The sequence below is a fragment of the Achromobacter spanius genome, assembly GCF_039673305.1.
Taxonomy (GTDB): domain Bacteria; phylum Pseudomonadota; class Gammaproteobacteria; order Burkholderiales; family Burkholderiaceae_B; genus Achromobacter; species Achromobacter spanius_F.
In genome coordinates this window covers 57,672-111,690 of record NZ_JBDJLJ010000002.1, presented here as the reverse complement: position 1 = coordinate 111,690, position 54,019 = coordinate 57,672, and the positions used below count along the sequence as shown (strand labels likewise).

Below are 54,019 nucleotides of genomic sequence, written 5' to 3'. Positions count from 1 at the left end.
TGGTGCAGGCGCTGAACTCGTCTCTCCAGCAGACGATTACCAAGAAGCTGGAATCATCGTACGAGCGCAAGAAGATCTTTGAAGCCTTGATCGGCTAACCCCTCCCTATTAGCAGCCCGAATGGCAAAGGAGAAGATATGACAACGCATACGCCGGGGCCGTGGGCGGTCCGCTACGACTACGTGGTGCAAGCGCCTTCCTTTGATGATGGTCGCCTCGTTCCAGTCGCTCAGCCCTACGGCGTAAACAGCGACGGAACCGACCTGTTCGCCAACGCCCGCCTGATTGCCGCCGCGCCCGAGCTGCTGGAGGCTTTGATCGCCATGGAGCAGGAAAAGTCGGACTACATGACGCGCAATGCCCTCGGCGACCCTTCGGTTGAGACCACGAACAAAATGGCCCGTGCCGCTATCGCCAAAGCCACAGGAGCATAGTCATGACCACCACCCACTACGCAGCATCCGCCTGCAACGCCATGGCCAGCTGGTACCAGATGTGGGACCACGCCGACGCTACGTACTGGGTAACGCTAGGCCGTGACGGCTGGTACTCGTACGGTCTTGGCGTGATGGACGACTTTGGCAATTTGGTGAAGGTGAAGTAACGCGCTCAGGGCCGCGCAAGCCCTGAACCTCCAGGGATGCGGAGCCTTTTATTCATTCGTTCCGCGAAAAAGCGCATGAGTCCCACAGCAGTACTGGTGGCTCCGCATCCTTGGGGGGTGAATGCGTAGGCTGATACGCGAGCAGTCCGCGCCTGTGCCAGACAGGCTTTTCTGCAGGCAGAACGGCGGATGAACTGGAAAGCCTGAGATCAGCGCAGGCCACCCCCACCCCAAATCTCCCTGGCGCCGTGCAACAGTCGGCCGTCTCCCGGACGAAACCCGGGGTCCTCATAGAAGCGGCGGCGTGGAAGGACACGCTATACGTGAGCGACCCATATAGGACCGGGCAGACCTGAAATCTGCAAGCAATCCTCGCCAGTATGGGAAGCCGGTATCAAGCCCGGCCCGCTTCTATGAGGGCACACCCCTCACCCCTCAAGCCCCACTATTACCCCTAATTCTCCCGTGCAGGGTATGCCGGGGGAGAGAGGGGGCTTACCTGATTGGAGACGTCATGCTCACGAATCTCAAGTACTGGGCAATCCCAATAACCATTCTGTTTTCCGCCCTGGCATGCCTCATGGGGTGGTAGGAGATATCTATGGGATCAAGATTCAGCTTCGACCCGCCCCAGCACATCTACGACGAGAAGTACGCAGAAGTCGCCAAGGCAATTGAGGCGGATCTGTTTACCCATCGCTGGGCAGTCATAGAAGCGTTTGAGCGGGAATTCCCGAACGAGGACGCGAAAATGCTGGCTTTCATCGCTGGCGATGCGGACAAGCCCGAGATTCTGCTGAGGGACGCGCTATCCGGCCTGTTCGGGCTGGACTGCAAAGATCAGATGACGCTGGCTATTGCCCACGTTGCCGACTACCAAACCAAGAAATACGTTCGCGGCTTCTGGCCGGAATGGGAAAAAGAATGACGACTTCATTTACACCGGGGCCATGGGAAGAATTCAAGGGAATTGTCAGCGCGGAGAATGGAAGCGTGGTCGGCATTGCTGACTGCAGAAATGCTTTAGTCGGAAGCGAATGGAGCGGAACCGACTTTGCCACCCGCTCGCACCGCGATGCCAACGCCCGCCTGATCTCAGCCGCGCCGGAGCTGCTGAATCTGTTGAGCGAAGCGGTCGAACTGCAGCGCAAGCACTACGGAGACGGAATGCTGCTTCACATGGAAATGGCGACGTGGGCCAAGAGCGCGTCTGCCGCAATTGCCAAAGCCCGAGGTGAGACATGAAACGCCTGCTCCGCAAGATCCTCCAAGCCGACGCACACACTGTAGTCGGCATTTTTTCGCTCATCTGCGCCCTGATCGGCGTTCTCGCAAGCGTTCAGCAGTCGGACCAAGCTTCTAACGAACGCTGGGCGAAGGATGGCGGGACAAAGTACGCGAGCAGCCAATGAAAGCCGAAGACTTCTACGCCCCAGGCATCCCCGATCAATACCTACGCGCCCAGCGTGGACGAGCAGTAGCAATCATCCAAACCGAGCAATCAGGAGCAATCGATGAGCATCGCAACCCTAATCTTGGGCAACTCCGGTTCCGGAAAGTCCACCTCTCTTCGCAACCTCGACCCGGCGAAGACCCTGCTGATTCAGTGCTTGCGCAAGCCCCTGCCGTTTCGGGCTGAGGGCTGGAAAGTCCGAAAGGACAAAACCGGCGGCAACATTTTTCAGTCTGATGACCCGGCAAGCATCGAGAAGGCAATGCGCCTGTCGGAACACGAAATCGTCGTAATTGACGACTACCAGGCCGTCATGGTCAATCAGCTTCTTTCCCGCACCGGTGAGACTGGGTACAAAAAGTTCGAAGACATCGGCAAGGCTGCGTGGGACATATTCAATGCCGCTGGGCAGTTGGCCGACCATCGCCGGGTGTACATCCTGGCCCACACGCAAACCGATGAGTTCGGCAATGTCCGAATGAAAACGGTGGGGAAGATGGTTGATAGCACTCTGGTCCCGGAAGGCTACTTCACCATTGTCTTACGCACTCAGGTTACGAACGGCGTCTATCAATTCTCGACCCAGACCAACGGCCAGGACTGCTGCAAGAGTCCCATTGGGATGTTCCCCGACACCCTCATTGATAACGACCTGGCAGAGATTGACCGCATGGTCTGCGAGTTCTACGAGGTGGACCATGCAACCGCTTGATTTGAGCGGGTGCCGGTTCGGGATGCTAGTTGCGTTGAGGAAAGGCAAGTCGGTTGGTAGCCAAAGCCGCTGGGTTTGCGTCTGCGACTGTGGAGCCGAATCGTTAGTTCGGCTGGGAAACCTGCGGAACGGCCACACCACCAGTTGCGGGTGCAAGCGAGTGATAGCAACAGCAGAAGACAAAACTCGCCACGGCCATTTCGGAACGCCCACCTACAAGTCCTGGTCCTCGATGCTAACCCGCTGCCAGAACAAGGGGAATCACAAGTACCCCGACTATGGCGGCAGAGGAATAAAGGTCCATGACTCGTGGAAGAACTTCGAATCATTCTTGGCCGACATGGGTAAACGACCAGAAGGCACGACGCTAGGGCGTATCGATAACAACGGCGACTACAAACCCGGCAATTGTGAGTGGCAAGACTCGAAGACTCAAGCACGCAATAAACGCAATACGGCGCTCTTCGACTTCGAAGGAAAGAGCGCAACCTTGCAGGAGCACTGCGAAACAGTAGGCATGCATTACCCAACCGCAAAAAGCCGGATCTACCTATACGGGTGGACGGTTGATAAAGCGCTTACGACTCCCACTCGACAAAGGAAATAGCACACATGTACGCACTCGACATCAACGCCGCCAAGGGCGCAGAGAACACGGGCGCTCGGATCACCGAAATGGGCAAATACAAGGGGAAGTTCACCCGCGCCCAGCACATCGTTGCCAAGAACACGGGCACACTCGGGATCGACTTCGATTTCGTGTCTGACAGCGGCCAGAAGGCCCGTTTCTCGATCTACACCCGGAAGGAAGACGGCACGACCATTTACGGCTTCAAGCAGCTGAATGCAATCATGGCCTGCCTCAGCCTGCGTGGGCTGAATGACCCGCAGATGAAGAAATGCAAGGTCTACGACTACGACCTGAAACGCGAAGTGGAAATCGAAGTCCCGCAGTTTGGCGAACTGCTGGAGAAGCCTATTGGGCTGCTGTTCACGATGGAGGAGTACGACGCGGGCAAGTGGCGCCCTAACCTGGCTGGTGTCTTTCAGGCAGGCACTGAGCTGGTGGCGTCTGAGATCCTGGACCGCAAGACCCAGCCTCTACAGCTGGCAAAAATGGTTCAGGCGCTGCGAGACAAGCCCATGCGCTCTGGCGGCAGTGGCTCGATGGCTGACGGGAACCGCGCTTTGGCTGAAGCAGGTTCCGAGTCTTCGGAAGATATCCCCTTCTAGAGGTGCCCCATGACGAACGTATCCCTTTACTCCCTGGCTGCTGAGTATCGCGGCCAACTCCAAGCGCTGGAGAACCTGGATCTGGACGAAAAGGCCCTGGCCGACACCCTGGAGAGCCTAGGCGGCGATCTGGAAGTGAAGGCCCAGAACGTCGTCTGCTTCCTGCGCAACCTGGAGACGACGGCGGCAGCGATCAAGGAAGCTGAGGCAAGCATGGCAGCCCGGCGCAAGGCCATCGAGAACCGCGTGGACGGCCTCAAGCGTTACGTGCTGGAGTCCATGCAGAACAACGGCATCCAGAAGATCGAATGCCCGCTGTTCTCCATCAGCATCGCCAAGAACCCGGCTGCCGTTGACGTGTTCGATGAGAAGCAAATTCCCGCTGACTACTTCGTCACACCTCCCGCGCCACCCCCTCAGTTGGACAAAAAGCTGGTCGCGCAGGCACTGAAAGACGGGTTTGACGTGCCTGGCGCCAAGCTGCGTCAAGGCGTTCGACTGAACATCCGCTAGCCATCACCCCGCAGCCCCGTACCCCGCCGTCTGTCCGGGGCTGCCCTTCTATTGCCTGGAGATCCACGTGGAATCCAAAGACTCCCCTCAGTACGACGAAGACCCGGTAGTCAATTTGGTGATGTCCGTGGGTCTGCCGGGCTTCGTTATCGGGTTCAGCGTCGTGATTTTCACCATCCTATTCATCTGCCGCCGCGCGGTGGAATTCTTCTTCCCCGGAGCCTGAGAGCATGAACACAGAATGGAAGCCTATCGAATCGGCACCCAAGGATGGAACGGAAGTCTGGGCCTACAACGGCGAGCAGGCCCGCATGCGCTGGACTGAGGGTGAATGCTATGCACTGTGGATCTGGGCGGACGATCTTGTCTCGGACGCCGATCCTTGCCCCGACCAGCCCACGCACTGGATGCCTCTTCCCCCCGCCCCTACCTCGCACCCTATACCCACCGGAGCGACGGGGGAGGATGGACGGAGCGCGACCTATGGCATGACCCTTGGCGAGCGCATCGCCCACGTAGGCGGTCGCACGAACGCGCAGAGCTATACCGAGTTCGGTAGCCCCATGGCCGTCAACGCGCTGATTCAGCACGTGCTGCGCGATCTTGACTGGACGCGTCAGGACGACGACGGCGCGTATCAGGCCCGCTACCGGTTGCCAGGCGGGGAGTGGTCAAGCTGGGGCCATGTCGTATGCGGCGTGAAGGGACACGAGCAGGAATTGCGCTACCTGCCCGGTGAACGCCGACCGTCTCCCGCTGCTGGCGATGCGCTGGACTCCCAAGCTATCGCCGCGTTGCGTCTGGCGCTCAAGTATTGGGAAGACCGCCAGCAGCGCTACAAGAACCGCAGCCCGGCCTGGGTTGAAGCATCGCGCGCCGCCATTGCCCAGCAGAAGGGAGAGGCGTGATGGCTTTGTCATCGCACCAATCGGCGCGCATGAAGAACGACGAATGGCTGACGCCGCCCGGCATCATTGCTGCGCTGGGTGACTTTGACCTGGACCCATGCGCGCCAGCAGTGCGGCCCTGGGGTACAGCGCACCAGCATTTCACCGTGACCGACAACGGCTTGTCGCAGCCCTGGAAGGGGCGAGTTTGGTGCAACCCTCCATTCGGGCGCGAGGCTGTGAAGTGGCTGCGCCGGATGGCCGGGCACGGGAACGGCATAGCGCTGATCCCGGCCAGAACCGAAACCGCCATGTTCTATGAGTGCGTTTGGGGCGCCGCCGACGCTGTGCTGTTCATCGAAGGGCGCCCGCACTTCCACTACGTCGACGGAACGCGCGCCCCATTCAATTCCGGCGCTCCCATTTGTTTGATCGCCTATGGCCTGTCCAATGTCGCAGCGCTGGAGCGCAGCGGCCTGGGCATAGTCCTGACAATTCCCCGGAGGAAAGCAGCATGACTGAGAACAACGCCGCCCAGCCTGGGCTGACGGATGACGAGATCGAAGCGCTGGCAAAGAAGCACATCGCGCCCCACGCAGACCGCCTGGAAGCGATCATGACCAACCCCGTGCCGTACCAGCAGACCGAGCAATTTCGCCGCGTGAAGGCGCTGATTGCTGATGCACTGTCCAAGCTGCGCGCGGAGGGCGTGCAGGCGGGCGACGAGCGGGCAGCTCCGATTAAGCGCTATTACCACGGGACGGACTGCATGCAGGAGACTCTGTCCGGCGATTGGGTCAGATATGACGACCATGTCGCCGTCCTAGAAAGTTCCCATGAGGCCGGGATGGCGGACGCCGCTTTCCTGATCCGCTGGGACACGCATGCAGGCGAGCCGGACGCCGTTCAACCGCTGACAGACGCCGACAAGGTCGCCTTTTCCCGCGACGCCCTGGCAAGCGCCGCTGTAGCCGGGGAGGCGCAGGAGGATCTGGCGCCTCCGAAATGCCCGATCACGGGCCGGCCGTTCTTCATGGCGCTGGAACACCCCGAGCTCGGATTGGTGCCGACGTATGGCGGCCCCTACGACAGCTACACCATCCCTCAACTGGGCGGCAAAGCCGATCAGCCCTGGCACGAACGGGAATTGCGTGTGTACCGCTACGACCACGATCTGGGAGGCTGGCGGACGGACGAGGTAGAAGTGATCCCGCTTCGCATCGTCCACGAGGACGTGCTGAACGAGCGCCATGATGCCGCGCCCCAGGCCAGCGAGGCGGTGCGCAATACGGCGCTGGACGACGCGGTGCACGTCCTATGGCTTATGCGGTCTCGTCCTGAGTTCGAGCCGGACGCGAAAGACCGACAGCTAGACCGGGCGATGGCGTCTATCCGCGCCCTCAAAACCCAGGCTGACAAGGACGGCGCCCAACCGCCCGCCAATCGACCGGAAAGCCGCGCCAGCATTGATTCTAAGGGTGGCGCCCTGGACGGCGGGGATTGCGCGAAGGGTGCGGGGAAATGGCCGATGCTGTCCGAGCTGCACTTACACGCGCTGATGTTCGCCTACAACGAGGGCTACAGCAAAGCCTATGACGGGCGCGTGTTCCCGAACCCGTTCTCGGAGAACGGTAGCCAAGCCGCAGCATGGCAACTTGGGACGGACGACGGAACCGAAGCCCGCGCCGCCCTGTCCGCGCAACCGGGAGCGCAGAAGTTCCCCGATAACCTGCGCCGCCCGCTTGATTACATCGATCCGACGGACGAACAAACGCAAGGGGACAGCAATGCCTGATATCCGCGTGAACATCGGCAGCGGCGTGGCCATCGTGTCGGTCGGCGGGGAATACGAACCCGGCAGCCAACCGCCCACCACGAACGGCTACATGGACATGGAAGAGTGGTGGCGCGTCCAACGGAAAGCCGGACTGCGCCAGGTCGAATGCGGCCGCTGTGGGTGCTGGAAGTTCCCGCAAGAGCTTTCGGGCACGATCGACAGATCGACCGCCTACAAGCGCGACGGCACGCCCGTAGCTATCGAATCACCTGTCTGCAACGGATGCCACCCCAAGCAGCACAACGACGGAGGGGCGGATGCCTAGCCCAATTCTGACCGCCAGCCATGCCGCGCTCAACGTCGAGCGAGCCGGCCAGCCCTATCAACCGTCCAGCGGAACCGAGGGCGAATTCTTCTTCGAAGCCTGGTGCCGTGGCTGTGCCCGCGACCGCGCCATGCGCGAGGGTGACGACGTCAACGACTGCGACGACAACGAGGTATGCGACCTGATAGCGCGGTCCATGGCGTTCAAGCCGGGCGATGTCGAGTACCCGGCCGAGTGGCAGTACGACAAGACCGGGCAGCCTTGCTGCATGGCATTCGTTCCCGCCGGCCAGCCGATCCCCGCCACGCCGTGCGCGCACACCATGGCGCTGCCGCTGGACGTCGCCACCAACGACAAGGAGCCGAAATGATCCACAACCAGATAGTCGTCGACGCGCTGGCTGAACTGCGCCAGCTTCAGGCCATCGTCCCACGCCTCGCCGCCCAGCTACGCGAGTGCGCCGAAACCCTCGGGGCCGACCAGATCGACGAACACAGGGCCATGCGCGCCTATGCCGATTCCATGGCGATGCTGGAGGAAATGTCTCATATATCGAGTATTGAGACCGGCAACGCATCATTATTGGAGCACAAATGACCCAAGACGAACTTAACGCCATCGCAGAGCGCCGGTCTTGCTGCAAGACCTATGGAGAGAGCGTATCTCTTACTGGCCAAGAGCGCGATGCGCTTGTGGCGCTGGCGAGGGATGGGATGAGGCTTGGCGAAGTAGTTGACCGACTGCTGGCGCACTGCCCTGATGGCGAGTGTCCGACCTGCGGCGAGGCAGTTTGCCCGCATTCGAGCGGTCTGCATTTCCACCATGACGGCTGCCCAGCGTGTGCCGAGCATGAGGCTACGGCGAAGGAGGAAGCGTGAAGGTTCTGTTTCTCGATATCGACGGCGTTCTGAACAGCGTCCGTTCCGCTGCTGCTCTGGGCGGTTGCCCATGGCCTCGCAATCGCAACATGCAGGGCGACTGGGAGAAGTTCGATCAGGTAGCCGTGAAGCTGATGGCTCGCCTTGTGGCAGAAACTGAGGCTCACGTCGTTCTCAGCTCCACCTGGCGGATTGGCATGGACCAAGAGCGCGCTACTGAACTGGGCGACTTTCTGGGCTACGTCATCAGCAGCGCCACACCGGGTGGCGGCGGGGAGCGCGGGCCACAGATCAAACAGTGGCTGGACGAACACCCCGGCGTTGAAAAGTTCGTCATCGTTGACGACGACTCCGACATGTTGTCCGAGCAGCTACCCCACTTCGTCAAGGTGGATCCGGCCATCGGCCTGACCTACCAGAACTACAAGGATGCAAAGCAGTTACTGGAATGACCGCAGCTATTGAAAAGGTCCTTGCGACCACCCGCAAGTATTGGATACAGCCCGCCTAGCGCGGGCTTCGTTTTGGAGAATAGACGATGCGACGTTATCGCGCCCTGCGGAAGCTTGGATGTGGCTGGTTCACATCCGGCTTCATCGCGTGGTTGAACTTCCTGTTCAACGTACCGGAGAACGAAATCCGGTTCATGCACGTGATCATTGAGATTGAAGACTAATAAGGCCCGCTCACAGCGCGCTTCGTTTTGGAGGCGATATGACTGTTCTCACGCCTGTTGATCTGGCCAGCCGCTTGCGCATTAGCCCAAGTAAGGCGCGCCAGCTCGCCGCCCCGGGAGGCCCGATCCCTTGCACGAGGATCGGAAAGCTGATCCGGTTTGATGAAATTGACATTCAGGAGTACGAACAGCAATGTCGATCTACTTCGATAAAAGCCGCCGTCGATATCGCTTTGAGTTCGACCGCCTCATTGAAGGCCGAAGAGTCCGGGCTACAAAGCTACTTCCAAAAGCTTGGAATCAAGCCCAGGCGGACAAGTTCGACCGGGAGGAAAGCGGTCGCCTCTACGCGATAGCACAGGGGATAGAGAAGGTCGTCCCGCTTGTCGACACCGCCGTGAGGCACTATCTGGACACGAAGAAGGAACTGAAGTCCTACATGCACGCGGCGAGGCATTTAGCCGCGGCTGCCGAATACTACAAGGGCAAGCGCCTGAACGAATTGGCTGACGTGTCTCAGGATATTCAGGAAAAGGAAGCCGGAAAGTGGAAGCCTGCCACCATGAAGCAGCGGATAGCCCTAGTGCGGGCCGCCTGCCGGTCCCTCTGGAAGGACAAGCGCCTGGATATCCCGGACCCGGCATCCCACGTGTCCCTGCCGGAAGTCAGCAACGAGCGGCGGAATTACGTCACCCGCGCCTGGATGCTGAGAATGTGCCGCAAGATCAGCAATAGGAAAGCCCGGGCTCTTCTGCTGATCGCCTTCTATTCAGGCATGCGCAGGGGGGAGATTTGGTCAGCCAAGGTTCAGGGTGACCACTTCGTTCTGGCCGACACCAAGAACGGCGAGCCTCGCAACATCCCCGTCATGGGGAAAGTGGCGCACTATGCCCGCAAGCACTTGCCCCCCAAGATCAGCTATCGTTCCCTGATGATCTGGCTCAAGAAAGGTGCTGCAGCGATTGAGCGCCCTGAATTGACACTGCACGACCTGCGCCACAGCACGGCCAGCAACATGGTTCAGGCCGGTGTTCCGCTGTATACAGTGGGGAAGGTTCTAGGGCACAAGTCGACCGCATCCACGGCGCGCTATGCCCACTTGGCGACCGACTCCCTACAGGCGGCGCTGCAGCAGATTTCCGCCCAGAAGGCACCCCGAAAAGGTGTGGGGGAAAATTGACCATCGGCGTGTTTTCGGTGGTGTTAGTGGCGAGTTTTACGGGCTATCTCCCCAGGGAAGCCTCGTAAATCGCTGTATGCTTATACAGCATTAAAGCATTGCAAATCCGTGTACGTCGGTTCGATTCCGGCTTGCGCCTCCAGCATCTTTCTTTGGCACCCCCCTCCTTTTTGGCAGCCCCTGCCAGCATCTCGTTACCCATCCCTACGCCCGGTCAGTCGGATGATTGCTATGGTGACGCCGTTTCCATTTGAACGACGATTCCATGCATAAGATTTCGGGTTCGCACACGCCGGGTTCGCACACGCGCGCAAGCCGCCGCGCTTCTTCTTTGTTGACGCTGTCGGCCGCCGCGCTGATTTCCCTGGCGCCCCTTGCCGTTGAAGCCGGCGACAAGCACCATCATCGCCACAAAGGCGGCGATTACAAAGAGAAGTACTGGGACGGCGCCTGTAAAGTCGAGCGCAAATGGAAGCGCAATGGCGACTACAGCGAAAAGCGCAAGTGCCGCGACGACTATGCTTACGGCTACGCGCCTCAACCTGTGGCGGTTCCCATGATGCCGGTGCAACCCGCCATCGTCATTACGCCGCCTGCGATCATCATCCGCCCCTGACCATGGACCAATCGGTGAAAGACGCCCTTGCCCGCTGGCCGAATGTGCCGGCGGTGCACGGCTGGCTGTCGCTCGATGCGCGCGGCCGCTGGCGCCTGCATCCGCAAGGCCAGGCCGCCGACGGCGGGCCCGGCGAACCGATCACCAACACGCAGATCCTGGAGTTCATCGGCCGCAATTACGGACACGACGAGGCCGGCCGCTGGTTCTTCCAGAACGGGCCCCAGCGGGTGTTCGTACGCCTGGACGCCGCGCCCTTCGTGCTGCGGCTCGCCGACGACAGCGGCGCCCTGATCACGCACACGAACGCGGCGGTGGAGTCTGTCGGCAGTTGGTGGCTGGATGAGCATGGGCAGCTCTACGCGATCACCCCGCTGGGCGGCGGGATCGTACTGGACCGCGATCTGCCGCCGCTGCTGGACACCATGACCACGGACGACGGCGCCCCCTTGCTGGATGCGCTGGATGCGGTGGCTCCCGGCCGCGCTATCACCGCGGCCTTTCCAGGCGCCTACGCCGCCGCGCCGCTGCAATCCATTGCCGCGCGGAACATCCCAGAGCGCCTGGGATTCATCCCCTGCCCTCAGGCCGAGCCGGCCTGACTTCACTGACGAAAGGCGTCAGAACATCCCGTTGGCGTTCGCCGATTGCTCGGGAATGGGCTGCACGGCATCCCAATGCTCGACGATCTTCCCGCCCTCCAGGCGGAAGATATCGATGATGGCATTGCCGCGCGTGCCGGGCTCGCGCACCGCATGCACATGCAGGATGACGTAGTCGCCATCGGTGAAGACGCGCTTGATTTCGCTGCGCGAATTGGGAAACTTGTCGCGCAGGTAGGCGACGAACCGGCGAAAGCCCTCGGGGCCGTCAGCGGCATTGGGGTTGTGCTGCACGTAACGCTCGCCCACGTAGGCCAGCGCGGCATCCGCGTCTTTCTGGTTCAGGCCTTTTTCGTAGAAGGCCAGCACCGCCTGCTTGTTGGCGGCCTCCTGTTCGGCCGACGCATGGGCGCCGGGAGACAGCACCGCGGCAAACACCAGGGCGCCCAGCGCGCGTTTGATCCATGGCTGTGACATGAAGACTCCGGAAATGAAAAGGTGGCGGGCCATTCTATGGCTGCGCCACCCCGCGGGCCATGCCCGCCACGGTAAACAGACTGGTGCGCGCGGCGCTCAGCCGCGGGAGCTCTTGACCAGCGCGAACTTGCCGTCGCCCAGCAGCGCGAGCGCGGCCGCGGCCACGGTCAGGAAGATCGGGTATTCCCAGCCGCCGCCCGCATTGCCGAACCCCCAGCCATTGCCGAAGTGCACGGTCGACGCGACAAAGAGCTGCACGACCGCGATGGCGGCGACCCAGCGCGGCACTATGCCCAGGATCAGCAGGACGCCCGCGCCCACCTCGAAGAACGTGACGGGGTAGGCGAGCCATCCGGCAAAGCCGATCTTGGCGAAGAACTGCGCGGTGCCGGGCAGCGTGAAGACGAGCAGCTTGGTCAGGCCATGGGCCAGGAACATCACGCCAAGCGCCACGCGCAGGAGCAGCGCGGCATAGGGTGCGGTGCGGGTATCAGTCATTGGGTCATCCTTGTGCGGTACACGAATCGCCCGGAACGGGTGGATTCTTCTTGGACCGTATTCTTGCGATTCCAAAAACAAAGATAAACATGCAGAATTGCAAATTATTGTTCCTAGATAGGAAACAATCTTGGACACCCACACCGCCATGCAGACCTACGCCAAGGTCGTCGAACTGGGCTCATTCGCGGCTGCGGCCGACAAAATGGGCCAGGCGCGTTCCGTGGTCACGCGGCAGATCGCCTACCTGGAACAGAAGTACGGCGTACGGCTGCTCAACCGCACCACCCGCAAGCTCAGCATGACGGATGCCGGCCGCGCGTTCTACGAGCGCGTGCGGCCAATCCTGGCCGAAGTCGCGGACCTTGAAATGTCGCTGCAGGCCGAAGGCCAGCGGCCCAGCGGCCGGCTGCGCGTCAGCGCTCCCGTGTCGTTCGGCATCCTGCATCTGGGCCCGGCCATTGCCGAGTATCTGCAGCGCTATCCCGACGTGGTGATAGACCTGGACCTGAATGACCGCGTGGTCGATCTGGTGGAAGACGGCTACGACGTCGCCGTGCGCATCGGGCCGCTGCTGGACTCCTCGCTGGTGGCTCGGCCATTGGCGCCCCAGCAGTTGCTGGTCTGCGCCGCCCCGTCCTACCTGAAGCGCCACGGCGCGCCGGCCGTGCCCGACGACCTCAAGCAGCACCGCTGCCTGCACTATGCCTACGCCAGCACCGGCAACGAATGGCACTTCGAGAAAGACGGCGTGACGCACGTGGTGCGCGTGAACGCGGCGTTGCGCGCCAATAACGGCGATGTGCTGCGCACGGCCGCGCTGGCCGGCCACGGCATCATCCTGCAGCCGGAGTTCCTGGTGGGCGACGACATCCGCGCCGGGCGCCTGACGGCGCTGCTGACCGACTACGCCCATACCCCCATATCCATGGTCGCCGTCTACCCGCACCGCCGCTTCCTGTCGCCCAAGGTGAGATCCTTCGTCGAACACCTGGAAGAACGCTTCGGCAGCCCCGCCCCGGCGGCTCCGGCCCGGCGCGCCACGACCCGCCGCAGCCGTTAGAATCGTACCCATGACCGCCAAACCGCCCATCGAATACTTCCCCGCTCCGCGCCGTTCCCATTTCTGCAGCCAGTGCGGCTCGCCGGTCAACCGCCGGGTGCCGGAAGGCGACAACCGCGAGCGCGACATCTGCGATCACTGCGGCGCGATCCACTATCAGAACCCCCGCCTGGTGGTTGGCACCGTCCCCGTCTGGGAAAACCGCGTGCTGCTCTGCCGCCGCGCCATCGAGCCGCGCTACAACACCTGGACGCTGCCCGCCGGCTTCATGGAGCTGGGGGAAAGCACCGCGCAAGGGGCCGCGCGCGAAACGCTGGAAGAATCCGGCGCGAAGATCCAGCTTGGCGACATCTACACCATCATCGATGTGCCGCAGATCGAACAGGTGCACGTGTTCTACCTGGCCCAGGCCTTGGGCCCCGAGCTGGACCCGGGCCCCGAAAGCCTGGAAGCCCGCTTTTACGAAGAATCCGAGATCCCCTGGGACGACCTGGCTTTCCGCACCGTGGCGAGCACCCTGCGGCTGTTCTTCGAGGACCGCAAGCGCGGAACGTTCGGGCCTCACCACTACACCCTCGAATCGCACCGTTGAAACTGCCCTGGCTTGCCGCCGACACCCCGTTTCCCCCTGCGGAATTCGCACTGACGGATCCGGACGGCCTGCTGGCCGCCGGGGCGGACCTGTCCCCGGCCCGGCTCGTCCAGGCCTATTCGAACGGCATTTTTCCCTGGTATTCGGAAGGCGAGCCCGTCCTGTGGTGGAGCCCCGATCCACGCATGGTGCTGGGTATCAAGGACTTTGCGCCTTCCCATTCACTGCGCAAGCTGCTCAGGCAGGTTGCCAGCCAGGAGCACGACGCCGCCCCGCGCGTGCGGGTCCGCGTCGACACCGCCTTCCCGCAGGTCATGGCCGCCTGCGCGGCGCCGCGCGACGGGCAGCCCGGCACGTGGATCACCACCGCCATGCAGGAGGCCTACCGGGCCTGGCACGAGGCCGGCTTCGTGCACAGCATCGAAACCTGGATCGACGGCGAACTCGCGGGCGGGCTCTATGGAATCAGCCTGGGGCGCATGTTCTTCGGCGAGTCCATGTTCACGCGCTCGCCCAATGCATCCAAGATCGCGCTGGCCTACCTGGTGCGCTACCTGGACGCGCAAGGGGTGGAATGGATCGACTGCCAGCAGCAGACGCGGCACCTGGCCAGCATGGGCGCCCGCCCGCTGCCCCGCGCGCGGTTCCTTGAGCACGTGCGCAAGACGACCGCGCTGCCCCGCATTGCCTGGGCGACCGGCACGCTCGACAGCCTCGGACGACTGCACCCGGACGCACCCGCGGCGCCCCATCCCGGCTCAGGTTAAGCGTTAATATGTAGCCACTCCCGTCACGGGCTAGCCGCCGCTTTACGGGATTTTCAATGAGCCAGCTTAAAGAACTACCCTTCTCCACGCTGCAGTTCTACGCGACCGCCCCTTACCCTTGCAGCTACCTGCCGGGTCGCCAGGCCCGGTCGCAAGTCGCCGCGCCCGGCCACCTGATCAACGCGGGCACCTACTCCCAGCTTGTCGAACAGGGATTTCGCCGCAGCGGCCTGTTCACCTACCGTCCCCATTGCGACAATTGCCACGCCTGCGTGCCCGTGCGCGTGGACACGGCGGCCTTCACCCCCAACCGCAGCCAGCGCCGCGCCTGGCGAGACCACCAGCACCTGCAATCCTTTGTCGCCGAGCTGGCCTGGTCGCCCGAGCACTACCGCCTCTACACCCGCTATCAGCAGGGGCGCCACCCGGGCGGCGGCATGGATGAAGACAGCCGCACCCAGTATGCGCAGTTCCTGCTCACCAGCCGCGTGAACACCCGGCTGGTGGAATTCCGCAATCCCGACGGCGTGCTGATGATGGTGTCCATCATCGACGTGCTGGACGACGGGCTGTCCTCTGTCTATACCTTCTACGACCCCGATATCGCCGATGGCCTGGGCACCTACAGCATCCTCTGGCAGGTGGAACAGTGCCGCGCGCTGAACCTGCCCTGGCTGTACCTGGGCTACTGGATCGCGGACAGCCGCAAGATGTCCTATAAGTCGGCCTTCCGGCCGGCCCAGTTCCTGGTGGATGGCCAGTGGGGCGACAAGCCGCAGGCGCCTGTCACGGAAGCGCCCGCCGCAGGGGCGCCTGCCGCAGGATCGCCTGCCGCAGGGTCGCCTGCCGCAGGGTCGCCTGCCGCAGAATCATCCTCCCGCTGAATTCTCCCTGCATATCCGCCGCGCCCCCGCATCCCCCGCAAGGCCGGCTCGATTCGCTCTACAATTGCGCCCCATGTCGATCCTCTTCCACGCCTACCCCCTGGCCCGCCCGGCGCTGTTCGCCATGGACGCGGAAACCGCCCACGAAGTTACTTTGTCGGGCCTGCAGCGCGCCTACGAGTGCGGCGCCACGCGCAAGCTCATGCATGCGCAGCCCAAGGCGCCCTGCACACTGATGGGAATGCAGTTGGCCAACCCGATCGGGCTGGCGGCGGGCCTGGACAAGAATGGCGCCTATATCGACGCGCTCGGCAACCTGGGTTTCGGTTTCATCGAAGTGGGCACGGTGACCCCGCGCGCGCAGCCCGGCAATCCCAAGCCGCGCATGTTTCGCCTGCCGCGCGCCAATGCGCTGATCAACCGGCTGGGCTTCAACAACCAGGGATTGGATGCCTTCCTGGCCAATGTGCAGCGCAGCGAATGGCGCAAGCAGGGCGGGATCCTGGGGCTGAACATCGGCAAGAACGCGGATACGCCCATCGAACGCGCCGCCGACGACTATCTCATCGGCCTGCAGGGCGTCTACCCGCATGCCGACTACGTGACGGTGAATATCTCGTCGCCCAACACCAAGAACCTGCGCGCGCTGCAAAGCGGGGACGAATTGTCCGCCCTGCTGGGACAACTGGCCGACAAGCGCCGGGCCCTAGAAGACCAGCACCAGCGCCGCGTGCCGATGGCCGTGAAGATCGCCCCCGACCTGACCCAGGAGCAGATCGACGCCATCGCCGACATCCTGCCGCGCCATGGCATCGATGGCGTCATTGCCACCAACACCACCCTGTCGCGCGAAGCGGTGGCGGGCCAGGCGCACGCCGACGAAGCCGGCGGACTGTCCGGCGCGCCCGTGCACCAGCTGTCGCTGGCTGTCATCCGCCGCCTGAAGGAGCAGCTGGGCAACAGCCTGGCGATCATCGGGGTGGGCGGAGTGATGTCGGGCCAGCAGGCCCGCGAAAAGATGGAAGCGGGCGCCGACGCGGTGCAGCTGTACACGGGCCTGATCTACCGCGGTCCGGGCCTGGTGGGCGAATGCGTGCGGGCCGTGGCGCGTCGCTGAACACCGTCCGAATCTCCGCCAGAAGCCCTGCCCAGGGGCAAAAAAAAGGGGCCACCCTGTGGGTGGCCCTAATTCCAGCTCTGCTCTGTCACTCAACAGTACTACATTACTGCGATTTGCGCAGCATCGCGCGCCAAAAACTTAGGCGCTGCGACGGCTACGGCTGGCGACCTTGGTGGCGGCATCGGCGGCATCCGTGGCAGCCTTGAAGGTCGCGTTGGCGGCGGCATTCAGGTTCGACTCGGCGACTTCAGCGGCTTGCTTGGCGGCCTTGGTCATCGAATCGTAGGCGCTGGTCGCGGTGGCCAGCGAGGACTTGATCAGGGCAACGGCGCTTTCGGAGCCGGTCGGGGCGTTCTTGGAGAACTGTTCGACGGCGTCGGTCAGCTGCTGCTGGCCTTCGGCGATCTGTTCTTCGGTCAGCTTGACCAGGCTGCCTTGCACGCCGGCGACGATGTCGTACACGTGCTTGGTGTAGGCCAGGGCCTTTTCGGCGCCCGGTTGCAGCAGGCCCGAGGCAAACGCAGCGGCTTCCTGCGGATCTTTCACTTCAGCGGCTTGCTGCGACTTCTGGGCGACTTCGTCCAGCGTGGCCTTCACGACCTTCAGGTTCAATTCGACCAGCTTCTCGAAACCGGCGAAAACGGCGGTCTGGGCAGCCACGATGGTGTTGATGCTGGCCTTTTGACGGTCCAGGACTTGTTGCGGGATTGCGCTCATAGGATGCTCCTCTCAGGGTAGCCGGAGGCTGTCCGGCAAATAAGGATGGTTGTCTGCGACGAACTATAGAAACGTGCGCGGAAACTGGTACTACAAGCTACCGCCGGCCCGTTTGATGCACTGCACAATTCACATTCTAGACTGGGCAGAAATCTTGTCAAGCAGTTTTTGTGCGGCGCAACAAGTGTTTGCACTTTTATGGTGCGCCCCCTTTTCCGGCTTGATCCTGCTCAACGATTTCCCATGATTCGGGAAATACCGGACATGACGCGGTATCAATTCTTTTCTACACTGCTTTCACGCTGATGACAGACAAATACAAACGAAATATCAGCGGTTCATAACTAAATCGCAGCAAGCAAAATCCTGCAATCGGAGACCTCATGACTTTCATCCCCCGCACGCTTTCGGCCCTGTTCGCGGCCGGTGCCCTGCTCGCGGCCGGCGCCGCGCAAGCGGAATTTCCGGAACGCCCCATCAACATGGTGGTGCCGTTCGCTGCTGGCGGCCCGACCGACAACGTCGCCCGCTCGCTCGCGGAAGCCATGCGGCCCTCCCTGGGCCAGACGGTCGTGGTCGAAAACAAGGGCGGCGCCGGCGGCACCATCGGCACCACCCAGGTCGCACGCGCGCAACCGGATGGCTATTCCATCCTGCTGATGCACGCCGGCTTCTCGACCGCCCCCTCGCTCTACAAGAATCCGGGGTATGACCCCTTCAAGAGTTTCGAGCCCATCGGCCTGGTGGTCGACGTGCCGATGACCATCATCGCCCGTTCGGACTTCCCGCCCAACACCATCGCGGAACTCGCCGACTACGTCAAAAAGAACAAGGACAAGGTATCCCTGGCCAACGCCGGCATCGGCGCCGCCAGCCATCTGTGCGGCACCATGCTGGTCGAAGCGCTGGGCGTTCAGCTGCTGACCATCCCCTACAAGGGCACGGCGCCGGCCATGAACGACCTGCTCGGCAAACAGGTCGACCTGATGTGCGACCAGACCACCAACACCACGCAACAGATCGAAAGCGGCAAGGTGAAGGCCTATGCCGTGACCAGCCTGCAGCGTGTGCCCACGCTGCCCAAGCTGCCCACCATGGACGAGTCCGGCTACAAGGGCTTCGAAGTGGGCATCTGGCACGGAATGTGGGTGCCGAAGGGCACGCCCAAGCCCGTCGTGGACAAGCTCGTCAAGAGCCTGCAGGCCGGGCTGGCCGATCCCAAGTTCCAGGAGCGCATGAAGCAGCTGGGCGCAACGGTGCTGACGTCCGAAGCCAATCCGCAAGCCCTGGAAGCCAAGGTCAAGCAGCAGGTCCCGCAGTGGGCCGAACTGTTCAAGAAGGCTGGCGTCGAGCAGCAATAACCGCAGCGCTCGCGGCGCCGGGCGGCCTCGCCCGGCGACCGGGCCCCAACCAAAAAAGCTCCCTTGCGGGAGCTTTTTTCATGGGCCTTGCCCGCGCTAGGATCGCAGGGTTTCAGCCGCCATGCCCAGGCCGTTGAAGCCGGAGGACACCGACGGTTCATAGCCCAGCGCCTCCGAAATGCTGGCGGCGGTGTCGACCAGCGCCTTGATCCAGTCGTCCTGCAGGCGTTCGGCGGGCGCCGAGATCGACAGGCCGGCCACCAGCTTGCCGGTGTCGTCGAAGATGCCGGCCGCGATGCAGCGCACGCCAAGTTCCAGTTCTTCGTTGTCGCGCGCGTAGCCGTGGCGGCGCACCAGCGCCAGTTCGCGTTCGAGCTTGTCCAGGTCGGTCAGGCTGTTGCGCGTATGGCCCGCCAGCCCGGTGCGCAGCGCGTACGCGCGGACCTGGCGGGTATCGCCGGTGGACAGGAACAGCTTGCCGGTGGAAGTCAGGTGCAGGGGCGCGCGACCGCCGATGGCCCGCACCACCTGCATGCCTGAACGTTCGCTCCAGGCGCGGTCGATGTAAACGATCTCGTCGCCCTGCTGGACCGACAGGTTGATGGTTTGCCCGGTCAGCTTGTGCAGCGACCGCATGGCCGGAATGGCGGCCTCGCGGACGTTGAGCCGCCCCTTGACCAGCGAACCCAGTTCCAGCAGGCGCATGCCGAGCTGGTACAGGCCGTTGTCGACGCGTTCGACATAGCGGCCCACGACCAGGTCGTTCAGGATGCGGTGCGCCGTGGACGCGTGCAGGCCCGTGGTGGCGGACAATTCCTTGAGCGTCACCGGATCGGGCTGCGCGGCCAGGGCATCCAGCAGCCGCATGGCGCGCTCGATGACCTGGATGGCGATGGGATGGGCGGAAGCGCCTTCGGATTCGGCGTCCAGGGGATTGCGGGGAGTCGGAAGACGGGCCATAGAAGAAAATTGGGCTAGCGCCGCATCGCCAAGAAAACGCGTTGCGGCATCGCAGCAAACAGTTCTTTCCCGTATTGTGAAATTTATGAGGCCGTTTGGCAATCAGAATTTGATTAAAAATCCGGCCCCTCGGCCCTTTCAGCGTCCTGTAATTCAGGCCGCCGCGGGCGGCGCAAGCTTGCCGCCCAGGCGGAGCACTTCCGCCCGAAGGAAGTCCAGCGCCTCGGCCGCCCCCTCGGGATCCCCCTTCACGCCCAGTTCGATGTGGGGCGTTCCGCCTGCCTCCCCGACGCTGGGCAGGCTGAAGGCGCGCACGCCGGGCCAGCGCGATTCGACGCTGACCATCGCCGGCGTGATGCGCGATTCGGGCATGCTGAAAACCAGGAACGAATGCTCGATATGGGACCGCACATGCTGCAGCGCACGATAGCGCGTGTCCAGCGTCCATTCCAGCATCGGCCAGGCCATCACCGGAAAGCCCGGCACGAAGGTGTGATCGTGGATGAAGAAGCCCGGAATTCGGTTGTAGGGATTCGGAACGACCTCGCAGCCCTGGGGGAACATGCCCATTTGCAGGCGCTGCTGGTTCTCGGGCGCGCTCATGTCGGCCGTTCCCTGCCCCTTGTCCGCCATCTCGCGGGTGCGCAGCGCGATCGCCTGCTCGGCCTCGGGGTGCAGCGCGAGCGGCAGGCCCAGGGCGGCAGCCGCGGCCTGGCGGGTATGGTCGTCGGGCGTGCCGCCGATGCCGCCGCACGAAAACACCACGTCGCCGGTGGCGAAGCTGCGCTTGTAGGCGGCCACCAGCGCGTCGCGGTCATCCGGCAGGAACTCGGCCCAGCTCAGGTGCATGCCGCGCGCGCTCAGGAGTTCGACGATCTTGGAGAAGTGCTTGTCCTGGCGGCGGCCGGAGAGGATTTCATCTCCGACGATGATGAGGCCAATGCGGCGGGCGGCGGATTCTGCGGCCATGTCCGGTTCCATAGGGGTGAGAGTGAATAAGGGGGTCAGACGTCGATGACGCGGTCCTGGCGCAGGCGCTTGAGCGCTTCCAGGCCGTAATGCGCGTAGACCAGCGCCGAGAACACCGGCAGGATGACCCACGCGGGCGGCAGCAGGTTCAGCAGCGAACAGATCAGCCCGATGGTCCAGAAGCCGCCGTTGTTCCGTTCCAGGATCAGCTTGCGTTCGGACGGGCTGGCATGTTCGACGATCGCGTCCACCCGCATCATGCGCGAGAACGCGAACGCCCACCAGAATATCGACAGCACGATAGCCATGGGAGGCACCAGCCACAGCGGCAGGGTCAGCACCCAGCCCGCGGCGAAGGCGGCGGACACCCAGACCGCATTCCATACGCTGACCGCCGTGGAGAACTTTCCGCGGCGGCCCACCGTGGCGTATTCGCGCTGGCCGACGTGGCGTAGCACCAGCGGCATGACGAACACGGCGGCGATCGCCAGCCCGAGGATGCCGGACACCGGCAGCAGGATGGCCGCCGCGATGACCGGGATGAAGTAGATCTTGAGTGAAAACAGCCCCACCGCGACCAGCCATTCGTCGACGCGATTGACGACGTCCCACTGCGAGACCTCCATGCGCAACCAGTCGGTCAGCGGGGTCCAGAACAGCCACAGCAACAGGAAGGCGCCGATCAGCGCGATCAGGAAAGGCAGCAGCACCGCGAACAGCATGGTCGGGTGGCACTGGGACACCAGCGCGCGCTTGAATGCCTGGCCCACGCTGGCGGCGCCGGCGCCCGCACCGGAAAGGCGGCCGTTCTCGGGCGGGGCGGAATCGGTGCGCAAGACGGTCATGGCTCTGGAAAATAAGGGGTGGACATCCCGGGTATGATAGTCAAACACGCCCTGATCTGCTCACATGTCCCTGCTTACACCCGGTACCGACCTGGCCCTCCTGCGCGCGCGGCTGGGCGCAACGCCCGACACCTGGCTGGTCGCCTGTTTCTGCGCGGCCTGGTGCGATACCTGCGAAGAATACAAACCCAAGCTGCTTGCCCTGGCCAACGCCATGCCGCAGCACGTCTTCGCCTGGATCGACATCGAAGACCATGCCGAACTGCTGGGCGACGAAGACGTCGAGAACTTCCCCACGCTGCTGGTGCAGATCGGTCCGCGCGTCGTGTTCTACGGGCCCATGCTGCCGCATATCGGCCACCTGGAACGCCTGTTGGAAAGCCTGGACGAAAACAGCGCCCCGGTCGCCACCGCCCTGCCCGACCTGCCCAGGATGCTGGCCGCCGCCTGACGCAGCGCCATTCGCGCATTCAACAAAAAACCCGCAAGGCCGGAAGGCTTCGCGGGTTTTTTTGCGGGACAGGCCGTCCGGGCGAATCAGGGCTTGCGGCTGCCGCCCAGCAGGACCGCGACCTGGCGCTTGGGCGCCGTGGCCGGCGCGGCGTTCCTGGCGGGCTGGTCTTCGGCCTGCGCCGACGCGGCCGAGGGCTCGTAGGGCTTCAGGAAGAAGTCGTCGACCGGCTGGCGCGAGCCGCCGGACGAATAGCTCGAACGGCGGTCGGAAGAACGGCCGCGTTCGCCACGCCCTTCGCGGCCGCCATCGCGGCCTTCACGCGAGTGCGAGCCGCCATCGCTGCGGCGATGGCTGCGCGCGATCAGGTCCGAGGGCACGTCCAGCGTACCGCGCGGCACTTCGCGCTTGATCAGCTTTTCGATGTCGAGCAGGAATCGCTCTTCATCGGCGGTGAACAGCGCGATGGCCTCGCCCGATGCGCCCGCGCGGCCGGTGCGGCCGATGCGGTGGACGTAGTCTTCGGCGTTGTAGGGCAGATCGTAGTTGATGACGCAAGGCACGCCGGCGACGTCCAGACCACGCGCGGCCACATCGGTCGCGACCAGCACTTCGAGTTCGCCGGCCTTGAAGGCCTCGAGCGCCTTCATGCGGTCGGCCTGGGTCTTGTCGCCGTGGATCGATTCGGCTTTCACGCCGTCGCGTTCCAGGTCGCGCGCAAGGCGCGCCGTGCCGATCTTGGTGTTGGAAAAGACGATGACCTGATTGAGCCCGCGCGACTTCACCAGGTGGACGACGGCGGCGCGCTTGGCGTCGCTGGTCATCTTGTAGGCGATCTGCGTGATCGTCGTGGCCGTGGCGTTGCGCGCCGCGACCTCGATTTCGACGGGGTGATTCAGGTACGAGCGGCCCAGCTTGCGGATTTCATTGCTGAAGGTGGCCGAGAACAGCAGGCCCTGACGCTGCGCGGGCAGCAGGCGGATGATGCGTTCCAGGTCCGGCAGGAAGCCCATGTCGAGCATGCGGTCGGCTTCGTCCAGCACCAGGATGCCGACCTGGCTCAGGTTCACGTTCTTTTGTTCGACGTGGTCCAGCAGGCGGCCCGGCGTGGCGACCAGCACCTCGCATCCGCGGCGCAGCGCTTCCTTCTGCGGGCCGATATCCACGCCCCCGAACACCACGGCCGAGCGCAGCGGCGTCTGCTTGCTGTAGCGCTTGACGCTTTCGTAGACCTGGTCCGCCAGTTCGCGCGTCGGCGTGAGGATGAGCGCGCGCACCGGATGCCGGGCGGGCGATGCGCTGGTGTTGGCCAGCGGCATGAGCCGATGCAGGATGGGCAGCGTGAAGGCGGCCGTCTTGCCCGTGCCGGTCTGGGCGGCGCCCATGACGTCGCGCCCTTCCACGACGACGGGAATGGCTTGCGCCTGGATGGGCGTGGGAGTGGTGTAGCCGGTTTCGGCGATGGACTGCAACAGCAGGGGATGCAACCCGAAATCGGCGAACGTCGGCGCGGGCGCCTCAGCGGTGGGTGCTACGGATTGAGTGGATTCAGTCATCAGGGTTTGGCAGATACCGGGACCAGTGAAAAAGAACAAAACGAGAGTGCTACATGCACTGCTCTACATATGCATCGGGGCAACCCGAATACGCGTGATCGCATCGTGACGGCGCGTAAATCGCCGCGATTCGCCAGCGGCTTCGCGGACAATCGGCGCCCTGCCTTGCAGGCCAGTCGGCGCATTCTGGGTTCGATACCTATGAGGGCAGTACCAGGCCCGGATTGCTGTGGATAACTTAATTTTAGCGCAGGCGCATTACCACACGGTCAAACCGCCGTCCGTCGGCCAGGGTGGCGGCCCCGAATGGCCGGTGCAAAAGGGTGGTAGGCCCGGTACGGGCGTCCACCCAGTGGACACACCGAGACCAAAATCAGGCCGTCAACTCGCCAGCCAGCGCAATCCCCACAGCACCAGCATGCCGACGACGATCACCAGCACCGCGCTGCGCGTGCGCAGAAAAACCAGGATCGCGACCAGCCCGGCCACGAGCTTGTAGTCGAATACGGGGCCCAGCCCCGCCTTCCAGGGCAGCAGGTCGGGGACGACGATGGCCGTGAGCGCCGCGGCGGGCGCATAGCGCAAGGCCCGGCGCACGTTGTCGGACAAGGGGATGTAGTCGCCGAACAGCATGAACCCGGCGCGCGTGAGCACGCTGCACAGTGCAAGCAGCAGGATGGCGCTGTAGACGTAGATTTCGGAAGTCCAGAGCGTCATGGGCGTGCCTTGAAGAAACGTTCGGCCCACATGCCGCCGATCACGCCGGCGATGACCGCCGCGGCCAGGCCCAGGCGCAGCGGCAGCGCCTGGCCGACCCAGGCGACCACGCCGGCCGCCAACATGGACACCAGCATGGGCTTGGAACTGGCCAGCGGCACCGTGATGGCCAGCAGGGCCAGCACGGCGGCGAAATCCAGCGACCAATCCGTGGGCACCATGGCGCCCAGGTAGATGCCGACGATCGAGGACGACTGCCAGACCAGCCAGCCCGGCGCGATGGTGCCCAGGAAGAACCACAGCTGCTCGCGCGTGCCGCGCTCGACCGAATCGCCGAAGCGCGGCATGAACAGCACGAAACCCATGTCGGTCGTGAAATACCCCAGCCCCAGCCGCTTGGGCCAGGACAGGTGGCGGAAATACGGCTGCAGCGCCGCGCCGAAGATGATGAAGCGCAGGTTGACGACGCAGCCAGCCGCAAAGATCAGCCACAACGGCGCGCCGGCGGCGATCAGCGGCAGCGACGTCAATTGCGCCGATCCCGCGTACAGCAGCAGGGTCATGGCCAGCGCCATGGATTCGGTCAGCCCGGACTTGACCATCGCGACGCCGGTCACCAGGCCCCAGGTCGCGGTGGCGATCAGCGCGGGCACGATGGCGTGCACGCCGGCGCGAAAGGCGGTCAGGCGTTCCTGGCGGACCAGGGCTGGGTCTTCGGATTCAGGAAGCGCGGATTCAGAGGACAACGGCTGGCCCCTGGCGATTCAGACAGGACGACATGGAAACTCTATGGGAAGAAAACACGCGGCAGTCCGTTCGCCCGCCGGAATCAGGATGCGCGGGCCAGATGCCCCACGCCGGTGCGCGAATAGGCGCCTATTGTAACCTCGTCGCTTGATACAATAGCGGCCTCAAGATTCTTGACCCCTTGGGGCCTGGCGCGCTGCGGCAGGCCTGGCGCGCACTGTGTGGAGAAGACCATGTCGATGGCTGACCGCGACGGTTTCATCTGGTATGACGGCAAGCTCGTTCCATGGCGAGACGCAACGACGCATGTCCTGACGCATTCGTTGCACTACGGACTGTCCGTCTTCGAGGGCGTGCGCGCGTACCGCTCGGAACTGGGCACCGCGATCTTCCGCCTCGAAGACCACACCAACCGCCTGTTCAATTCAGCGCACATCTACCAGATCCCCATGCCGTTCGATCGCGACGCGATCAACGAGGCCCAGCGGCAGGTCGTGCGCGAAAACGGCCTTGAATCCGGCTACCTGCGCCCCCTCGTGTTCTACGGTCCGGAAAAGATGGGGGTTTCGCCCAAGGGCGCCAAGGTACACGTGGCCATCGCCGCCTGGCCCTGGGGCGCCTACCTCGGCGAAGAGGCCATGTCGCAGGGCATCCGGGTCAAGGTGTCGTCGTTCGCCCGCCAGCACGTGAACGTCACGATGCCGCGCGCCAAGGTCGCCACCACCTACGCCAACTCCATCCTGGCCAATACCGAGGCGCTGCAGGACGGCTACGACGAAGCACTGCTGCTGGACACCGACGGCTTCGTGGCCGAGGGCTCCGGCGAAAACCTGTTCCTGGTCAAGGACGGCGTGCTCTGCGAGCCCGAGATCGCTTCGGCGCTTACGGGCATCACAAGATCCACCATCCATGCGCTGGCGGCCGACTGCGGCCTGCGCGTGGTGACCCGGCGGCTGACCCGCGACGACGTGTACATCGCGGACGAGGCCTTTTTCACGGGAACCGCCGCGGAAGTCACCCCGATCCGCGAGGTCGACAACCGCCAGATCGGCTCGGGCCGGCGCGGCCCGATCACCGAGATGTTGCAGAAGGCATTTTTTGACGTGGTGAATGGCCGCAACCCGAAGTACCATCACTGGCTAAGTAAAGTCTGATTCGCGCGGCCTTGCGACGCAGGGCCGCATCATTGTTGCAACCTGCCGTATATCGGTTTTTTTTCAGGAATATCCATGACCGCTGCTGCTCCGGCCGCCGTCCCCCACGCTCACGAAGTCATCGAGGTTGGCGGCGAAGACCTCCCCGTGTTCTGTCCCGGCCCCAAGGCGCCGCTCTGGAGCATGCACCCCCGCGTCTTCCTGGACGTGGCCCGCACCGGCTCCGCCAGCTGCGCCTACTGCGGCGCCGAATACCGCCTGAAGGCGGGCACGGTGCTGCACGGCCACGGGCACTGAGCCTTTCGCCCCACACAACACGCTTAACCGTTTCAGCAGCCATGTTCGCCACGCCCGAAGAAGCAGAGCACGCGTTCTACGAAGCCCTTGAGCAGGCGGACAGCGTCCGCCTGATGCAGGTGTGGGCCGACGACGAGGAAGTCGTCTGCATCCATCCGGGGGGCCTGCGCATCGTCGGCCACTCGGCGGTGCACGAATCTTGGCAACAGGTGCTGGCTAACGGCCCGCTGCATGTCCGGCCCCTGCGCCCGCTCGTCATGCTCAGCATGATGTGCGCGGTGCACGTGCTGGTCGAGCAGGTGGCGGTGCGCACGCGCGAAGGCACGCAGTTTGCCAACTGCTACGCAACCAACATCTACCACAAGGGGCCGACCGGCTGGCGCATGGTGATGCACCATGCCTCGTCGGCGCCCACGGAAGCCGGGGTGCTCGATTTGCACGACGTACCCGACATGCTCCATTGAACCGGGTGGATTCCTAGTTGGCCGCTGCTCGTCTTGATACAACGCCCTGCCCCGTCCCTCCCTGGCTGCCAGGGGGCGACAGCCAGACGGTGTACGCCGCCCTGTTCGCGCAGTACCACCGCATCGCATTCGTGCGCGACCGCGTGGACACGCCCGACACCGATTTCGTCGACTTCGACTGGACCGGCCCGGGCCTGTTCCCGCACAAGGCCGCCGACGGTGCGCCGGTCAGCGGACAGCGGCCGGTCGCCAACGGCAAGACCGCCGCGGCCAGGTGGATGACGGACGCGGACTGGAAATCGCTTCCCCAGACGCCCGACACGCCGGCCCTGATCCTGTTCCACGGCCTGGAAGGCGGCAGCAACAGCCGCTATGCGCAATCCATCGCGCACCACTTCCGCGCGCGCGGCTGGATCGTCGTGATCGCGCATTTCCGCGGCTGTTCGGGCGTGCCCAACCGCCTGGCGCGCGCCTATTATTCCGGTGATTCCGCCGAAGTCGGGTTCCTGCTGGAAACCGTGCGCAAGCGCATTCCTCACGCCCGCTGGCATGCCGTGGGCGTATCGCTTGGCGGGAACGCGCTGCTGAAATACCTGGGCGAACACCAGGAAGACACCACCTGGCTGACGGCCTGCGCGGGCGTTTCCGTGCCGCTGGACCTGGTGGCCTGCGGCAAGACGCTGGCGACGGGCATCTTCAACCGGCGGGTATACACCGCGCATTTCCTGAAGACGCTCAAGCACAAGGTGCTGGAAAAGGCGCATCGATTCCCCGGGTCCATCGACGTCATGCGGATCGCCCACGCGCACGACCTGCGCGAATTCGACGACACCTACACCGCGCCGATGCACGGCTTTCGCAATGCCCTGGACTACTGGACGCGGGCCTCCAGCAAGCCCTGGCTGCCCAAGATCTCGGTGCCGACGCTGGTGCTCAATGCGCGCAACGACCCCTTCATTCCCGCGGCGTCGCTGCCCAAGCCCGAGGAATGCGCGTCGGGCATCCTGCTGCACCAGCCCACCGACGGCGGCCACGCGGGCTTTCCCACCGGCGGCTTTCCCGGTCACCTGAACTGGCTGCCCCAGCGGCTGGGGCGTTTCTTCGAAACCGGCCTGTAGGATGGGGGCGCGCCAGGCGCGTCAGCCCGACTTGAAGCGCTCAAGCAGTTGGCGCTCTTCAGCCAGCTTGTCCTTGACTTCCTTGATCTGCACGTCGATCTGCGATTGTTCGTAGAAGTCGGTGGACAGGCCGCGCGCCTGCTGCAGTTGCGACTCGGCGGCCGCGTAGGCGCCCGTCATGACGTAGTAGCGCGCCAGGTCCCGCCGCGCCTGCACCGGCTTGCCGTTGCGCTCTTCGCTCTGCGCCAGCATCTGGTAGAGGCTCGGCTCGTCGCTGCCCCATTGCTTGATCCGGGCGCGCAGGAAATCCTGGGCGTCGGCATGGCGACCGTTGCCTTGAAGCGCCTGGGCGTAGGCGATCGCCAGCGCGCGGTACTCGGGCCAGCGCTTGATGCCCGCCTGGGCCAGGGTCAGCGCGCGCGGATAGTCCTTGCGCGCCATGGCGATATCGATGCTCAGCTTGGCCAGCTGCGGCGAGCTGCGGCCGTCGGCGGAAGCCAGGTTCCAAAAGCGTTCCGCCTCGGGCAGGTTGTTGCGCTGGAATGCCTGCAGGGCCAGGCCGTAATAGGCGGCGGATTGCCGCACGCCCGACAGCGCCTGGGCCTCGTCCTGCAACTGCTGCCCGGCCGAACGCAGGCTGACCGCGTCCCTGCCCTGCACCACGCGCATCTTGGCGCGGATATACCAGTAGTCGTCGCTGTCGATGTGGCGGGTCGCCGGCATGGACCTGGCCCGGTTCTGGACGTCGGACATGCGCTCGATCGACAGCGGGTGGGTGCTGGCCCATGAACCGCCGCCAGCCCCTTCGTTCAGGCGGGAGGCGTTCATCAGGCGCGCGAACATCTGGGACATGCCTTCGGCGTCGTAACCCGCCTTGGTCAGCATCTGGAGCCCGGCGCGGTCGGCCTCGCGCTCCGCATCGCGGGAAAAGCCCAACTGGCGGTTGATGGCCGCGGCCTGCCCGAAGGCGGCCACGCCCACGGCGAGATTGCCGCCGCCGCCCGCAAGCGCCGCGAGCAGCGCGCCCGCCAGGCTGGCGAGCATCACCATGCTGTTCTGGTTCTGCTGCGTCATGCCCCGCGCGATGTGGCGCTGCACGACGTGCCCGATTTCGTGGGCCAGCACCGCCGCGAGTTCGGATTCGCTGGTCGACGAGACGATCAGTCCCGTATTGACGCCGATGAAGCCCCCGGGCATGGCGAAGGCGTTGATCTCGGGGTCGCGCACGCCGAACATCTCGACTTCCGGCACGGCGCCCGGGGCGAACGCCGCCAGCTTGCGCCCCATGGTCGTGAGGTACTGGCTGAGCTCGGGATCATCGACATAGGTCGGATCGCGCCGGCCCTGCGACATGATGGCTTCACCCAGGCTGCGTTCCAGCATGGGGGAGAGTTCCGCCGCCGACGCGGCGCCCATGGTCGGCAGGCCCACGGGCTGGGCCCAGGCGGCGACGGGAATGGCGGGGACGGCAAGGACTGCGCAAAGGCCGGCAATCGCGCCCTGTTTCGCAATCGAGCAAATGGATGGCATTTTCCTGCGGTTCATAAGCCTATGATAGCGATGAGCTTAAAATGTTTCATCGAATCTTCAACGAGGTATCAATGCGTCCCGTCCGTAAAGCCGTTTTCCCCGTCGCCGGCATGGGCACGCGCTTCCTGCCCGCCACCAAGGCGATGCCCAAGGAAATGCTGCCCGTCGTCGACAAGCCCCTCATTCAGTACGCGGTGGAAGAAGCCGTCGCCGCCGGAATCACCGACCTCATTTTTGTGACTGGCCGCAACAAGCGCGCCATCGAAGACCATTTCGACTCCGCGCCCGAACTGGAATCCGACCTGGAAAGCAAGGGCAAGCACGAGCTTCTGGCCATGGTGCGGGGCATTCTACCCGCGCACGTGAATTGCCTCTATATCCGGCAATCCGCCCCGCTGGGCCTGGGTCACGCCGTGCTGTCCGCCGCCCCGGCCGTGGGCGACGAGCCCTTCGCGGTGCTGCTCGCCGACGACCTGATCGACGCCGACACGCCGGCCATGAAGCAGCTGGTGGACATTGCCGTGTCCAGCAACGCCAGCGTGCTGGGCGTCCAGGACGTGCCCCGTGCGGACACCCGCAAGTACGGCATCGTGGCCACGCGCCCCGGCGACGCCAATGCCGACGGCCGCACCGAACGCGTCACGCACATCGTCGAAAAGCCCGAGCCCGATGCCGCGCCCTCCACCCTGGCGGTCGTGGGGCGCTATGTCCTGGAAGCGGCAATCTTCGATCACCTGCGCTCGACCAAGATGGGCGCGGGCAACGAGATCCAGCTGACGGACGGCATCGCCTCGCTGATGCGCGAGCGCGCCGTGTTTGCGCACCGCTTCGAAGGCGTGCGCTACGACTGCGGCAACAAGGCGGGGATGTTCCAGGCGACCGTGGCGCTGGGCAAGAAGTACCACGGCCTGGTGCCGGAATAATGCCGGTACGCGCGCCGGACAACCGGCGCGCGGCGGTGAAAGGGTCAGGCGGATAGCGCCGCGCGGGCCTTGGCGCGCGCGCGCGCATCGCGGTCGGCCTTGCGCAGGCGTCCCTTGGCGGACAGGCGCATCAGGGTTCCCAGGGCCACCATCAGGCCGATCACTTCCACCAGCGCGGCCGGTATCCACATGGTCAGGCCGCCGATCGTCTGGTCGGTCTGGGCGGACATGGCAATGGCCCGGCCGCACAATTCAAACAGCGGGTAGATGTCGCTTTCCGTGAAGGCGATGACGGCGCCCGCCACCATCTGCGGCAGCATGGTCGCCACGGGGGAAATCACGCGGCCGCCGGGCGACATGGCCGCCGGCGGCGCTGGCCGGCGGTCCAGGATCAGGTTCCAGTACATGAAGCCGCTGATCACCACCGACCAGTTCATGAGCCGGTACAGGCGCCAGTCCAGCATGGAATAGAACTGCACCGACGGTATCAGCCAGACCAGCACCAGGAAGACGAACAGCGCCGGGACGAAGATCTTGTTGGTAAGCACCGCGACGGTCGCACGGCCGGGTCCGGTGCGCAGGAAGTCGCGCAGGCGGATGCGCCAGGCCATCGGCAGCCCCGCGCGCATGACCTGTCCCGGGAAGGCCGCCATCACCAGGAGCGGCCCCAGATGGTGCAGCACCAGGTGCTGGATGCGGTGAATGAAGAACATACGCTCGGCGTAGTAGTCCAGCCGGGTGTGCATCGACAGGTACAGCAGCACCATGCCCGTCCAGAAGAGGACCTGGCGCGCGCGCGTCACATGGTGTACCCGCTGGCCGCGCACGAACAGCGCGATGGCCACCAGGAAGGAAGCCACCAGCGTGGGAGAGAACTCCCAGGGTACGAGCCATTCGAGACTATCCATGCGGGCCATCCGATGAACGACGGAAAAGACAGGGACGGACGCCGTGCGCCGCTCTGCGCCGATTGTAGTAGACCCCGAAGTTCCGCGCTCCCGCGCGGCGCCCCGGTCTTTCGGGCGTTCAGAAGTGGTGCGAAATGCCCGTTCCCAGGCGCGTGGTGTGCGAATGCGCCGGATCGAACTGGTTGTCCAGCGTGTAGTTCGCCGCGTAGCCGGCAAAGGCGTAGAGCGTTGTTCTGGGGGACAGGTCGTAGGTATAGCCCAGCGTCACAACCTGCGCATTGCGCGCCGTCATGCCGTTGGCCCAATGCCAGTCCGGCCTGGCCAGCGACCACTGCACCAGGACGGCGCCCGGCCCGACCGGAACACTGGCCCCGACCAGCCAGGCGTTGACGGTGCCTCCCTGCACGAAGGCCGACGGGCCGAGGCCCAGGCCCAGGCCGTCGGGGTCTCCGCCATCCAGTCCGACATAGCCATTGCGCTGGCGCGACCAGGCCAGCGACAGCTTGACGACCTCAAAGTCATACGACGCGCCGAGCTGCACGGCCTGCGGACGCCCCTGGCTGCCCGCTGGCGGTTCCGCCAGGCGCAATTGGTCCCATGTGGCCACCGCCAGCAGTGGGCCATCTTCGTACTTCAGGCCCAGGCTCAGCGCGCGGTTGTTCTGGTTGGTGCGAAACCGGTCCTGTCCGTCGGCGTCGAAGGCGTATCCGACACCCGCCTGGAACCCGCGCCATATCGGCGAGTAGTAGTTCACCATGTTGCTGAACTGGTAATTGTCGGACGCCTTGAAGGTGGCTCCCATGCCCATATCCTTCCACGATGCGATCTCCAGCGCATTGCCGTAGGTCTGGCCGACGGTGTACTGGCGGCCCAGCCGCAGGTCGCCATAGCGCTCATGGCCCAGGCCCACCCAGGCGCCGTAGTTGAACAGGCTGCTGTCGTCCGCCGCGTTGCCGGTGGACGGATCAAAGCCGCTTTCGAGCTGGAATCGGGTGCGCCAGCCCCCGCCCATATCTTCGGTTCCCTGCAGTCCCCACAGGGAATCCGTCAGGCCGCCGTCCAGGAAGCCGCTGCGGCTGCCCTGCCCCGATACGTTCGTTACCGCCACTCCGCCGTCCACCACGCCATAAAGCTGCAGGCCGGCGCTGTCTTCGGCGGCCAGGACGGCCAGCGGCTGGACGAGGCTGCCCGCCATCAAGGCAGCGCAAAATGCGATTCTCATGCTGCTCTCCCGCTAAGGCGGCGGGCCGCGCCCGCCGCCTGGTGATTCGACCTATTGCCAGCCGTAGCGGCGGATCCAGATACCCTTGAGCAACTGTGTCAGGACGCAGTAGCCGAGCAGGATGCCCACCAGCCACGGGAAGTAGCTCCAGGGCAGCGCCTGCAGCTGGAAGTATTCGGCCAGCGGCGAAAACGGCAGCAGCAGGCCCAGCGTCACGACCATCAGCGTCATCCCCATCAAGGGCCAGGAGGCGCGGCTTTGCAGGAAAGGTATCCGGCGCGTGCGGATCATATGCACGATCAGCGTCTGCGACAACAGCCCTTCGACGAACCAGCCCGACTGGAACAGCGTCTGGTGTTCGGGGGCGTTGGCCTGAAACACGTACCACATCAGGGCATAGGTGGCGATGTCGAAGAGGGAACTGATCGGGCCGAAGAACACCATGAACCGGCCCAGCCCGTCCGGATCCCATTGCTGGGGCTGCTTCAGCAATTCTTCGTCGACATTGTCAAACGGTATCGCCGTCTGGGAGATGTCGTACATCAAATTCTGCAGCAGCAGATGGATGGGCAGCATCGGCAGGAAGGGCAGGAACGCGCTGGCCACCAACACCGAAAACACGTTGCCGAAGTTCGAGCTGGCCGTCATCTTCAGGTACTTGAGCATGTTGCAGAAGGTCTTGCGGCCTTCGATCACGCCGTCCTCCAGCACCATCAGGCTTTTTTCCAGCAGGATGATGTCGGCCGCCTCCTTCGAGATATCCACCGCCGAATCCACCGAAATGCCCACGTCGGCCGCCCTCAGGGCGGGCGCGTCGTTGATGCCGTCCCCCATGAAGCCCACGGTGTCGCCCTGGGCGCGCAGGCTGCGCACGATGCGCTCCTTGTGGGCGGGCGTCAGGCGGGCGAACACGTTGGCCTCGCGCACGGCGATCGCCAGTTGATCGTCGTCCATGGCGTCGATCTCGGCGCCCAGGCACACTGCCCGGACGTCAAACCCCACTTCCCGGCAGACCTTGCGGGTCACCAGTTCCACATCGCCCGTGAGTACCTTGACCTCGATGCCCGAAGCCTTCAGCGCCGCCAGCGCGGGGCCGGTGGACTCCTTGGGCGGGTCCAGGAAGGCGATATACCCCACCAGCACCAGGTCGGATTCGTCCCCTACGCCATAAGACTGCTGCGTGGGCGGCATTTCCTTGACGCCCACGGCGATGACGCGCAGCCCGTCGCGGTTCAGCTCGGCCGTGACCCGGCGGATATCGGCGCGGCGCGCGTCAGTGAGCGGATGCTCCTCGCCGCCCACGCGCAGGCGGGTGCAGGCCTCCAGCATTTCCTCCAGCGCGCCCTTGCAGATCAGTTCGTGATGGTCGCGGCCGTTTTCGGTCTCATTGACCACCACGGACATGCGCCGCCGCGAGAAGTCGAAAGGAATCTCGTCGACCTTGCGATAGCGGCCCGCCAGGTCCAGCCGCCGCTCCACCTCCGCGTGCTCCAGCACCGCCACGTCTAGCAGGTTCTTCAGGCCGGTCTGGTAGTAGCTGTTCAGGTAGGCATAGGCCAGCACATCGTCGCTGTTGACGCCATACACATCGGTGTGGCGCTCCAGCACGATGCGGTCCTGCGTCAGCGTGCCGGTCTTGTCCGTGCACAGCACGTTCATCGCGCCCAGGTTCTGGATCGCATCCAGGCGCTTGACGACCACCTTGCGGCGCGACATGCGCACCGCGCCCTTGGCCAGCGTGGCCGTGACGATCATCGGCAGCATCTCGGGGGTCAGCCCCACCGCGATGGCCAGCGCAAACAACAGCGCTTCCAGCCAGTCGCCCTTGGTGAAGCCGTTGATCAGCATGACCACGGGCGCCATGACCAGCATGAACCGGATCAGGACCCAGCTCACGCGGTTGATGCCCTGCTGGAACTGCGTGGGCGCGCGCGAGGTCTGCGTGACGCGGCCCGCCAACTGGCCGAAATGGGTGTCCGCGCCGGTGGCGACGACGAGCGCGCTGCCGGAACCGCTGACGACGTTGGTGCCCATGTACGCCATGTTTTCCAGTTCCAGCGCGTTGCCGGTCTGGGTGCGCGGGGCCATGTGCTTTTCGACGGGCAGCGATTCGCCGGTCAGCGCAGCCTGCGCGATGAACAGGTCCTTGGCGTTCAGGATGCGGCAGTCCGCCGGGACCATGTCGCCCGCGGACAGCAGCACCACATCGCCGGGCGCCAGCTCCGCCAGCGGCACTTCCCGCTGATGCGAACCGGTGGCGTGCAGCGTGGCGCCAAACACGCGCCTGCCGCCGCCTTCCGCGGGCATGCCGTCGGCGTCGCTGCGCAGCACGGTGGCCGTGTTCTGCACCATGGCCTTGAGGGCTTCGGCGGCGCGGCTCGAGCGCCGTTCCTGTACAAAGCGCAGCACGGTCGAGATCGCCACCATCGAACCGATGATCACGACCGCAGTCCAGGACTGATCTTCGGAGGCCGCCATGCGCACGTCGGTCAGCCAGGACAGCCCGGCCAGCACGGTGAGCAGCAGATTGAACGGATTGCGGTACGACAGCCACAGGTGGGCCGGCCACGACAGCGGCTTTTCGTGGTCGACCTCGTTGGCGCCATGGCGTTCGCGGGCGGCCCGCGCCTGGCTTTCGGACAGGCCGCCCCAGCCGCTGCCGAACAGCGCGAACAGGGAATCAAAACCCATCCGTGACATGTCCACCATGCGCTGGCTGGCGCGGCGCGCGGCGTCGGACTGCACCGCGGCATCGCCGCCTTGCTCCAGGATGGGGGCGCGGCGGAAGTGGCGGCCGGTGCGCCGCAGGCCCGCGGCGGACGAAAAGAAGGACTTCAGGAACGTAAACATTGGAGTGCTCCGTTTTTTGGTGTTGTTGTTGGAGACACGGACGACCCGCCCGGTACGGTCGCGCGCAGGCCGCGGCGGGCCGCGGCGTTCGAGGGGGGAACGCCGCCAGGCCGCCGCGTACGGGCGTGCGAAGGCGCCGGAGCAATGTTGCCGGTGTCCGGATCGCGTCGATGGCGCGCCGGGTGCGGAAAACGAAGGGGAGCTAGCGGGGGAATCGGATCCGGGCAATGCGGCGCGCAAGGCGCGGGCGAGGCCGGGGATTCTGGGCTGCGGACTCCGTACGGACCGGGATGACTATCCGGCCGGTCGGCTCGCAGGGAGAGGACAGGTCAGACGGGCATGCCGGAGCCGCGCACTGGGCGCAATCGAGGCTCAGGGTCTAAGGCGCTGGGCATGTGATTCTCCGAAGAATGGGTGGGGATGGCTTCAGGCCATCGCGGCTTGCGCGCCGAAATGCACGTGGCGCACGGCAGGGTTGGCGCTCAGGCGGCGCGCTTGCGACATCAGTTCCGCCCGCAGTTCGGGGGGGCAATTGACGGTGATGCAAGCCGACGCGAGGTCCGGGTCCTTGCCCTGATCGATCTGCACCTGCGAGACGTCCAGGCCGGCGGCGCTGAAGTCCAGGCAGATCTGCTTGCGCAATGCGCCCAGCTCGCCGCGCGGACAGACGACCGTGAGCCGCGAGGTGCCGCGGCGGCGGCCCAGGGCGGTGGCGCGGTCCACGCCGGCGCGGCGTAGGAACAAGTCGAAGAAACGCATAACGACCTCCATTGCAGGAATGGGGAGCGTGATCGCGAACACGTGCGCAGCCGGACGGCGCCTGGGCGGCGGGCACGACAAACGTGCACGAACGCTGGCGCTGCGACTAGCGGCGGTTCTGGCGGTTTACGTTGGGGAGGGTCCCGGCAGGCCAAGCGCCTGCGCTATTACCCAGGCGTGTGCCTGGAGCTTGGGATACGCCGCAACCTGAATGACAGGATGCGGCAGACGGAGATCTGCGTGGTTCCTGTCAGACAGCGACGTCGATGCAAGATCGACAACTTTCGCCGGAATCGGTATTCACGAAGACTGCTCCTGGGATGGATAACAGAAGGATTTTACGCGGGTTTCCACTGATGGACAAGGGTTATGCGCATTTCGGACACAAGGACGAGGCGGTAATCGGGCAAACGCGGCAACGCTTGCCCGGGTTCCGTCAAAAGGCGTAGAAATGCCAGCCCAGATAGCCCGCAAAAACGGCGTACAGGCCGCCCACCGCCGACAGGGCCGGCACGCTCATGGCCGACCGGCGGAAGCGCAGCCACAAGAGGCCGATGGACAGCATCGTGAACAGGCCCGCCGCCAGCAGGGGCGCGTCGAGCAGCCACGGCGTCATGAAGATCCCGAGCGCGCTGGGAATCGTGGCCTGGATCATCATCGCGCCGGAAATATTGGCCAGCGCCAGGCGCTCCTTGCCCTGCCGCACCCAGATCAGCGCATTCATGATCTCGGGCAGTTCGGTCGCCACCGGCGCCAGCAGCAGCGCGGCCACGTGCGGCGACGCGCCCATCGCCACGCCCAGGAGTTCGATCTGGTTCACGAACACGTGCGAGGCTCCGGCGATCACCACCAGCGCCATGATCGTCTGCGCGGCGGCCCAGAACATGGTGGGGTTTTCGTCGCGCGGACGCAGCTTGAGCGGCTCCAGGTCCTCGCAATCCAGGGATTCCTCGTCGTTGCTGAGTTGGCGCTTGATGTAGAGGCCGTAGGTGACCAGGAACACGAATCCCAGCCAGGGCTTCCAGGCAAACGCCAGCAGGCCCAGCCCCACCTTGAAAATGAAGATGCCCATGAACCAGGCCTGGTCGCGGGCCAGCCTGCGCTGGTCCGCGTTGATACAGTTGGCCTGCGCCGGTTGCCCGCGCCGCGCGCGCCACAGGGCCAGGCCGACCACGGCATAGGCCAGCGTGGCCAGCACAAGCGGGCCGCCCATCGCGGCGCCGACGCCGATGTCCTTCTGCTCGGGGGTGTCGCCGAACACCACGGCCATGAAGGTGACGGCGCTTTCCGGCAGCGCCGTGCCGAAGGCCGCCAGCACCGTGCCGGTGGCGGTGGCGCCAAGCTGGAAGCGATGGCCGACCCATTCGACGCCGTTGACGAAAAATTCGCACGCGACGTAGATCACTGCCGCGGACAGGAAGAACAGAAACAGGGTGAGCAACATATGAACGCAGCCGGACGAGCAGAAACCATTGGCGCGACGCTGCGGCTCGCCCGGCCAGGGTGAACGCAACGCGGCCAAAGGTCTCGCCTGGCTGATCCACGCGGCGGGCTTGCCGCCTGCATGGAAACCGTTAGCGCCATGGGGTACTAGTCGCTGCTCCGCAGCGCTGAACCACCAAGTCTGTTGACGCTAACTCCTTTGGGGACAAAGGATGGCTACTCCCCAATGACAGAGCGGCGATTGTAGCAGCGCAAAGCGGAAGGTCCAGTGAAACCCGCGACGGCATCCCGGAATCGCGCACGGGGTGTTGCATTCGCGGGATGGCGGGTAAAGTAAGACCCATCTTCCGCCCTTGCGGGGCTTGCGCCCCGGCCCGCCATGAGCCTGCCTCCCGACGATATCGCCCCTTTCGCCGCGCGGCGCCAGCGCCTGATGGAGCGCATGCGCGCGGACGGCGGCGGCATCGCCATCCTGGCGACGGCGCCCGAGGCCGTCCGCAACCGCGACGCGGAATATCCGTACCGGCACGACAGTGATTTTTTCTACCTGACGGGCTTCACCGAACCCGGCGCCTGGCTGGTGCTGATCGCCGGCGCGTCCGACAAGGCGGTGCTGTTCTGCCGGCCGCGCCATGTGGAACACGAAATGTGGGAAGGCAAGCGGTTCGGTCCCGAGGCCGCCGCCGCCCATTTCGGATTTGACGACGCCCATCCCGTCGATGCGCTGGACGAGCTGGTGCCCGCGCTCATGCTGGACCACGCCACGCTGTACGCGCCGCTGGCGGGCGACAAGCGCACGGACGGCCGCCTGCACCGCTGGCTGGCCGCGGCGCGCGAGGCCAGCCGCGGCGGCCACGCCCCGCCCGCTCGCCAGCAGGACATCCGGCCGTTGCTGGCGGACATGCGGCTGGTCAAGGACGCCACGGAGATCGCGGCCATGCGACGCGCGGCGAAAATCTCGGCCGGCGCGCACACCCGCGTCATGCGCGTGGCCCGGGCCGGCATGCGCGAATACGAGATCGAGGCCGAACTGCTCTACGAATTCCGCCGCCATGGCGCACAGTCGGTGGCCTACAACAGCATCGTCGCCGCCGGCGCCAACGCCTGCGTGCTGCATTACCCGGCCGGCGAAGCACTGCTGCGCGATGGCGACCTGGTCCTGGTCGATGCGGGCTGCGAGGTGGACAGCTACGCCAGCGACATCACTCGCACCTTTCCCGTGAACGGCCGCTACAGCGGCCCCCAGCGCGCGCTGTACGACCTGACGGTGGCGGCGCAAGAGGCCGCGGCGCAGGCCACCGCCCCCGGCCGCACCTTCAACGACGGCCACGAGGCCGCCCTGCGCGTCCTGGCCCAGGGCATGCTGGACCTGAAGCTGCTGAAGGGCTCGCTGGACGGCGTGCTGGAATCCGGCGACTACAGCCGCTTCTACATGCACCGCACCGGACACTGGCTGGGGCTGGACGTCCATGACGTCGGCGACTACCGCCAGCCCGGCGGCGCTCCCGGCGCGGAAAGAGCCTGGCGCAAGCTCGAAGCCGGGATGATGCTGACCATCGAGCCGGGGATCTACGTGCGCCCCGCCGACGACGTGCCAGAGGCCTACTGGAATATCGGCATCCGCACCGAGGACGATGCGCTGGTCACCGACGAAGGCTGCGAACTCATTACGCGCGGCGTTCCGGTGCAGGCGGGCGAGATCGAGGCGCTGATGCGCGAATAGCGCCGGGCCGCGCCCGGCCTAGAGCACGTAGCCGTCCAGCCAGCCCATGGCCACCCAGACGTAGACCACCACCATGGCGATGGCGAACATGGAGACGATGGCCCCCACCAGGCAGGCCAGGATGGCGACGAGCACCGGCCCCCAGCCCGTGGAGGACACCTTGCCCTGGCCGGGATTGCAAAGGCGGTCGAATTTCTCGTCGGACATCAGCGAGTACACCGCGCTTTCGATGAACCCGTCGATCATGGGAATGAACAGCAGGAAGAAGGCGGGGTTGTCGTACCAGACCGGATAGAAGCGGACCGCGCAGAACAGGCTGGCCGAGGCGAACACGGTCACCAGCCAGGCGTGGCGGCGGCCCAGGTACCACCAGTGCGCCCCCACCGCGCCGAACAGGCAGGCCAGCAGCCCGACGGCGACCTTGCTGCGCGGGCGGCGGGCGGATACGGCGGAAAGCGGAGATGAAGCCTGAGCCTGCGTCATGTCGATCAACCGGGTAAGGGGCCATGGCGCCAAGCCGCGCCGGCTGCCCGGATTGTAGTGGACGGTTAAAATCCGGGCATGACTTCCTCCGCCTTCGACATTGCGATTCTTGGCGCCGGCCCGGTGGGCCGCGTATTGGCCCTGATGCTGGCGCGCGTGGCGCCGGATCCGGCGCGCATCGCCCTGCTCGCGGGAAGCGCGGCCGCCCCGGTCACCCAGGCTGCGGCAGTGCCGGCGGCGGATCCCCGCGTGCTCGCCATGAACCACGGCAGCCGCGTGCTGCTCGAATCGCTGCATGCCTGGCCCGAACGTTCGGCCGACATCCGCAATATCCATGTGTCGCAGCGCGGCCGGCTGGGCCGCACGCTGATCCAGAACACCGATTTCGGCGTGCCCCAGCTGGGCAGCGTGGTCGCCTATTCCGGGCTCTACGCCAGGCTGGACGAATGCGTCGCCGCCTCGGGCGTCTCGGTGCTGTCCGGCCCTGCCGCCCAGATCGGCCGGCAGGACGCGGAAGGCGTGCGCATCCAGCAGGGCGACGCCGAACTGCTGTGCCAGGTGGCCGTGCAGTCTGACGGCGCCGGCGCCACCGACGTGCGGCGCGACTACGACCAGCATGCCGTGCTGACCACGGCGCATGCCACCCTGCCCCGCCGCGGCTGGGCCTGGGAACGCTTCACCTCCGAAGGGCCGCTGGCCCTCCTGCCGCATCCGCTGACGCCGGATGCCTACTCCGTGGTGTGGTGCGCCGCGCCGGACCGCGCCACCGAACTGGCCGCCCTGGACAACGCCGCGTTTTCGCAGGCGCTGTCGCAGGCCTTCGGCGACCGCCTCGGCCGCCTGTCCAGCCACGCCCCCCGCCATGTCTTCCCGCTGGCGCTGGCGGCCCGCCGGGCCCAGGTGCATGGCCGCGTGGCGGCCATCGGCAATGCCGCGCAGACGCTGCATCCCGTGGCAGGCCAGGGCTTGAATCTTGGGCTGCGAGATGCCGCCCGCCTGGCCCAGACGCTGACTCCCTGGCTTGCCCATCCGCAAGGCAATCCGGGCGCCGCCCTGGCCGAATTCGCCCAGGCGCGCCACATTGACCGCTTCATCACCGCCGGCCTCACCGACCTCATGCCGCGCGCCTTCGCGACCGGCCTTGCGCCGGTGGAGCATGCCTGCGGCCTGGCGTTGTTGGGGATGGATCTGGCCTCCCCCCTGCGCGCGCCGCTGGCCCAGCACCTGCTGCAGGGCTTTCGCGCCTGAATCCCGCCGGTTCCGGCCCTGGAAACGGGCCGGACCGCGCGTTTTCGTTCCCCATTCGGACCCCGGCGTGGGCGCCACAAAAATGGGGTTCGTTCGAGCCGGTTAAAATGTGAGCATGCGCATAGGTCAGTGGACCCTCCCCAACAATGTTCTGGTCGCGCCCATGGCGGGCGTGACGGACCGTCCTTTCCGCCAGCTTTGCAAGAAGCTGGGGGCGGGCTATGCCGTGTCGGAAATGGCGGCCAGCAATCCCAAGCTCTGGGACAGCGTCAAGACCTCGCGCCGCCTGAACCACGACGGCGAGATCGCCCCCATTTCCGTCCAGATCGCCGGGGCGGATCCCGCCATGATGGCCGAGGCGGCGGCCTTCAACGCCAGCCGGGGCGCCCGGATCATCGACATCAACATGGGATGCCCGGTCAAGAAGGTCTGCAACGTGGCCTCCGGGTCCGCGCTGCTGCGCCACGAAGACCTGATCGTGCGGATCCTGGATGCCGTGGTGGCCGCCTGCACGCCGCTGGGCGTGCCGGTCACCCTGAAAACCCGCACCGGCTGGGACCGCGACAGCCGCAATGCCCTGCAGGTGGCGAAACTGGCTGAAAACGCCGGCATCGCCGCCCTGACCCTGCATGGCCGCACGCGGGCCGACCTCTATACGGGAGAGGCGGAATATGACACTATCCGCGCCGTCAAGGCCGAACTGACCATCCCCGTGATCGCGAACGGAGATATCGACTCGCCCGCCAAAGCCAGGCACGTCCTGGATTACACTGGCGCCGATGCGGTCATGATCGGCCGGGCGGCTCAGGGCCGTCCCTGGATCTTCCGCGAAATCGACCACTACCTGCGCACGGGCGAATCACTGGCCCCTCCCTCCTATGGGGAAATGCGCGAGCTGCTGCTCGAACATCTCGACGACCATTACCGGTTCTACGGCGAGCACACCGGCGTACGCACGGCGCGCAAGCACATAGGGTGGTATGTGGACGGCCTGCCGGGCGCGGATTCGTTCTGCGCCCGCATGAACCAGATCGACAACACCCGCGACCAGTGGCGGGCGGTGGCGGAATGGTTCGACATCATCTCGCGCGACGGCAGCAGCAACCCGGCGCCGGTCGCAGAAGCCCTGCTGGCGGCATAACCGCCTCAACACCAACATAAAAATATCTGTACTCAAATGAGCAAGAAAGATGTCCTGGAAGAATGCGTGCGCGCCAGCCTGGAGCGCTATTTCGAAGACTTGGGCGAATCCGAGCCTCACGACATGTGGGACATGGTCATGCGCTGCGTGGAGCGCCCGGTGCTTGAAGTAGCGCTGGAGCGGTCGGGCGGCAACCAGTCCCGGGCCTCCGAGATGCTGGGCATCACCCGCAACACCCTGCGCAAGAAGTTGCTGGCGCACAATATCCAGGTATAGCTTTCCCCGCGCGGGCGGCGGATGCATCGCGCCGCCCCTCCCCCAGATTTCCCATCCGACCAGAACGAGAAAGGCGCCCCCGCCCCACTCCGTCCCTCATCATGAAAATCGAAACCGCCCTGCTTTCGGTGTCCGACAAGACCGGCATCGTTGAATTTGCCCGCGCCCTGGCCGCGCGCGGCGTGCGCCTGCTGTCGACCGGCGGCACCGCCAAGCTGCTCGCCGACTCCGGCCTGACCGTGACCGAAGTGGCCGCCCACACCGGCTCGCCGGAGATCCTGGACGGCCGCGTCAAGACGCTGCACCCGAAGATCCACGGCGGCCTGCTGGCCCGCCGCGACAGCGCCGAGCACATGGACACCATCAAGGCGGCGGGCATCGATCGCATCGACATGCTGGTGGTCAACCTGTACCCGTTCCGTGAAACCGTCGCCAAGCCGGACTGCACGTTCGCCGACGCGGTCGAGAACATCGACATCGGCGGCCCGGCCATGCTGCGCGCCGCCGCCAAGAACCACGGCACCGAAGCCGGCGGCGTCACGGTCGTGATCGACCCGGTCGACTACTCGCGCGTCCTGGCCGAAATGGACAAGGGCGGCAGCACCTCGTACGGCCTGCGCCTGGCGCTGGCCGCCAAGGTCTACGCCCACACGGCCTCGTACGACGGCGCGATCGCCGCCTACCTGACCAGCCTGGCCGACGCCGAGCCCGCGCAGGACGCCGCGCCCACCCGCAACGAATGGCCGGGCACGCTGACGCTGCAGGTCAAGCAGGAGCAAGCGCTGCGCTACGGCGAAAACCCCCACCAGAGCGCCGCCTTCTACGTGGACGCGCAGCGTCCGGCCGGCCTGCTGGGCAATTACCGCCAGCTGCAGGGCAAGGAACTGTCGTACAACAACATCGCCGACGCGGATGCCGCCTGGGAATGCGCGCGCAGCTTCGAGGCGCCCGCCTGCGTCATCGTCAAGCACGCCAACCCCTGCGGCGTGGCCGTCGCGGCCGACACCCTGGGCGCTTACCAGCAGGCCTTCAAGACCGACCCGACGTCGGCCTTCGGCGGCATCATCGCCTTCAACCGTCCGGTGGACGCCGCCACGGCCGAAGCCGTGAGCGCCCAGTTCCTGGAAGTGCTGCTGGCGCCCGCCTACGACGGCGCCGCCCTGGCCATCCTGGCCGCGAAGAAGAACGTGCGCGTGCTGGAAGTGCCGATGGGCACGGGCCAGAACGCCTTCGACATCAAGCGCGTGGGCGGCGGCTGGCTGGTGCAGACCCCGGACGCCTACAACGTGCCGCGCGACGCCCTGAAGGTCGTCACCAAGCGCCAGCCCACCGAACAGGAAATGAACGACCTGTCGTTCGCCTGGAAGGTCGCCAAGTACGTCAAGTCCAACGCCATCGTGTTCGTCGGCGGCGGCATGACGCTGGGCGTGGGCGCCGGCCAGATGAGCCGCATCGACTCGGCCCGCATCGCCTCCATCAAGGCGGAAAACGCCGGCCTGACCCTGAAGGGCTCGGCGGTGGCGTCGGACGCGTTCTTCCCGTTCCGCGACGGCCTGGACGTGGTGGTCGCGGCGGGCGCGACCTGCGTGATCCAGCCCGGCGGCAGCGTGCGCGATGACGAAGTCATCGCCGCGGCCGACGAGCACGGCATCGCCATGGTGCTGACCGGCACCCGCCACTTCCGTCACTGATGCGCGTCCTCGGCATCGATCCCGGCCTGCGCCGCACCGGCTTCGGTGTGATCGATGCCGACGGCTCGCGGCTGCGCTACGTGGCCAGCGGGACCATCGTGGTCCCGCCGGCGCTGACGCTGTCCGAACGCCTGAAAGTCATCCTGGACAATCTGCGCCAGGTGGCGCGCGACACGCAACCCGACGTCGCCGCGCTTGAAATCGTCTTCCTGAACACCAATCCCGCGTCCACCCTGCTGCTCGGGCAGGCGCGCGGCGCCGCGCTGTGCGCGCTGGCCGACAGCTCGCTCGCGGTGCACGAATACACCGCGCTGCAGATCAAGAAGGCCGTGGTGGGCACCGGACGCGCCGCCAAGGAGCAGGTGCAGATGATGGTGCAGCACCTGCTGGCGCTGGATGGCGTGCCCGCGCCCGACTCGGCCGACGCGCTGGCCTGCGCGATCTGCCACGCCCACGTGGGGCCGCTGCAGGACAAGCTGGAACGCCTGGGCAGCGCATTGCGCATGGGCGGCAAGACCCGCATCCGCAACGGCCGGCTGATCGGCTGATTCCCCGTTTTCGTTTCGCCTGCCAGGCCGCGCCGCGCCCCCGGTCCGGCCCGCAGGCCCGTCCGCACGTATAGAATCCCGGCATTCGCCGCGGGTTCCGCGGCCCCACCTTTGCCAGGCCTACACCATGATCGGACGCATTACCGGAACCCTGATCGAGAAACTGCCCCCCACGATCTGCGTGGACGTCGGCGGACTGGGTTACGACATCGACGTGCCCATGAGCACGCTGTACGCGCTGCCGGAAACCGGCGCCCGCGTCACGCTCTACACGCACCTTACCGTGCGCGAAGACGCCCACATCCTGTATGGCTTCGCGTCAGCCAACGAGCGCAGCGCGTTTCGCGAGCTGATCAAGGTCAGCGGCATCGGCGCCCGCACGGCGCTGTCCGTGCTGTCCGGGCTGTCGGTCGCGGACCTGGCCCAGGCCATCACCCTGCAGGAATCGGGCCGCCTGACCCGGGTTCCGGGCATCGGCAAGAAAACCGCGGAACGGCTGCTGCTGGAAATGCGCGGCAAGCTGGGCGCGGACATCGGCGCGTCGGCGCACGTTATCCATGACAACCAGTCCGACATCCTGAACGCGCTGCTGGCGCTGGGCTATTCGGAAAAAGAATCCCTGTCCGCACTGAAGACGCTGCCCGAAGGCGTGGGCGTGTCCGACGGCATCAAGCAGGCCCTCAAGGCGCTGGTGCGCTAGGGCACTAAGGCCGGCGGGCGTTCCAGGGCTCTGCCTGCTGCAGGTAGCGGGGCGCGACGGCCTCCAGCCCCGTGGGCACCACATGCAGCTCCGGCGCGATCGGCCCGCTGCAGATGTTGTCGCGCCGCAGGGAATCCAGGTTGTCGCGCGACATCAGGGGCGTGCCGGGCATGCATTCGAACAGCCTGGCCTGCATGCGGCCCACGCCCATGGGGATGCTGATCACGGGCCGGGGGTGGCCGCTCCAGGCGGCGCACAGGCGCGCAATCTCGCCCAGCGTGTAGACCTGGGGCCCGCCCAGCTCATACGTCTTGCCACAGGTGTGCGTATCGGCCAGCGCGGTCTCCATGGCGGTCACCACGTCGCCCACGTACACCGGCTGCATGCGCACATGCGCGCCGGCAAGCGGCAGCACGGGCAGCCAGCGCGCCAGCGACGCGAACATATTGGTGAAGTGATCGTCCGGGCCGAACAGCACGGAGGGCCGGAAGATGGTCCAGCCGCCGTCGCGGCGGTCATGGAAGGCCTGTTTGATGGCGGCCTCGCCGTCCCCCTTGGAGCGCTGGTACATGCTGTCGCCGCTGGAGTCGGCGCCGAGCGCGCTGACGTGCAGCAGGCGGTGCACGCCGTGCCGCAGGCAGGCCTGCGCAATACGCTGCGGCAGGTGCACATGGGCGCGCGCGAAGTCCGATCCGTAGGGCCGGCCCGAGTTGCCATGCAGGATGCCCACCAGGTTGACGACCGCATCGCACCCTTGCACCAGGCGGTCCAGCGCGGCATCGTCGTGGATGTCGGTCTGGAGCAGGGTGACGGTGGGAAGCAGCTGCAGGTCGCGCCCGCGCACGATGAGGCGCGTGGGCACGATGATCTGATGCTGGTCCGCGCAAAGCCGTGCTACCAGGTGGCGACCGATGAACCCCGTGCCGCCGATGACAAGGATACGCATGCCGCAGCCCCCTGTTCGTCAGGATCGAATTCCGATTCTGCCCTGCAAGGTCGACAATCGCAAGCGCGCTGGCGGCAGGCCGCCTGCGCGCGTCAGGCCGCCAGCAGCCTGGCGTAGGCCGGAAGATCGACGTTGCCGCCGCTGATGATGACGCCGACCCTGGCCCCGCGCACCGGCACCACGTTCTGCATGACCGCGGCCGCGGCCAGGCAGCCCGTGGGCTCCACGACCATCTTCATGCGCTCGGCGAAGAATTTCATGGTGGAGACCAGCTGCTCATCCGTCACCGTGACGATGTCGCGGACGTACTTTTGAATGAGCGGGAAGGTCAGGTTGCCCAGGTGGGTCGTGGCGGCGCCGTCGGCCAGCGTCTTGGGCGCGGGGATTCGGACGATTTCGCCCTTGCGCAGCGACTGCTGGCCGTCGTTGCCGGCTTCGGGCTCGACGCCGTAGACCAGGCAGCGCGGGCTGAGCGCAAATGCGGACAGGGCCGACCCCGACAGCAGGCCGCCGCCGCCCAGGCACACGAACAGGTAATCGAGTTCGCCGACTTCCTCGAAGAGTTCCTTGGCCGCGGTGCCCTGCCCCGCGATCACGTCTTCGTGGTCGTACGGCGGGATCAGCGTGGCGCCGGTCTCGGCCTGGATGCGGCGGGCGATTTCTTCGCGGTCTTCGGCATAGCGGTCATAGGTGACGATCTTGCCGCCGTAGCCTTCGGTGGCCGCGCGCTTGGCCGCCGGGGCGTCCAGCGGCATGATGATCGTGGCCTGCACGCCCTGCAGCCTGGAAGCCAGCGCGATGGCCTGCGCGTGGTTGCCCGACGAAAACGTCACCACGCCGGCCGCCCGCTGTTCGGGCGTCAGGCGCGCGATGGCGTTGTATCCGCCGCGGAACTTGAAGGCCCCCATGCGCTGGAAATTCTCGCACTTGAAGAACAGCGACGCGCCGGCGATGGCGTCGGCCGTGGCCGAGGTCAGGACGGGCGTGCGGTGTGCGTTGCCGGCCAGGCGCTCGCTGGCGCGCGCGACATCATCATAGGTGGGCAATTCGGGCTGCATGAAATTCGGTCCTTTGATCGCGAGGGAGAAACGAAACCCTCGGATCATAAACCCGTCCGCGCCGTTTGCGCGCCGTCCGGATGCATGACGGCGCGCGGCGCCGCGCCGCTATTTCCCGAACAGGTCGCCGCTGCCGCCCGTCGTGCCTGCCGGCGGGGTCAGGCCCAGGTGCCGCCAGGTGGTCAGCGTGGCCGTGCGCCCCCGCGGCGTGCGCTGCAGGTAGCCGTGCTGGATCAGATAGGGTTCGATGACGTCCTCGATCGTGTCGCGCTCTTCGCCGATGGCCGCGGCCAGGCTGTCCACGCCGACGGGACCGCCGTCGAACTTGTGGACGATGGCTTCGAGCAGCTTGCGGTCCATCAGGTCCAGGCCCTGCGGGTCGACCTCGAGCATGGCCAGGGCGCGGCCGGCGACGTCGGCGTCGATGGTGCCGCCGGCCTTGACCTCGGCATAGTCGCGCACGCGGCGCAGCAGGCGGTTGGCGATGCGCGGCGTGCCGCGGGCGCGGCGCGCCACCTCGCCCGCGCCGTCGGGAGTGATGACCGCGTTCAGCAGGCCGGCGCTGCGCGTCACGATACGCCCCAGGTCGTCCGCGTTGTAGAACTCGAGCCGCGAGACGATGCCAAAGCGGTCGCGCAGCGGGTTGGTCAGCATGCCGGCGCGCGTGGTGGCGCCCACCAGCGTGAACGGCTGCAGGTCCAGCTTCACGCTGCGGGCCGCCGGCCCTTCGCCGATCAGGATGTCGATCTGGAAGTCTTCGAGCGCGGGGTAGAGGATTTCCTCGACCACGGGCGACAGGCGGTGGATCTCGTCGATGAAGAGAACGTCGTTCTTTTCAAGGTTGGTCAGGAGCGCGGCGAGATCGCCCGGGCGTTCCAGCACCGGCCCCGAGGTCTGGCGCAGCTGCACGCCCATTTCGTGGGCGATGATGTGCGCCAGCGTGGTCTTGCCCAGGCCCGGCGGGCCGAACAGCAGGACGTGGTCCAGGGCCTCCTGGCGCTTGCGGGCCGCGGCGATGAAGATCTCGAGCTGCTCCCGGGCGCGCTGCTGTCCGACGTACTCTTCCAGCGCCTTGGGCCGCAGCGCGCGTTCGATCGACTCTTCGTTGGGCGACACCGGCTGCGGCGCCACGATACGGGGAGCGTCGGGACGGGAGGAAAGCGAATCGGACTGGATGGCCATGGTGCGGAAACGACAAAGGACGAAGCAGGATGCATCGTACCGTAGCGCGGCCCGCCCCGGGGCGGGCCGGTCTCAGGCGCTCTGGGACAGCGGCAGCCTGACGCGCACGCACAGGCCGCCGGAATCCGCCTGGCGCAATTCCAGCGAACCGCCGTGGGCCCTGGCGATGGCTTCCGCCAGCGCCAGCCCCAGGCCCACGCTGCCGGTGCGCGTGCGCGCATCGTCGAGCCGGCTGAATGGCCGCAGGGCCTCCTGGCGGCGTTCGGGCACGATGCCGGGGCCATGGTCCGCGACATCCAGCACCGCGTGGCCGTCCTCGCCGCGCAGCGCCACGTCCACCGGCGGCGCGCCATGGTTCAGCGCGTTGCCGATCAGGTTGTCCAGCAGGCGGCCCAGCGCCACGGCGTCGGCCTGCACCACCAGTGTCCCGGCGTCGGCAGCCGCGTCCAGGGCGATGTCGGTGCCGGCGCCCTGCCAGGCGCCCACACGCTCCGTCAGCCATTCGGACAGGACGATCGGCGCATAGCGGTAGGCGGCGGGATCGGTGCCGCGCACGAAGCCGATGAACTGGTCGACCATGTGCTGCATGTCCCGCAGATCGGTGCGCAGCCCTTCCTTGAGCGTGGAATCGTCCGCCATCTCGACGCGCAGCCACATGCGCGACAAGGGGCCCTTCAGGTCGTGCGGCAGGCCGGACAAAAGCGTGCGGCGCACCGAATCGGATTCCGCCAGCGCGTCCAGCATGGCGTTGAAGCGTTCGCCGAGCGCGCGGGTTTCGTGCGGGCCCGAGGGCTCCACGCGCTGCGGCTGCCCCGCGGCAAGCTGGTCCGCGGCGTCGGCAAGCCGCGTGATCGGCCGCGTGATGTGCCAGGAAAAGCCGACCGCCAGCAACAGCAGAAGTCCCAGGCCGCCGAGCCACGCGGCGATGAACGGCGTGGCCACGGGCGGGTCCAGCCGGTCCAGCGGGATGACCAGCCATTCCCGCAGGCGCGGCGCGTCTTCGGTGGCGGGGTTGGGCGCCAGCGAAATGAAGATTTCCGGCGTGGGTCCGCGCGACAGCGCCACCCGGGTGCCGTCGTTCAGGCGTTCATTGAGCTGCTGGACCAGCACGCGCAGGTCGCGGCGGATATCGTCGGGCTCCGGCGGGTGGCGGCGGTTGTATTCCTCGCGGTCGCGGGCGCGGTCGGCCTCGCTGCGCTGCGCGTCCGTGCGTTCGCCTGTCCTGGCGCCGTCCATGTCGCGGTCGTCGCCCCGGACCTCGGGCGGAGGCGGCGGCGGCGGACCGTGCAATTGCGAGTCCATCGCGGGCGGCGCAGGTGGCGGGCGCGGCGCAGTGCGCGGTGGGGGCGGCGGCCGGCGGCCATTGAAACGCTGCAGCTTGGCCTCGGCGGGCAGGACGCGCGACCACAGCCGCCACTGGTTCTGGGACGCCGTGCGCACGAAATCGGCGCGGTCTTCGGCCGGCACCTGGGACACGGCGGCGCGCAGGGTCCGGATGGTGGTGACGATATAGCCGATGGCCACGTCTTCCATGAACTTGTGCCGGAAGTACGACACGGTCACGAGGGTGGCCGCCTGCGTCAGGAGAACCGAGCCCAGGATCAGCAGGATCAGCCGCGCCCGCAGCGAACGGGGCACCAGAAAACCGGGAGAAAAGCGCATCAGGGGGAAAACCGGTAGCCGATGCCCCAGACGGTCTGGATCCAGCGCGGCTGCTTGGGATCGTCTTCGATCACGCGGCGCAGGCGCAGGATCGCGATGTCGATGGCGCGGTCGTTGCGTTCGCCGGCGTCGTCGTCGCGGGCCAGGGCCAGCAGGCGTTCGCGCGACAGCGGCTTGCCGGCGTTGCGGACCAGGGCTTCCAGCAGATTGATTTCGCCGCCCGTCAGCTTAACGACGGCGCCGTCGCGCGAGAGCTGGCGCGTGGACGGATCAAACACGAAGGGGCCGAACGAAACCGGCGCGTCCTTGGTGAGCGCGGACGGGCCGCGCTTGCGGCGCAGCACGGCCTCGATGCGGGCGAGGAGTTCGCGCGGGTCGAAAGGCTTGCCGACGTAGTCGTCCGCGCCGGCCTCCAGGCCGATGATGCGGTCCACGGCTTCATCGCGCGCGGTGAGCAGGATGACGGGGATGTCCTCGCCCTGCTCCCGCAGGCGGCGGCACGCGTCTGCGCCGTCTCCGCCGGGAAGCATGCGGTCGAGCACGAGCAGGTCGGGGGCGTAACGGGTGATGCGCGACGACAGGTCGGTCGCGTCGGGCGCCAGCAGGGTGTCGTAGCCGTGCCGGTTCAGGTAGTCGGCCAGCAACTGGCGCAATGCCGGGTCGTCGTCGACGACCAGCAGCTTGGTGTGGGAGTTGTCCATGGACGTCATAGTGCGGTGCGCCGCCTTGGCCCGCAAGAGGCAAGAAATCATCTGAAATATACCTGTTGCGCGATGTACGGCGCATGATTGCGCGCTTTCGCGACGTGTCCCCCGGCAAGATCGGACTGGCCCTAAAATACCGCCACGCCTGCTGCCGCTCGTGGGGTTTACTAAAGATCGTTTACAGATCCGGCGCCGGTCCCTCTCTACACTGTCCCTTATGGTCGCCCCTGCAATCCTCTGGCGCAGACGGCTGTTGCACGTGGCGCTGACGGCAGGCCTGGGCCTGCCGCTGGCTCCCGCGTTCGGCGACGAGCCCGAAGCGCCCCCCTTTGTTTCGGCACCGCCTCCCGCGGCCGCGCCGACGCGCGTGGCGCGTGGCATCGGGGTTTTGTCCCCTGTTCAACCCTTTCCGGTGCAACCCGCGGCCTCGCTGGATGCGCGCGCCGTGCCGCTGGACCCCACGCCCTGCGACCTGCACGCGACCGAGCCCGCGATGGACACCAGCGTGCAAGGCGGGGGCGACGACCCCGAGGCCGGCTTCATTCCCGGCATGGGCCTGGGGCTTTCCGGAGACCTCGCGCCCCCTCCCCTGTCCTGCGACCCGCTCGCCACGCCGGCGGCACCCGAAGACATCGCACCGGACTATTCGTTCGCCCTGGAAGACGGGGACATTCCGCGCGTGCCGGTGGTGGTGATTTCGGGCGTATCGCGCCCCAGCCGGCCCTGGTTCGCGTCCGTCAGCGGACAGGACGGCCTGCGCTACGGGGGCGACCGCAACTGGGTCTACCGCAATACCACGGGCCCTTCCGTCACGGTCGGCAACGTCAATCCCAATACGCCCGGCTGGGGCAGCGGCGCGCCCGTGGGCGGACTGCAGATCTCCAACTGGGCCGGCACCGGCGCAACCGTGCCCGAAGGCAGCTTCGGGTACTCATCGTCGCTGGGCAAGCTCAACCTCATGGACCCCGCCGCGCGGTCCGGCGCCGTCGACTATGGCGCCTCGGTCGGCAGCGGCAGCGTGCGCTACGGGCTCACGCCCGTCCTGACGCTCGAAGGCCAGGTGCAGAGCGCGCCCTCGCTCACCACGCGCGGCGTGGGCACCACCTACAGCGCCGGCGAATTCGGCACATTCCAGGCCGGCGCCACCCAAAGCACGTTCGACGCGGCCAGCGGCTACCGCTACCGGTTCGGCTACAGCGTGGACGTGGCCGATGCGGTGAGCCTGGGCTATACCAACGAGCAGATCGGCGCGGGCTATGGCGACCTGTCGACCTACTCCGGCGGCGTGGCATCGGCCCCCCAGACCCGCAACACCTTGTCCGCGGGCGTCCCGTTGTCCGGCTGGGGCACGCTCAGCGGCACCTATTCCGGGCTGCGCGAGGGCTCGGTCCTGGCCGAGCAGCGCGTGGGGCTGTCGCACAGCATGTTCGTCGCCCCCAAAGTGAAGCTGGCGGTGGGCGCCGACCGCGACATCGTCACCGGGGACTACGGCTGGCGCGCCAACCTCAGCATGCCCGTCGACACCTTCATGCGCGGCACCTGGCTGAGCTGGTAGGCGCCTGGCGCGCGGACGGAAATATCCCGGCCGGAACGGCTCCGCCGGAATTGGGGCTTAAAATCCCTGCCATGATCCTCCCGGCCTACCTCCATGTCTGACGCGCGCGCCCTTGGCGTGTTGCAGCGCGTCTTCGGTTACGAATCCTTCCGCGGCGACCAGCAAGCCATCGTCGAACAGGTGATCGACGGCGGCGACGCGCTGGTCCTCATGCCCACTGGCGGCGGCAAGTCGCTCTGTTACCAGATCCCGTCGCTGGTCCGCGAAGGCACCGGCATCGTCGTATCCCCGCTGATCGCGCTGATGCAGGACCAGGTGGATGCCCTGACCGAACTGGGCGTGCGCGCGGCCTTCCTGAACTCCACGCAGGACTGGCGCGTGGCCCGCGAGGTCGAACAGGCCTTCCTGGCCGGCGAACTCGACCTGCTCTACGTGGCGCCCGAACGCCTGCTGACCGACCGCTGCCTGCAGCTGCTGGAACGCGGCCGTATCGCGCTCTTCGCCATCGACGAAGCCCACTGCGTGTCCCAATGGGGACACGACTTCCGGCCCGAATACCTGGGCCTGTCCATGCTGCACGAGCGCTGGCCCGACGTGCCGCGCATCGCGCTCACGGCCACGGCCACCGCCGTCACCCGCACCGAAATCGCCCAGCGCCTGTCGCTGGACGAGGCGCGCCATTTCGTATCCAGCTTCGACCGCCCCAACATCCGCTACCGCATCGTCGAAAAGAACGAAGTGCGCAAGCAGCTGCTGGACATGATCCGCACCGAACACGAGGGCGAATCCGGCGTGGTGTACGGCCTGTCGCGCGCCCGCGTCGAGGAAACCGCCGAATTCCTGTGCAACCAGGGCATCGACGCCATGCCCTACCACGCCGGGCTCAGCCCGCAGGTGCGCGCGGCCAACCAGGCCCGCTTCCTGCGCGAGGACGGCGTCGTCATGGTCGCCACCATCGCCTTCGGCATGGGCATCGACAAGCCCGACGTGCGCTTCGTGGCGCACATCGACCTGCCCAAGTCCGTCGAAGGCTACTACCAGGAAACCGGCCGGGCCGGCCGCGACGGCCTGCCGGCCACCGCCTGGCTGGCCTATGGGCTGCAGGACGTGGTGCAGCAGCGCCGCATGATCGACGAATCGCCCGGCGACGAATCCTACCGCCGGCGCCTGGGCCAGCAGCTCGACGCCATGCTGGGGCTGTGCGAGACCGTGGAATGCCGGCGCGTGCGCCTGCTGGCCTACTTCGGCCAGCAG

General features: G+C 65.9%; 62 protein-coding genes, 1 pseudogene and 1 riboswitch (2 of these 64 only partly in view). Of the genes and pseudogenes, 42 read left to right on the top strand and 21 right to left on the bottom strand.

The window, feature by feature from the left end:
- The 21 genes and pseudogenes from ABE485_RS02615 to ABE485_RS02520 all read left to right on the top strand — a co-directional run.
- Positions 1-98: the 3' portion of a hypothetical protein gene (locus ABE485_RS02615; RefSeq protein ID WP_346513222.1), read on the top strand. The gene continues 238 nt to the left of window position 1, outside the view; only the last 98 of its 336 coding nucleotides appear in the window; its start codon lies off the left edge, out of view; its stop codon occupies positions 96-98.
- A gap of 39 nt (positions 99-137) precedes the next feature.
- Entirely contained in the window at positions 138-434 is a 297-nt protein-coding gene (locus tag ABE485_RS02610) for a hypothetical protein (RefSeq protein WP_346513221.1), read from the top strand.
- A 2-nt stretch (positions 435-436) separates the two neighbouring features.
- Positions 437-604 (top strand): hypothetical protein, encoded by a 168-nt coding sequence (locus tag ABE485_RS02605; RefSeq protein WP_346513220.1) that lies wholly within the window; start codon positions 437-439, stop codon positions 602-604.
- Between the two features lie 601 nt (positions 605-1,205).
- Positions 1,206-1,532 carry a hypothetical protein gene (locus ABE485_RS02600; RefSeq protein WP_346513219.1) on the top strand — a complete coding sequence of 109 codons (327 nt, stop codon included), beginning with the start codon at positions 1,206-1,208 and terminating at the stop codon, positions 1,530-1,532.
- Positions 1,529-1,849: a hypothetical protein gene (locus tag ABE485_RS02595; RefSeq protein WP_346513218.1), complete on the top strand. Its 321-nt coding sequence runs from the start codon at positions 1,529-1,531 to the stop codon at positions 1,847-1,849. Before ABE485_RS02600 ends, ABE485_RS02595 begins: the two co-directional genes overlap by 4 nt.
- On the top strand, positions 1,846-2,016 hold the full coding sequence (locus ABE485_RS02590) for a hypothetical protein (protein WP_346513217.1): 171 nt from the start codon (positions 1,846-1,848) through the stop codon (positions 2,014-2,016). Before ABE485_RS02595 ends, ABE485_RS02590 begins: the two co-directional genes overlap by 4 nt.
- A 102-nt stretch (positions 2,017-2,118) precedes the next feature.
- Complete coding sequence (locus ABE485_RS02585; RefSeq protein WP_346513215.1) at positions 2,119-2,769, top strand: ATP-binding protein; 651 nt, start codon at positions 2,119-2,121, stop codon at positions 2,767-2,769.
- A 612-nt stretch (positions 2,770-3,381) separates the two neighbouring features.
- Positions 3,382-4,002: a hypothetical protein gene (locus tag ABE485_RS02580; protein ID WP_346513214.1), complete on the top strand. Its 621-nt coding sequence runs from the start codon at positions 3,382-3,384 to the stop codon at positions 4,000-4,002.
- A 9-nt stretch (positions 4,003-4,011) separates the two neighbouring features.
- Complete coding sequence (locus ABE485_RS02575) at positions 4,012-4,515, top strand: siphovirus Gp157 family protein (protein WP_346513213.1); 504 nt, start codon at positions 4,012-4,014, stop codon at positions 4,513-4,515.
- A 67-nt stretch (positions 4,516-4,582) separates the two neighbouring features.
- Entirely contained in the window at positions 4,583-4,741 is a 159-nt protein-coding gene (locus ABE485_RS02570) for a hypothetical protein (RefSeq protein ID WP_346513212.1), read from the top strand.
- 4 nt (positions 4,742-4,745) lie between these two features.
- Positions 4,746-5,423, top strand: a complete 678-nt coding sequence (locus ABE485_RS02565; RefSeq protein WP_346513211.1) for a DUF551 domain-containing protein — start codon at positions 4,746-4,748, stop codon at positions 5,421-5,423.
- A 29-nt stretch (positions 5,424-5,452) separates the two neighbouring features.
- Positions 5,453-5,920, top strand: a complete 468-nt coding sequence (locus ABE485_RS02560) for a DNA N-6-adenine-methyltransferase (protein WP_346513210.1) — start codon at positions 5,453-5,455, stop codon at positions 5,918-5,920.
- Positions 5,917-7,197 (top strand): hypothetical protein, encoded by a 1,281-nt coding sequence (locus tag ABE485_RS02555; protein WP_346513209.1) that lies wholly within the window; start codon positions 5,917-5,919, stop codon positions 7,195-7,197. The genes ABE485_RS02560 and ABE485_RS02555 overlap by 4 nt, the downstream gene beginning before the upstream one ends.
- A complete protein-coding gene (locus tag ABE485_RS02550; RefSeq protein WP_346513208.1) occupies positions 7,190-7,504 on the top strand; it encodes a hypothetical protein in 315 nt (104 codons plus the stop codon). Before ABE485_RS02555 ends, ABE485_RS02550 begins: the two co-directional genes overlap by 8 nt.
- Entirely contained in the window at positions 7,497-7,874 is a 378-nt protein-coding gene (locus ABE485_RS02545; protein WP_346513207.1) for a hypothetical protein, read from the top strand. The genes ABE485_RS02550 and ABE485_RS02545 overlap by 8 nt, the downstream gene beginning before the upstream one ends.
- Positions 7,871-8,101, top strand: coding sequence for a hypothetical protein (locus ABE485_RS02540; RefSeq protein WP_346513206.1), 231 nt, complete (start codon positions 7,871-7,873; stop codon positions 8,099-8,101). Before ABE485_RS02545 ends, ABE485_RS02540 begins: the two co-directional genes overlap by 4 nt.
- Before the next feature lie 277 nt (positions 8,102-8,378).
- A complete protein-coding gene (locus ABE485_RS02535; RefSeq protein ID WP_346513205.1) occupies positions 8,379-8,834 on the top strand; it encodes an HAD domain-containing protein in 456 nt (151 codons plus the stop codon).
- A gap of 262 nt (positions 8,835-9,096) precedes the next feature.
- A pseudogene (locus ABE485_RS31210) lies at positions 9,097-9,195 on the top strand (hypothetical protein); the annotation flags it as partial.
- A gap of 56 nt (positions 9,196-9,251) precedes the next feature.
- Positions 9,252-10,238: a tyrosine-type recombinase/integrase gene (locus ABE485_RS02530; protein ID WP_346513204.1), complete on the top strand. Its 987-nt coding sequence runs from the start codon at positions 9,252-9,254 to the stop codon at positions 10,236-10,238.
- 265 nt (positions 10,239-10,503) lie between these two features.
- The gene (locus ABE485_RS02525) at positions 10,504-10,854 is read left to right on the top strand and encodes a hypothetical protein (protein ID WP_346513202.1); all 351 of its coding nucleotides are present in this window, start codon (positions 10,504-10,506) and stop codon (positions 10,852-10,854) included.
- A gap of 2 nt (positions 10,855-10,856) precedes the next feature.
- Positions 10,857-11,456, top strand: a complete 600-nt coding sequence (locus ABE485_RS02520; RefSeq protein ID WP_346513201.1) for a DUF2946 family protein — start codon at positions 10,857-10,859, stop codon at positions 11,454-11,456.
- Between the two features lie 18 nt (positions 11,457-11,474).
- On the opposite strand, the gene ABE485_RS02515 is transcribed toward ABE485_RS02520, so the two are convergent.
- On the bottom strand, positions 11,475-11,933 hold the full coding sequence (locus ABE485_RS02515) for a nuclear transport factor 2 family protein (RefSeq protein ID WP_346513200.1): 459 nt from the start codon (positions 11,931-11,933) through the stop codon (positions 11,475-11,477).
- A 96-nt stretch (positions 11,934-12,029) separates the two neighbouring features.
- Positions 12,030-12,431 (bottom strand): DoxX family protein, encoded by a 402-nt coding sequence (locus ABE485_RS02510; RefSeq protein ID WP_346513198.1) that lies wholly within the window; start codon positions 12,429-12,431, stop codon positions 12,030-12,032.
- Positions 12,432-12,561: 130 nt separating this feature from the next.
- Between ABE485_RS02510 and ABE485_RS02505 the strand changes: the two genes are divergently transcribed.
- From ABE485_RS02505 to ABE485_RS02485, 5 genes are all read left to right on the top strand, one after another.
- The gene (locus tag ABE485_RS02505; protein WP_346513196.1) at positions 12,562-13,494 is read left to right on the top strand and encodes a LysR family transcriptional regulator; all 933 of its coding nucleotides are present in this window, start codon (positions 12,562-12,564) and stop codon (positions 13,492-13,494) included.
- Between the two features lie 10 nt (positions 13,495-13,504).
- Positions 13,505-14,086 (top strand): NUDIX hydrolase, encoded by a 582-nt coding sequence (locus tag ABE485_RS02500; protein ID WP_346513195.1) that lies wholly within the window; start codon positions 13,505-13,507, stop codon positions 14,084-14,086.
- The gene (aat, locus tag ABE485_RS02495; protein WP_346513194.1) at positions 14,083-14,853 is read left to right on the top strand and encodes a leucyl/phenylalanyl-tRNA--protein transferase; all 771 of its coding nucleotides are present in this window, start codon (positions 14,083-14,085) and stop codon (positions 14,851-14,853) included. Before ABE485_RS02500 ends, aat begins: the two co-directional genes overlap by 4 nt.
- A 56-nt stretch (positions 14,854-14,909) precedes the next feature.
- Entirely contained in the window at positions 14,910-15,737 is an 828-nt protein-coding gene (locus ABE485_RS02490) for an arginyltransferase (protein ID WP_346513193.1), read from the top strand.
- Between the two features lie 73 nt (positions 15,738-15,810).
- Positions 15,811-16,854, top strand: a complete 1,044-nt coding sequence (locus ABE485_RS02485; protein ID WP_346513192.1) for a quinone-dependent dihydroorotate dehydrogenase — start codon at positions 15,811-15,813, stop codon at positions 16,852-16,854.
- A gap of 141 nt (positions 16,855-16,995) precedes the next feature.
- Here ABE485_RS02485 and phaP read toward each other — a convergent pair whose 3' ends face one another.
- Complete coding sequence (phaP, locus tag ABE485_RS02480; RefSeq protein ID WP_346513191.1) at positions 16,996-17,574, bottom strand: TIGR01841 family phasin; 579 nt, start codon at positions 17,572-17,574, stop codon at positions 16,996-16,998.
- 383 nt (positions 17,575-17,957) lie between these two features.
- On the opposite strand from phaP, the gene ABE485_RS02475 reads away from it, so the two are divergent.
- Positions 17,958-18,935, top strand: a complete 978-nt coding sequence (locus ABE485_RS02475; protein ID WP_346513190.1) for a tripartite tricarboxylate transporter substrate binding protein BugD — start codon at positions 17,958-17,960, stop codon at positions 18,933-18,935.
- Positions 18,936-19,031: 96 nt separating this feature from the next.
- Here ABE485_RS02475 and ABE485_RS02470 read toward each other — a convergent pair whose 3' ends face one another.
- The 3 genes from ABE485_RS02470 to ABE485_RS02460 all read right to left on the bottom strand — a co-directional run bounded on the left by ABE485_RS02470 (position 19,032) and on the right by ABE485_RS02460 (position 21,709).
- Positions 19,032-19,895, bottom strand: coding sequence for an IclR family transcriptional regulator (locus ABE485_RS02470; protein ID WP_346513189.1), 864 nt, complete (start codon positions 19,893-19,895; stop codon positions 19,032-19,034).
- A 153-nt stretch (positions 19,896-20,048) separates the two neighbouring features.
- A complete protein-coding gene (locus ABE485_RS02465) occupies positions 20,049-20,864 on the bottom strand; it encodes a competence/damage-inducible protein A (RefSeq protein WP_346513187.1) in 816 nt (271 codons plus the stop codon).
- A 35-nt stretch (positions 20,865-20,899) separates the two neighbouring features.
- The gene (locus ABE485_RS02460) at positions 20,900-21,709 is read right to left on the bottom strand and encodes an EI24 domain-containing protein (RefSeq protein WP_346513186.1); all 810 of its coding nucleotides are present in this window, start codon (positions 21,707-21,709) and stop codon (positions 20,900-20,902) included.
- A gap of 64 nt (positions 21,710-21,773) precedes the next feature.
- On the opposite strand from ABE485_RS02460, the gene ABE485_RS02455 reads away from it, so the two are divergent.
- Positions 21,774-22,160: a thioredoxin family protein gene (locus tag ABE485_RS02455; RefSeq protein WP_346513185.1), complete on the top strand. Its 387-nt coding sequence runs from the start codon at positions 21,774-21,776 to the stop codon at positions 22,158-22,160.
- An 86-nt stretch (positions 22,161-22,246) separates the two neighbouring features.
- Here the strand turns inward: ABE485_RS02455 and ABE485_RS02450 are convergent, their stop codons facing one another.
- From ABE485_RS02450 to ABE485_RS02440, 3 genes are all read right to left on the bottom strand, one after another.
- Positions 22,247-23,716, bottom strand: a complete 1,470-nt coding sequence (locus tag ABE485_RS02450) for a DEAD/DEAH box helicase (protein ID WP_346513184.1) — start codon at positions 23,714-23,716, stop codon at positions 22,247-22,249.
- A gap of 381 nt (positions 23,717-24,097) precedes the next feature.
- Positions 24,098-24,433, bottom strand: a complete 336-nt coding sequence (locus tag ABE485_RS02445; protein ID WP_346513183.1) for an AzlD domain-containing protein — start codon at positions 24,431-24,433, stop codon at positions 24,098-24,100.
- The gene (locus ABE485_RS02440; RefSeq protein ID WP_346513182.1) at positions 24,430-25,179 is read right to left on the bottom strand and encodes an AzlC family ABC transporter permease; all 750 of its coding nucleotides are present in this window, start codon (positions 25,177-25,179) and stop codon (positions 24,430-24,432) included. The genes ABE485_RS02445 and ABE485_RS02440 overlap by 4 nt, the downstream gene beginning before the upstream one ends.
- Before the next feature lie 234 nt (positions 25,180-25,413).
- Here ABE485_RS02440 and ABE485_RS02435 point away from each other — a divergent pair, with 234 nt between their 5' ends.
- From ABE485_RS02435 to ABE485_RS02420, 4 genes are all read left to right on the top strand, one after another.
- Entirely contained in the window at positions 25,414-26,334 is a 921-nt protein-coding gene (locus ABE485_RS02435; RefSeq protein ID WP_346513180.1) for a branched-chain amino acid transaminase, read from the top strand.
- Positions 26,335-26,409: 75 nt separating this feature from the next.
- Entirely contained in the window at positions 26,410-26,631 is a 222-nt protein-coding gene (locus ABE485_RS02430) for a zinc-finger domain-containing protein (protein WP_057287358.1), read from the top strand.
- Between the two features lie 41 nt (positions 26,632-26,672).
- Positions 26,673-27,095, top strand: a complete 423-nt coding sequence (locus tag ABE485_RS02425; protein WP_346513179.1) for a YybH family protein — start codon at positions 26,673-26,675, stop codon at positions 27,093-27,095.
- A 17-nt stretch (positions 27,096-27,112) separates the two neighbouring features.
- Complete coding sequence (locus tag ABE485_RS02420; RefSeq protein ID WP_346513178.1) at positions 27,113-28,213, top strand: YheT family hydrolase; 1,101 nt, start codon at positions 27,113-27,115, stop codon at positions 28,211-28,213.
- A 21-nt stretch (positions 28,214-28,234) separates the two neighbouring features.
- On the opposite strand, the gene ABE485_RS02415 is transcribed toward ABE485_RS02420, so the two are convergent.
- Positions 28,235-29,758 carry a M48 family metalloprotease gene (locus tag ABE485_RS02415; RefSeq protein WP_430795382.1) on the bottom strand — a complete coding sequence of 508 codons (1,524 nt, stop codon included), beginning with the start codon at positions 29,756-29,758 and terminating at the stop codon, positions 28,235-28,237.
- A gap of 56 nt (positions 29,759-29,814) precedes the next feature.
- Between ABE485_RS02415 and galU the strand changes: the two genes are divergently transcribed.
- On the top strand, positions 29,815-30,666 hold the full coding sequence (galU, locus tag ABE485_RS02410) for a UTP--glucose-1-phosphate uridylyltransferase GalU (protein ID WP_346513176.1): 852 nt from the start codon (positions 29,815-29,817) through the stop codon (positions 30,664-30,666).
- A gap of 44 nt (positions 30,667-30,710) precedes the next feature.
- On the opposite strand, the gene ABE485_RS02405 is transcribed toward galU, so the two are convergent.
- From ABE485_RS02405 to ABE485_RS02385, 5 genes are all read right to left on the bottom strand, one after another.
- Positions 30,711-31,583, bottom strand: a complete 873-nt coding sequence (locus tag ABE485_RS02405) for a cytochrome c oxidase assembly protein (protein ID WP_346513174.1) — start codon at positions 31,581-31,583, stop codon at positions 30,711-30,713.
- A 109-nt stretch (positions 31,584-31,692) separates the two neighbouring features.
- Entirely contained in the window at positions 31,693-32,796 is a 1,104-nt protein-coding gene (locus ABE485_RS02400) for a porin (RefSeq protein WP_346513173.1), read from the bottom strand.
- Between the two features lie 51 nt (positions 32,797-32,847).
- Entirely contained in the window at positions 32,848-35,646 is a 2,799-nt protein-coding gene (mgtA, locus tag ABE485_RS02395; RefSeq protein WP_346513172.1) for a magnesium-translocating P-type ATPase, read from the bottom strand.
- 426 nt (positions 35,647-36,072) lie between these two features.
- On the bottom strand, positions 36,073-36,405 hold the full coding sequence (locus ABE485_RS02390; protein ID WP_346513171.1) for a hypothetical protein: 333 nt from the start codon (positions 36,403-36,405) through the stop codon (positions 36,073-36,075).
- A gap of 436 nt (positions 36,406-36,841) precedes the next feature.
- On the bottom strand, positions 36,842-37,849 hold the full coding sequence (locus tag ABE485_RS02385) for a sodium:calcium antiporter (RefSeq protein ID WP_346513169.1): 1,008 nt from the start codon (positions 37,847-37,849) through the stop codon (positions 36,842-36,844).
- 105 nt (positions 37,850-37,954) lie between these two features.
- A riboswitch (yybP-ykoY riboswitch) is annotated at positions 37,955-38,086 on the bottom strand.
- Between the two features lie 141 nt (positions 38,087-38,227).
- Between ABE485_RS02385 and ABE485_RS02380 the strand changes: the two genes are divergently transcribed.
- The gene (locus ABE485_RS02380) at positions 38,228-39,571 is read left to right on the top strand and encodes an aminopeptidase P N-terminal domain-containing protein (RefSeq protein WP_346513168.1); all 1,344 of its coding nucleotides are present in this window, start codon (positions 38,228-38,230) and stop codon (positions 39,569-39,571) included.
- A gap of 18 nt (positions 39,572-39,589) precedes the next feature.
- Here ABE485_RS02380 and ABE485_RS02375 read toward each other — a convergent pair whose 3' ends face one another.
- Positions 39,590-40,054: an NINE protein gene (locus tag ABE485_RS02375; protein WP_346513167.1), complete on the bottom strand. Its 465-nt coding sequence runs from the start codon at positions 40,052-40,054 to the stop codon at positions 39,590-39,592.
- A 78-nt stretch (positions 40,055-40,132) separates the two neighbouring features.
- On the opposite strand from ABE485_RS02375, the gene ABE485_RS02370 reads away from it, so the two are divergent.
- From ABE485_RS02370 to ruvA, 6 genes are all read left to right on the top strand, one after another.
- Complete coding sequence (locus ABE485_RS02370; protein WP_346513165.1) at positions 40,133-41,302, top strand: UbiH/UbiF/VisC/COQ6 family ubiquinone biosynthesis hydroxylase; 1,170 nt, start codon at positions 40,133-40,135, stop codon at positions 41,300-41,302.
- 115 nt (positions 41,303-41,417) lie between these two features.
- A complete protein-coding gene (dusB, locus tag ABE485_RS02365; RefSeq protein ID WP_346513164.1) occupies positions 41,418-42,443 on the top strand; it encodes a tRNA dihydrouridine synthase DusB in 1,026 nt (341 codons plus the stop codon).
- 36 nt (positions 42,444-42,479) lie between these two features.
- Complete coding sequence (locus ABE485_RS02360; protein WP_006217670.1) at positions 42,480-42,719, top strand: helix-turn-helix domain-containing protein; 240 nt, start codon at positions 42,480-42,482, stop codon at positions 42,717-42,719.
- A gap of 101 nt (positions 42,720-42,820) precedes the next feature.
- Complete coding sequence (gene purH, locus ABE485_RS02355; protein WP_346513163.1) at positions 42,821-44,410, top strand: bifunctional phosphoribosylaminoimidazolecarboxamide formyltransferase/IMP cyclohydrolase; 1,590 nt, start codon at positions 42,821-42,823, stop codon at positions 44,408-44,410.
- Positions 44,410-44,958 (top strand): crossover junction endodeoxyribonuclease RuvC, encoded by a 549-nt coding sequence (ruvC, locus tag ABE485_RS02350; protein WP_056568849.1) that lies wholly within the window; start codon positions 44,410-44,412, stop codon positions 44,956-44,958. The genes purH and ruvC overlap by 1 nt, the downstream gene beginning before the upstream one ends.
- A 127-nt stretch (positions 44,959-45,085) precedes the next feature.
- Positions 45,086-45,658, top strand: coding sequence for a Holliday junction branch migration protein RuvA (gene ruvA, locus ABE485_RS02345; protein WP_346513162.1), 573 nt, complete (start codon positions 45,086-45,088; stop codon positions 45,656-45,658).
- Between the two features lie 4 nt (positions 45,659-45,662).
- Here ruvA and ABE485_RS02340 read toward each other — a convergent pair whose 3' ends face one another.
- The 5 genes from ABE485_RS02340 to ABE485_RS02320 all read right to left on the bottom strand — a co-directional run bounded on the left by ABE485_RS02340 (position 45,663) and on the right by ABE485_RS02320 (position 51,207).
- Positions 45,663-46,604: a complex I NDUFA9 subunit family protein gene (locus ABE485_RS02340; RefSeq protein ID WP_346513161.1), complete on the bottom strand. Its 942-nt coding sequence runs from the start codon at positions 46,602-46,604 to the stop codon at positions 45,663-45,665.
- Between the two features lie 92 nt (positions 46,605-46,696).
- On the bottom strand, positions 46,697-47,662 hold the full coding sequence (locus ABE485_RS02335) for a threo-3-hydroxy-L-aspartate ammonia-lyase (RefSeq protein ID WP_346513160.1): 966 nt from the start codon (positions 47,660-47,662) through the stop codon (positions 46,697-46,699).
- Between the two features lie 108 nt (positions 47,663-47,770).
- Positions 47,771-48,844: a Holliday junction branch migration DNA helicase RuvB gene (gene ruvB / locus ABE485_RS02330; RefSeq protein WP_346513159.1), complete on the bottom strand. Its 1,074-nt coding sequence runs from the start codon at positions 48,842-48,844 to the stop codon at positions 47,771-47,773.
- A gap of 72 nt (positions 48,845-48,916) precedes the next feature.
- Positions 48,917-50,506, bottom strand: coding sequence for a sensor histidine kinase (locus tag ABE485_RS02325; protein ID WP_346513158.1), 1,590 nt, complete (start codon positions 50,504-50,506; stop codon positions 48,917-48,919).
- On the bottom strand, positions 50,506-51,207 hold the full coding sequence (locus tag ABE485_RS02320; protein WP_057287429.1) for a response regulator: 702 nt from the start codon (positions 51,205-51,207) through the stop codon (positions 50,506-50,508). Before ABE485_RS02320 ends, ABE485_RS02325 begins: the two co-directional genes overlap by 1 nt.
- 220 nt (positions 51,208-51,427) lie before the next feature.
- Between ABE485_RS02320 and ABE485_RS02315 the strand changes: the two genes are divergently transcribed.
- Together ABE485_RS02315 and recQ are read left to right on the top strand one after the other, a co-directional pair.
- Positions 51,428-52,765, top strand: a complete 1,338-nt coding sequence (locus ABE485_RS02315) for a fimbrial protein (protein ID WP_346513157.1) — start codon at positions 51,428-51,430, stop codon at positions 52,763-52,765.
- Positions 52,766-52,858: 93 nt separating this feature from the next.
- Positions 52,859-54,019: the 5' portion of a DNA helicase RecQ gene (recQ, locus tag ABE485_RS02310; protein ID WP_346513156.1), read on the top strand. Its footprint extends 669 nt past the window's final position; only the first 1,161 of its 1,830 coding nucleotides appear in the window; the start codon lies at positions 52,859-52,861; the stop codon falls past the right edge of the window.

Bases quoted from the DNA above. Each gene is read 5' to 3' on its own strand.
- ABE485_RS02485 (WP_346513192.1), top strand. From the start codon at position 15,811: ATGTCGATCCTCTTCCACGCCTACCCCCTGGCCCGCCCGGCGCTGTTC.
- ruvA (WP_346513162.1), top strand. From the start codon at position 45,086: ATGATCGGACGCATTACCGGAACCCTGATCGAGAAACTGCCCCCCACG.
- ABE485_RS02455 (WP_346513185.1), top strand. From the start codon at position 21,774: ATGTCCCTGCTTACACCCGGTACCGACCTGGCCCTCCTGCGCGCGCGG.
- ABE485_RS02520 (WP_346513201.1), top strand. From the start codon at position 10,857: ATGGACCAATCGGTGAAAGACGCCCTTGCCCGCTGGCCGAATGTGCCG.
- ABE485_RS02465 (WP_346513187.1), bottom strand. From the start codon at position 20,864: ATGGCCGCAGAATCCGCCGCCCGCCGCATTGGCCTCATCATCGTCGGA.
- ruvC (WP_056568849.1), top strand. From the start codon at position 44,410: ATGCGCGTCCTCGGCATCGATCCCGGCCTGCGCCGCACCGGCTTCGGT.
- ABE485_RS02565 (WP_346513211.1), top strand. From the start codon at position 4,746: ATGAACACAGAATGGAAGCCTATCGAATCGGCACCCAAGGATGGAACG.
- ABE485_RS02605 (WP_346513220.1), top strand. From the start codon at position 437: ATGACCACCACCCACTACGCAGCATCCGCCTGCAACGCCATGGCCAGC.
- ABE485_RS02585 (WP_346513215.1), top strand. From the start codon at position 2,119: ATGAGCATCGCAACCCTAATCTTGGGCAACTCCGGTTCCGGAAAGTCC.
- ABE485_RS02445 (WP_346513183.1), bottom strand. From the start codon at position 24,433: ATGACGCTCTGGACTTCCGAAATCTACGTCTACAGCGCCATCCTGCTG.
- ABE485_RS02575 (WP_346513213.1), top strand. From the start codon at position 4,012: ATGACGAACGTATCCCTTTACTCCCTGGCTGCTGAGTATCGCGGCCAA.
- ABE485_RS02510 (WP_346513198.1), bottom strand. From the start codon at position 12,431: ATGACTGATACCCGCACCGCACCCTATGCCGCGCTGCTCCTGCGCGTG.
- ABE485_RS02590 (WP_346513217.1), top strand. From the start codon at position 1,846: ATGAAACGCCTGCTCCGCAAGATCCTCCAAGCCGACGCACACACTGTA.
- ABE485_RS02370 (WP_346513165.1), top strand. From the start codon at position 40,133: ATGACTTCCTCCGCCTTCGACATTGCGATTCTTGGCGCCGGCCCGGTG.
- ABE485_RS02490 (WP_346513193.1), top strand. From the start codon at position 14,910: ATGAGCCAGCTTAAAGAACTACCCTTCTCCACGCTGCAGTTCTACGCG.
- ABE485_RS02525 (WP_346513202.1), top strand. From the start codon at position 10,504: ATGCATAAGATTTCGGGTTCGCACACGCCGGGTTCGCACACGCGCGCA.
- ABE485_RS02460 (WP_346513186.1), bottom strand. From the start codon at position 21,709: ATGACCGTCTTGCGCACCGATTCCGCCCCGCCCGAGAACGGCCGCCTT.
- galU (WP_346513176.1), top strand. From the start codon at position 29,815: ATGCGTCCCGTCCGTAAAGCCGTTTTCCCCGTCGCCGGCATGGGCACG.
- ABE485_RS02325 (WP_346513158.1), bottom strand. From the start codon at position 50,506: ATGCGCTTTTCTCCCGGTTTTCTGGTGCCCCGTTCGCTGCGGGCGCGG.
- ABE485_RS02515 (WP_346513200.1), bottom strand. From the start codon at position 11,933: ATGTCACAGCCATGGATCAAACGCGCGCTGGGCGCCCTGGTGTTTGCC.
- ABE485_RS02315 (WP_346513157.1), top strand. From the start codon at position 51,428: ATGGTCGCCCCTGCAATCCTCTGGCGCAGACGGCTGTTGCACGTGGCG.
- dusB (WP_346513164.1), top strand. From the start codon at position 41,418: ATGCGCATAGGTCAGTGGACCCTCCCCAACAATGTTCTGGTCGCGCCC.
- ABE485_RS02600 (WP_346513219.1), top strand. From the start codon at position 1,206: ATGGGATCAAGATTCAGCTTCGACCCGCCCCAGCACATCTACGACGAG.
- ABE485_RS02560 (WP_346513210.1), top strand. From the start codon at position 5,453: ATGAAGAACGACGAATGGCTGACGCCGCCCGGCATCATTGCTGCGCTG.
- ABE485_RS02405 (WP_346513174.1), bottom strand. From the start codon at position 31,583: ATGGCCCGCATGGATAGTCTCGAATGGCTCGTACCCTGGGAGTTCTCT.
- ABE485_RS02335 (WP_346513160.1), bottom strand. From the start codon at position 47,662: ATGCAGCCCGAATTGCCCACCTATGATGATGTCGCGCGCGCCAGCGAG.
- ABE485_RS02390 (WP_346513171.1), bottom strand. From the start codon at position 36,405: ATGCGTTTCTTCGACTTGTTCCTACGCCGCGCCGGCGTGGACCGCGCC.
- ABE485_RS02435 (WP_346513180.1), top strand. From the start codon at position 25,414: ATGTCGATGGCTGACCGCGACGGTTTCATCTGGTATGACGGCAAGCTC.
- ABE485_RS02385 (WP_346513169.1), bottom strand. From the start codon at position 37,849: ATGTTGCTCACCCTGTTTCTGTTCTTCCTGTCCGCGGCAGTGATCTAC.
- phaP (WP_346513191.1), bottom strand. From the start codon at position 17,574: ATGAGCGCAATCCCGCAACAAGTCCTGGACCGTCAAAAGGCCAGCATC.
- ABE485_RS02340 (WP_346513161.1), bottom strand. From the start codon at position 46,604: ATGCGTATCCTTGTCATCGGCGGCACGGGGTTCATCGGTCGCCACCTG.
- ABE485_RS02595 (WP_346513218.1), top strand. From the start codon at position 1,529: ATGACGACTTCATTTACACCGGGGCCATGGGAAGAATTCAAGGGAATT.
- ABE485_RS02470 (WP_346513189.1), bottom strand. From the start codon at position 19,895: ATGGCCCGTCTTCCGACTCCCCGCAATCCCCTGGACGCCGAATCCGAA.
- ABE485_RS02400 (WP_346513173.1), bottom strand. From the start codon at position 32,796: ATGAGAATCGCATTTTGCGCTGCCTTGATGGCGGGCAGCCTCGTCCAG.
- ABE485_RS02545 (WP_346513207.1), top strand. From the start codon at position 7,497: ATGCCTAGCCCAATTCTGACCGCCAGCCATGCCGCGCTCAACGTCGAG.
- ABE485_RS02450 (WP_346513184.1), bottom strand. From the start codon at position 23,716: ATGACTGAATCCACTCAATCCGTAGCACCCACCGCTGAGGCGCCCGCG.
- ABE485_RS02380 (WP_346513168.1), top strand. From the start codon at position 38,228: ATGAGCCTGCCTCCCGACGATATCGCCCCTTTCGCCGCGCGGCGCCAG.
- ABE485_RS02530 (WP_346513204.1), top strand. From the start codon at position 9,252: ATGTCGATCTACTTCGATAAAAGCCGCCGTCGATATCGCTTTGAGTTC.
- ABE485_RS02430 (WP_057287358.1), top strand. From the start codon at position 26,410: ATGACCGCTGCTGCTCCGGCCGCCGTCCCCCACGCTCACGAAGTCATC.
- ABE485_RS02375 (WP_346513167.1), bottom strand. From the start codon at position 40,054: ATGACGCAGGCTCAGGCTTCATCTCCGCTTTCCGCCGTATCCGCCCGC.
- ABE485_RS02320 (WP_057287429.1), bottom strand. From the start codon at position 51,207: ATGGACAACTCCCACACCAAGCTGCTGGTCGTCGACGACGACCCGGCA.
- ABE485_RS02500 (WP_346513195.1), top strand. From the start codon at position 13,505: ATGACCGCCAAACCGCCCATCGAATACTTCCCCGCTCCGCGCCGTTCC.
- ABE485_RS02360 (WP_006217670.1), top strand. From the start codon at position 42,480: ATGAGCAAGAAAGATGTCCTGGAAGAATGCGTGCGCGCCAGCCTGGAG.
- ABE485_RS02415 (WP_430795382.1), bottom strand. From the start codon at position 29,758: ATGAACCGCAGGAAAATGCCATCCATTTGCTCGATTGCGAAACAGGGC.
- ABE485_RS02610 (WP_346513221.1), top strand. From the start codon at position 138: ATGACAACGCATACGCCGGGGCCGTGGGCGGTCCGCTACGACTACGTG.
- ABE485_RS02475 (WP_346513190.1), top strand. From the start codon at position 17,958: ATGACTTTCATCCCCCGCACGCTTTCGGCCCTGTTCGCGGCCGGTGCC.
- ABE485_RS02580 (WP_346513214.1), top strand. From the start codon at position 3,382: ATGTACGCACTCGACATCAACGCCGCCAAGGGCGCAGAGAACACGGGC.
- ruvB (WP_346513159.1), bottom strand. From the start codon at position 48,844: ATGGCCATCCAGTCCGATTCGCTTTCCTCCCGTCCCGACGCTCCCCGT.
- ABE485_RS02425 (WP_346513179.1), top strand. From the start codon at position 26,673: ATGTTCGCCACGCCCGAAGAAGCAGAGCACGCGTTCTACGAAGCCCTT.
- ABE485_RS02555 (WP_346513209.1), top strand. From the start codon at position 5,917: ATGACTGAGAACAACGCCGCCCAGCCTGGGCTGACGGATGACGAGATC.
- purH (WP_346513163.1), top strand. From the start codon at position 42,821: ATGAAAATCGAAACCGCCCTGCTTTCGGTGTCCGACAAGACCGGCATC.
- mgtA (WP_346513172.1), bottom strand. From the start codon at position 35,646: ATGTTTACGTTCCTGAAGTCCTTCTTTTCGTCCGCCGCGGGCCTGCGG.
- ABE485_RS02550 (WP_346513208.1), top strand. From the start codon at position 7,190: ATGCCTGATATCCGCGTGAACATCGGCAGCGGCGTGGCCATCGTGTCG.
- ABE485_RS02540 (WP_346513206.1), top strand. From the start codon at position 7,871: ATGATCCACAACCAGATAGTCGTCGACGCGCTGGCTGAACTGCGCCAG.